The organism is Hydrogenophilus islandicus (assembly GCF_054657095.1).
On the sequence record NZ_BAAHXE010000007.1, the window covers coordinates 1 to 56,310 of the forward strand.

53 protein-coding genes, 1 tRNA gene and 1 CRISPR repeat array (1 of these 55 only partly in view) are annotated in these 56,310 nt (G+C 62.8%); of the genes, 18 read left to right on the forward strand and 36 right to left on the reverse strand.

The window, feature by feature from the left end; translation table 11 throughout:
• Positions 1–102 precede the first annotated feature (102 nt).
• Both rlmB and rnr read right to left on the reverse strand, forming a co-directional pair.
• Entirely contained in the window at positions 103–876 is a 774-nt protein-coding gene (rlmB, locus tag ACYQ6T_RS03665) for a 23S rRNA (guanosine(2251)-2'-O)-methyltransferase RlmB (RefSeq protein WP_459827774.1), read from the reverse strand.
• Positions 873–3,182 carry a ribonuclease R gene (rnr, locus tag ACYQ6T_RS03670; protein WP_459827777.1) on the reverse strand — a complete coding sequence of 770 codons (2,310 nt, stop codon included), beginning with the start codon at positions 3,180–3,182 and terminating at the stop codon, positions 873–875. The genes rlmB and rnr overlap by 4 nt, the downstream gene beginning before the upstream one ends.
• 86 nt (positions 3,183–3,268) lie before the next feature.
• Between rnr and ACYQ6T_RS03675 the strand changes: the two genes are divergently transcribed.
• Positions 3,269–3,353, forward strand: a tRNA-Leu gene (locus ACYQ6T_RS03675).
• Positions 3,354–3,406: 53 nt separating this feature from the next.
• Positions 3,407–3,901: a hypothetical protein gene (locus ACYQ6T_RS03680; protein ID WP_459827780.1), complete on the forward strand. Its 495-nt coding sequence runs from the start codon at positions 3,407–3,409 to the stop codon at positions 3,899–3,901.
• A gap of 9 nt (positions 3,902–3,910) precedes the next feature.
• Here the strand turns inward: ACYQ6T_RS03680 and ACYQ6T_RS03685 are convergent, their stop codons facing one another.
• Positions 3,911–4,948, reverse strand: a complete 1,038-nt coding sequence (locus ACYQ6T_RS03685) for an aldo/keto reductase (protein WP_459827783.1) — start codon at positions 4,946–4,948, stop codon at positions 3,911–3,913.
• Positions 4,949–5,039: 91 nt separating this feature from the next.
• Between ACYQ6T_RS03685 and ACYQ6T_RS03690 the strand changes: the two genes are divergently transcribed.
• Together ACYQ6T_RS03690 and ACYQ6T_RS03695 are read left to right on the forward strand one after the other, a co-directional pair.
• Positions 5,040–6,431, forward strand: a complete 1,392-nt coding sequence (locus ACYQ6T_RS03690; RefSeq protein WP_459827786.1) for a DEAD/DEAH box helicase — start codon at positions 5,040–5,042, stop codon at positions 6,429–6,431.
• An 81-nt stretch (positions 6,432–6,512) separates the two neighbouring features.
• The gene (locus ACYQ6T_RS03695) at positions 6,513–8,048 is read left to right on the forward strand and encodes an EAL domain-containing protein (RefSeq protein ID WP_459827789.1); all 1,536 of its coding nucleotides are present in this window, start codon (positions 6,513–6,515) and stop codon (positions 8,046–8,048) included.
• 15 nt (positions 8,049–8,063) lie between these two features.
• On the opposite strand, the gene ACYQ6T_RS03700 is transcribed toward ACYQ6T_RS03695, so the two are convergent.
• Genes ACYQ6T_RS03700 through ACYQ6T_RS03735 form a run of 8 tightly spaced genes read right to left on the reverse strand, consistent with a single transcriptional unit; the run spans position 8,064 to position 17,102 of the window.
• Positions 8,064–8,414, reverse strand: a complete 351-nt coding sequence (locus ACYQ6T_RS03700) for a hypothetical protein (RefSeq protein WP_459827792.1) — start codon at positions 8,412–8,414, stop codon at positions 8,064–8,066.
• A 47-nt stretch (positions 8,415–8,461) separates the two neighbouring features.
• Positions 8,462–9,832, reverse strand: coding sequence for an NAD(P)(+) transhydrogenase (Re/Si-specific) subunit beta (locus ACYQ6T_RS03705; RefSeq protein ID WP_459827793.1), 1,371 nt, complete (start codon positions 9,830–9,832; stop codon positions 8,462–8,464).
• Positions 9,829–10,116: an NAD(P) transhydrogenase subunit alpha part 2 gene (locus ACYQ6T_RS03710; RefSeq protein WP_459827796.1), complete on the reverse strand. Its 288-nt coding sequence runs from the start codon at positions 10,114–10,116 to the stop codon at positions 9,829–9,831. The genes ACYQ6T_RS03705 and ACYQ6T_RS03710 overlap by 4 nt, the downstream gene beginning before the upstream one ends.
• 2 nt (positions 10,117–10,118) lie before the next feature.
• Positions 10,119–11,246, reverse strand: a complete 1,128-nt coding sequence (locus ACYQ6T_RS03715; protein WP_459827799.1) for an NAD(P) transhydrogenase subunit alpha — start codon at positions 11,244–11,246, stop codon at positions 10,119–10,121.
• 41 nt (positions 11,247–11,287) lie between these two features.
• Positions 11,288–12,580: a serine--tRNA ligase gene (serS, locus tag ACYQ6T_RS03720; RefSeq protein ID WP_459827802.1), complete on the reverse strand. Its 1,293-nt coding sequence runs from the start codon at positions 12,578–12,580 to the stop codon at positions 11,288–11,290.
• A gap of 15 nt (positions 12,581–12,595) precedes the next feature.
• Positions 12,596–13,864, reverse strand: coding sequence for a replication-associated recombination protein A (locus ACYQ6T_RS03725; protein ID WP_459827962.1), 1,269 nt, complete (start codon positions 13,862–13,864; stop codon positions 12,596–12,598).
• 38 nt (positions 13,865–13,902) lie between these two features.
• On the reverse strand, positions 13,903–14,580 hold the full coding sequence (locus tag ACYQ6T_RS03730) for a LolA family protein (RefSeq protein WP_459827805.1): 678 nt from the start codon (positions 14,578–14,580) through the stop codon (positions 13,903–13,905).
• A complete protein-coding gene (locus ACYQ6T_RS03735; protein ID WP_459827807.1) occupies positions 14,577–17,102 on the reverse strand; it encodes a DNA translocase FtsK in 2,526 nt (841 codons plus the stop codon). The genes ACYQ6T_RS03730 and ACYQ6T_RS03735 overlap by 4 nt, the downstream gene beginning before the upstream one ends.
• A gap of 137 nt (positions 17,103–17,239) precedes the next feature.
• Here ACYQ6T_RS03735 and ACYQ6T_RS03740 point away from each other — a divergent pair, with 137 nt between their 5' ends.
• The 11 genes from ACYQ6T_RS03740 (at position 17,240) to cas2e (ending at position 29,823) form a co-directional block, all read left to right on the forward strand.
• Positions 17,240–19,597, forward strand: coding sequence for an NADP-dependent malic enzyme (locus tag ACYQ6T_RS03740; RefSeq protein ID WP_459827810.1), 2,358 nt, complete (start codon positions 17,240–17,242; stop codon positions 19,595–19,597).
• A gap of 9 nt (positions 19,598–19,606) precedes the next feature.
• Positions 19,607–20,563 (forward strand): thioredoxin-disulfide reductase, encoded by a 957-nt coding sequence (gene trxB / locus ACYQ6T_RS03745; RefSeq protein ID WP_459827812.1) that lies wholly within the window; start codon positions 19,607–19,609, stop codon positions 20,561–20,563.
• The gene (locus ACYQ6T_RS03750; RefSeq protein WP_459827815.1) at positions 20,560–21,276 is read left to right on the forward strand and encodes a Smr/MutS family protein; all 717 of its coding nucleotides are present in this window, start codon (positions 20,560–20,562) and stop codon (positions 21,274–21,276) included. The genes trxB and ACYQ6T_RS03750 overlap by 4 nt, the downstream gene beginning before the upstream one ends.
• Positions 21,277–21,349: 73 nt before the next feature.
• On the forward strand, positions 21,350–24,034 hold the full coding sequence (cas3, locus tag ACYQ6T_RS03755; RefSeq protein WP_459827818.1) for a CRISPR-associated helicase Cas3': 2,685 nt from the start codon (positions 21,350–21,352) through the stop codon (positions 24,032–24,034).
• Positions 24,031–25,626 carry a type I-E CRISPR-associated protein Cse1/CasA gene (casA, locus tag ACYQ6T_RS03760; protein ID WP_459827820.1) on the forward strand — a complete coding sequence of 532 codons (1,596 nt, stop codon included), beginning with the start codon at positions 24,031–24,033 and terminating at the stop codon, positions 25,624–25,626. Before cas3 ends, casA begins: the two co-directional genes overlap by 4 nt.
• Positions 25,623–26,180, forward strand: a complete 558-nt coding sequence (gene casB / locus ACYQ6T_RS03765; RefSeq protein WP_459827823.1) for a type I-E CRISPR-associated protein Cse2/CasB — start codon at positions 25,623–25,625, stop codon at positions 26,178–26,180. Before casA ends, casB begins: the two co-directional genes overlap by 4 nt.
• Positions 26,181–26,192: 12 nt before the next feature.
• Entirely contained in the window at positions 26,193–27,335 is a 1,143-nt protein-coding gene (gene cas7e, locus ACYQ6T_RS03770) for a type I-E CRISPR-associated protein Cas7/Cse4/CasC (protein ID WP_459827826.1), read from the forward strand.
• Positions 27,336–27,337: 2 nt separating this feature from the next.
• Positions 27,338–27,991: a type I-E CRISPR-associated protein Cas5/CasD gene (gene cas5e / locus ACYQ6T_RS03775; RefSeq protein ID WP_459827828.1), complete on the forward strand. Its 654-nt coding sequence runs from the start codon at positions 27,338–27,340 to the stop codon at positions 27,989–27,991.
• Complete coding sequence (gene cas6e / locus ACYQ6T_RS03780; RefSeq protein WP_459827831.1) at positions 27,978–28,598, forward strand: type I-E CRISPR-associated protein Cas6/Cse3/CasE; 621 nt, start codon at positions 27,978–27,980, stop codon at positions 28,596–28,598. The genes cas5e and cas6e overlap by 14 nt, the downstream gene beginning before the upstream one ends.
• Positions 28,599–28,604: 6 nt before the next feature.
• On the forward strand, positions 28,605–29,525 hold the full coding sequence (cas1e, locus tag ACYQ6T_RS03785; protein ID WP_459827834.1) for a type I-E CRISPR-associated endonuclease Cas1e: 921 nt from the start codon (positions 28,605–28,607) through the stop codon (positions 29,523–29,525).
• Positions 29,506–29,823 (forward strand): type I-E CRISPR-associated endoribonuclease Cas2e, encoded by a 318-nt coding sequence (cas2e, locus tag ACYQ6T_RS03790; RefSeq protein WP_459827837.1) that lies wholly within the window; start codon positions 29,506–29,508, stop codon positions 29,821–29,823. Before cas1e ends, cas2e begins: the two co-directional genes overlap by 20 nt.
• 49 nt (positions 29,824–29,872) lie before the next feature.
• Positions 29,873–31,856: a CRISPR direct-repeat array (repeat unit 29 nt; unit sequence CTGTTCCCCGCGTGCGCGGGGATGAACCG).
• Between the two features lie 365 nt (positions 31,857–32,221).
• Here the strand turns inward: cas2e and ACYQ6T_RS03795 are convergent.
• From ACYQ6T_RS03795 to hemN, 7 genes are all read right to left on the reverse strand, one after another.
• A complete protein-coding gene (locus tag ACYQ6T_RS03795) occupies positions 32,222–32,587 on the reverse strand; it encodes a hypothetical protein (RefSeq protein WP_459827840.1) in 366 nt (121 codons plus the stop codon).
• Between the two features lie 204 nt (positions 32,588–32,791).
• Positions 32,792–33,790: an Rpn family recombination-promoting nuclease/putative transposase gene (locus tag ACYQ6T_RS03800; RefSeq protein ID WP_459827842.1), complete on the reverse strand. Its 999-nt coding sequence runs from the start codon at positions 33,788–33,790 to the stop codon at positions 32,792–32,794.
• Between the two features lie 80 nt (positions 33,791–33,870).
• Positions 33,871–34,209: a P-II family nitrogen regulator gene (locus tag ACYQ6T_RS03805; RefSeq protein WP_459827845.1), complete on the reverse strand. Its 339-nt coding sequence runs from the start codon at positions 34,207–34,209 to the stop codon at positions 33,871–33,873.
• 9 nt (positions 34,210–34,218) lie between these two features.
• Complete coding sequence (locus ACYQ6T_RS03810) at positions 34,219–35,853, reverse strand: NAD+ synthase (protein WP_459827848.1); 1,635 nt, start codon at positions 35,851–35,853, stop codon at positions 34,219–34,221.
• Positions 35,854–35,911: 58 nt separating this feature from the next.
• On the reverse strand, positions 35,912–36,439 hold the full coding sequence (gene ppa / locus ACYQ6T_RS03815) for an inorganic diphosphatase (RefSeq protein WP_459827851.1): 528 nt from the start codon (positions 36,437–36,439) through the stop codon (positions 35,912–35,914).
• Positions 36,440–36,491: 52 nt separating this feature from the next.
• Positions 36,492–37,211 (reverse strand): sulfite exporter TauE/SafE family protein, encoded by a 720-nt coding sequence (locus tag ACYQ6T_RS03820; RefSeq protein ID WP_459827853.1) that lies wholly within the window; start codon positions 37,209–37,211, stop codon positions 36,492–36,494.
• Positions 37,212–38,606: an oxygen-independent coproporphyrinogen III oxidase gene (gene hemN / locus ACYQ6T_RS03825; protein ID WP_459827856.1), complete on the reverse strand. Its 1,395-nt coding sequence runs from the start codon at positions 38,604–38,606 to the stop codon at positions 37,212–37,214.
• A 112-nt stretch (positions 38,607–38,718) separates the two neighbouring features.
• Here hemN and fnr point away from each other — a divergent pair, with 112 nt between their 5' ends.
• Entirely contained in the window at positions 38,719–39,483 is a 765-nt protein-coding gene (fnr, locus tag ACYQ6T_RS03830; protein ID WP_459827965.1) for a fumarate/nitrate reduction transcriptional regulator Fnr, read from the forward strand.
• A gap of 7 nt (positions 39,484–39,490) precedes the next feature.
• On the opposite strand, the gene ACYQ6T_RS03835 is transcribed toward fnr, so the two are convergent.
• Positions 39,491–41,206, reverse strand: coding sequence for a PHA/PHB synthase family protein (locus tag ACYQ6T_RS03835; RefSeq protein WP_459827859.1), 1,716 nt, complete (start codon positions 41,204–41,206; stop codon positions 39,491–39,493).
• A gap of 70 nt (positions 41,207–41,276) precedes the next feature.
• On the opposite strand from ACYQ6T_RS03835, the gene ACYQ6T_RS03840 reads away from it, so the two are divergent.
• Positions 41,277–41,720 (forward strand): universal stress protein, encoded by a 444-nt coding sequence (locus ACYQ6T_RS03840; RefSeq protein WP_459827862.1) that lies wholly within the window; start codon positions 41,277–41,279, stop codon positions 41,718–41,720.
• A gap of 104 nt (positions 41,721–41,824) precedes the next feature.
• Here the strand turns inward: ACYQ6T_RS03840 and ACYQ6T_RS03845 are convergent, their stop codons facing one another.
• The 17 genes from ACYQ6T_RS03845 to ACYQ6T_RS03925 form a co-directional block, all read right to left on the reverse strand.
• On the reverse strand, positions 41,825–41,962 hold the full coding sequence (locus ACYQ6T_RS03845) for a DUF3149 domain-containing protein (RefSeq protein ID WP_459827865.1): 138 nt from the start codon (positions 41,960–41,962) through the stop codon (positions 41,825–41,827).
• 9 nt (positions 41,963–41,971) lie between these two features.
• Complete coding sequence (locus ACYQ6T_RS03850; RefSeq protein ID WP_459827867.1) at positions 41,972–42,493, reverse strand: FixH family protein; 522 nt, start codon at positions 42,491–42,493, stop codon at positions 41,972–41,974.
• A gap of 3 nt (positions 42,494–42,496) precedes the next feature.
• Complete coding sequence (gene ccoG / locus ACYQ6T_RS03855; RefSeq protein ID WP_459827870.1) at positions 42,497–43,984, reverse strand: cytochrome c oxidase accessory protein CcoG; 1,488 nt, start codon at positions 43,982–43,984, stop codon at positions 42,497–42,499.
• A gap of 108 nt (positions 43,985–44,092) precedes the next feature.
• Positions 44,093–44,986 carry a cytochrome-c oxidase, cbb3-type subunit III gene (gene ccoP / locus ACYQ6T_RS03860; RefSeq protein ID WP_459827873.1) on the reverse strand — a complete coding sequence of 298 codons (894 nt, stop codon included), beginning with the start codon at positions 44,984–44,986 and terminating at the stop codon, positions 44,093–44,095.
• Positions 44,979–45,155, reverse strand: coding sequence for a cbb3-type cytochrome oxidase subunit 3 (locus ACYQ6T_RS03865; RefSeq protein WP_459827876.1), 177 nt, complete (start codon positions 45,153–45,155; stop codon positions 44,979–44,981). Before ACYQ6T_RS03865 ends, ccoP begins: the two co-directional genes overlap by 8 nt.
• A gap of 24 nt (positions 45,156–45,179) precedes the next feature.
• Positions 45,180–45,821: a cytochrome-c oxidase, cbb3-type subunit II gene (gene ccoO / locus ACYQ6T_RS03870; protein WP_459827879.1), complete on the reverse strand. Its 642-nt coding sequence runs from the start codon at positions 45,819–45,821 to the stop codon at positions 45,180–45,182.
• Between the two features lie 18 nt (positions 45,822–45,839).
• The gene (ccoN, locus tag ACYQ6T_RS03875; protein WP_459827882.1) at positions 45,840–47,273 is read right to left on the reverse strand and encodes a cytochrome-c oxidase, cbb3-type subunit I; all 1,434 of its coding nucleotides are present in this window, start codon (positions 47,271–47,273) and stop codon (positions 45,840–45,842) included.
• 303 nt (positions 47,274–47,576) lie between these two features.
• On the reverse strand, positions 47,577–47,768 hold the full coding sequence (gene ccoS, locus ACYQ6T_RS03880) for a cbb3-type cytochrome oxidase assembly protein CcoS (RefSeq protein ID WP_459827884.1): 192 nt from the start codon (positions 47,766–47,768) through the stop codon (positions 47,577–47,579).
• 7 nt (positions 47,769–47,775) lie between these two features.
• A complete protein-coding gene (locus ACYQ6T_RS03885; RefSeq protein WP_459827887.1) occupies positions 47,776–50,238 on the reverse strand; it encodes a heavy metal translocating P-type ATPase in 2,463 nt (820 codons plus the stop codon).
• 47 nt (positions 50,239–50,285) lie between these two features.
• Positions 50,286–51,053, reverse strand: coding sequence for an SDR family NAD(P)-dependent oxidoreductase (locus ACYQ6T_RS03890; protein WP_459827890.1), 768 nt, complete (start codon positions 51,051–51,053; stop codon positions 50,286–50,288).
• Positions 51,054–51,146: 93 nt separating this feature from the next.
• On the reverse strand, positions 51,147–51,494 hold the full coding sequence (gene erpA, locus ACYQ6T_RS03895) for an iron-sulfur cluster insertion protein ErpA (RefSeq protein WP_459827893.1): 348 nt from the start codon (positions 51,492–51,494) through the stop codon (positions 51,147–51,149).
• A gap of 125 nt (positions 51,495–51,619) precedes the next feature.
• Entirely contained in the window at positions 51,620–52,648 is a 1,029-nt protein-coding gene (argC, locus tag ACYQ6T_RS03900; protein WP_459827896.1) for an N-acetyl-gamma-glutamyl-phosphate reductase, read from the reverse strand.
• Positions 52,649–52,731: 83 nt separating this feature from the next.
• A complete protein-coding gene (gene rpsI / locus ACYQ6T_RS03905; protein WP_459827899.1) occupies positions 52,732–53,124 on the reverse strand; it encodes a 30S ribosomal protein S9 in 393 nt (130 codons plus the stop codon).
• Between the two features lie 10 nt (positions 53,125–53,134).
• A complete protein-coding gene (rplM, locus tag ACYQ6T_RS03910; RefSeq protein ID WP_459827968.1) occupies positions 53,135–53,563 on the reverse strand; it encodes a 50S ribosomal protein L13 in 429 nt (142 codons plus the stop codon).
• Positions 53,564–53,646: 83 nt separating this feature from the next.
• On the reverse strand, positions 53,647–55,038 hold the full coding sequence (locus ACYQ6T_RS03915; RefSeq protein WP_459827971.1) for a sensor histidine kinase: 1,392 nt from the start codon (positions 55,036–55,038) through the stop codon (positions 53,647–53,649).
• A 2-nt stretch (positions 55,039–55,040) separates the two neighbouring features.
• The gene (locus tag ACYQ6T_RS03920) at positions 55,041–55,718 is read right to left on the reverse strand and encodes a response regulator (RefSeq protein WP_459827901.1); all 678 of its coding nucleotides are present in this window, start codon (positions 55,716–55,718) and stop codon (positions 55,041–55,043) included.
• Between the two features lie 2 nt (positions 55,719–55,720).
• Entirely contained in the window at positions 55,721–56,131 is a 411-nt protein-coding gene (locus tag ACYQ6T_RS03925) for a PepSY domain-containing protein (RefSeq protein ID WP_459827904.1), read from the reverse strand.
• 128 nt (positions 56,132–56,259) lie between these two features.
• Here ACYQ6T_RS03925 and ACYQ6T_RS03930 point away from each other — a divergent pair, with 128 nt between their 5' ends.
• A protein-coding gene (locus ACYQ6T_RS03930; RefSeq protein ID WP_459827907.1) for a DUF1924 domain-containing protein crosses the window boundary here: on the forward strand, positions 56,260–56,310 show its 5' portion. Its footprint extends 375 nt past the window's final position; only the first 51 of its 426 coding nucleotides appear in the window; it begins with the start codon at positions 56,260–56,262; its stop codon lies beyond the right edge, outside the window.

Here is a 56,310-nt window from a genome sequence, read left to right on the forward strand (position 1 = left end):
GCAGTCAAAGCGGAACGAATTTTCATTGCAGGCTCCTTGAAGTGAGTGGAAGGAGTTTGCATGTTATCAAATAAGAACGATCATTGAAACTATTTACTATTATTATCCCATCCGCCGCCGCACCACCTCGTAGAGGGCGACACCGGCGGCAACCGAGACGTTGAGGCTCTCAACCACCCCCAACATCGGAAGCCGCGCGAGCTGATCGCACCGCTCACGGGTGAGACGCCGTAACCCCTCCCCTTCGGCACCGAGCACGAGCGCAACGGGCCCGTCGAGAGAGGAGCGCGTCAGCAGCTCCTCTCCCTCCCCCGCGAGTCCCACCACCCACACCCCCTGCGCTTTGAGCGTGTCGAGTGCGCGCGCAAGGTTGGTGACAAAGACGAGCGGCACCGCCTCAGTTGCGCCACTTGCCACTTTGCGTACCACCGCGGTCACACCCACCGACCGGTCTTTGGGCACAATCACCGCGCGCACGCCCGCGGCGTCAGCGCTCCGCAGGCATGCACCGAGGTTGTGGGGGTCGGTAACGCCATCAAGCACCAGGTAAAGGGGAGGGTCGAGGAGTTGCCGTCCGGCCGGATTGGGGTAATCGGGTGCGCCAGGGAGCACCGAAGCCAACGTGAGCAGCGCCCCCTCGGCACTTAAAAGGGCGACCACCCCTTGGTGTCGGGTATGGCCAGCCAGGCGATGGAGCTGCTCACCATCGGCCCAGACCACCGCAACGCCCGCCTCCTCAGACCGCGCGGCAAGGGTCCTGGCGCGAGGGTCTTTCCGCGTCGCGGCGAGATAGAGCGTCTGAATGCGCTGGGGCGCGACCCGCAGGAGCGTCCCCACCGCGTGCCAGCCGTAAGCGACTTCCGCGGAACCGCTCACCGCTCCTCCACGCGCTCGATCAGGTGAAAATCGATCCGGCTCGTCGCGAGATCGGCGCGCGCGACCTGCACCTTGACGCGATCGGCCAAGCGGTAGCGCACCTTGGTCCGTTCGCCAACGAGCGCATGACCCACTTCGTCGTAGTGGAAATAGTCGGCCCCGAGATCGGAGATATGGACGAGACCCTCGACAAAAACGTCGTCCAAAGTGACGAAGAGCCCGAAGGGCACCACTGCCGAGACGGTACCGGTAAAGATTTCGCCGATATGCTCCTGCATGAAGTAGCACTTGAGCCAATTCATCACCTCGCGGGTCGCCTCGTCGGCGCGCCGCTCGGTCATCGAACAGTGGTCGCCGATCTCCTCCCACGGCCGACTCGGGGTGTAGCGTTCGCCCGCGAGCACCGCTTTGATCGCGCGGTGGACGAGGAGATCAGGGTAGCGGCGAATCGGCGAGGTGAAGTGGGTATAGCAGGGATAGGCGAGGCCAAAGTGGCCGGCGTTGTTAGGGGTGTAGCGCGCCTGCTTGAGCGAGCGGAGCATCACCATCTGCAGGAGCGGTGCGTCGGGGCGCCCCGCAATGCGCTCAAGCACCCGGGTGAAATCCTTCGGCGTCGGTTCTTCGCCGCCAGGGAGCTCAATGCCAAAGCCCGCGAGGAACTCGCGCAGTTTTGCGATCTTTTCCGGGTCGGGGGGTTCGTGGACGCGGTAGAGGGTCGGGTGCTCGTGCTCGGCGAGAAACTCGGAAGCGCAGACGTTCGCGGCAAGCATCGCCTCTTCGATCAGACGGTGGGCATCATTGCGGACAACCGGCCTCACCCCTTCGATTTTGCCCTGGTCGTCGAAGAGGAATTCCACCTCAGTCGTTTCGAATTCGATCGCGCCACGCCGTTTGCGTGCCGCAAGGAGGACGCGAAAGACCGCGTCGAGCGTCTCAAGATGAGGTAGCAGCGCCCCCAACGCTTCACGCGCCTCTTTGTCCCCCTCATAGAGGGCTTTGGCCACCTGCGTGTAGGTGAGCCGCGCCTGCGAATGGATCACCGCCGGATAGAAGCGGTAGCGCTCGATTTTGCCGCGCGGGGAGATTGCCATCTCGCAGACCATCGCCAGGCGATCGTCGTGTGGCACGAGCGAACAGAGGCCGTTACTGAGCTTCTCTGGGAGCATCGGGATCACCCGGCGGGGGAAATAGACCGAGTTGCCCCGTTCATAAGCTTCGTGGTCGAGCGGTGTCTCCGCTTTGACGTAGTGGGCGACGTCGGCAATCGCCACAAAGAGGCGAAAGCCCCGCCCTGCCCGCTCACAATAGACGGCGTCGTCAAAGTCTTTTGCGGTCTCACCGTCGATCGTGACAAACGGCAGCGCACGCAGATCTTCCCGCCCTTTGGCGTCCTGAGCCCGCACCGCATCGGGAAGGCGGCGAGCCTGCGTCAGGGCTGCCTTACTCCAGACGAAGGGGAGATCGAATTTACGCAGTGCAATCTCAATCTCGATGCCGGGATCGTCGAAACGCCCCAACACCTCGACGATTTTGCCGATCGGTTGCGCGTATTTGCTCGGGGGCTCAATGATTTCGACCACCACGACGTCGCCCGGAGCGACTTTGACTTTACGCCCCCCTTTGGCGGGTTGCGGCGCGATCAGGATGTCCTGCGCAATCCGCTTGTCTTCGGGCGCGACCAACATGACGCCGTGTTCGACGATCACACGCCCGACCACGCGGGTGGTGCCGCGCTCGAGAATTTCGACGATCTGCCCTTCGGGTCGCCCCCGGGCGTCGCGCCCTTTGATCCGCACCATGACCCGGTCGCCATGGAGCACCTCGCGCATCTCTCTTGGTCCGAGAAAGATGTCGGGGCCGCCATCGTCGCGGATCACAAAGCCGAACCCGTCGGGATGACCTTGCACGCGGCCGCGGATGAGCGCCGCTTTTTCTGGGAGAATCAACGCGCCGCGGCGGTTGGTGAGAATCTGACCGTCCCGCTCCATTGCGGCCAACCGCCGCTCAAAGAGCGCGAGTTCATGGGGACGGATCTCGAGTTCGCTCGCAAGTTCGCTCACTTTGAGGGGACGACCAACCCGCTCCAACACCTCGATGATGTATTCCCGGCTGGGCAGCGGGTTTTCGCCATAGCGAAGGACCTCCCTGGCCAAATAGGGGTCGGCGCGACGCTTGGGCGGCAATGCAGCGCTCACCGCCGCCAACCGCTCGACGTCAAGCGGCTGTGGGGCGGCGGCCACTCGGGCGGTCTGCACAGTACGGGGATTCGGCCCCGCTTTTTTTCTTTTCTCTCTTCTTTCTCTCATTTTTCTCTCATCGATCAGCTATTTTTTGGACGGCAAGCACCTTGACAGCAGCGCTTACCCTCGTATAATAACGTACTTCGTTGCCTGCCCAGGTGGCGGAATTGGTAGACGCGCTAGATTCAGGTTCTAGTGCCGCAAGGCGTGGAGGTTCGAGTCCTCTCCTGGGCACCAGCACAAAAAATTCTGTGATACCCTCCCAACCGAAAGGTTCCGGAGGTTTTTTTATGTCCGCCCGCCCGCTTTTCCCTCTTGTTGCCGCGCTGCTCCTCACCGGCTGTGACGCGATCTACGAGGCGCTCGAAATCCCCAATCCCAACAAAATGAAGGCGGAAGCCAAAGCGGTGGGGGCGGCGTGCCGCCACTCCGGTCGCTCGCTCGAGGATTGTTACTACCTCCACCCCGATCTGGAGAAAGCGGCGATTTTCGAAGGGTGGCGCGAGATGAACGAGTATATGCTCGCGAAAGATCTGCCCACCGTCCCAGCGCAGCTCGCGCCCAACGAGCCGAACCTCACACCGCGGCCGCTCACGCGCTCTGAACCCCTGATGCCGTCGCTCGCTCAGCCTGCGGGGGGCTCCCCGGATCATGGCAGTCCGAACACGCCGCCGGCGGCCACACCCTCCGCTTCCGCTCCTGCTCCTTCCTCCGCTGGCTCTCCGGCGAAAGGCGCTCCCCCCGCCGCTCCTTCCCCCGCCGCGCCCGCAAGTGGTGCGCGCTGATCACCGCCTCTACGGCGCCGGGTTAGTGTAGCGGAGATGGACCGCGTCGATCTCGGCCTCTTGCTCCGCAGTGAGCCGCTGCTCCCAGGCGCGGACGTTCTCTTCGAGCTGAGCGAGCGACGTCGCGCCGATGATCGTGCTCGTCACCAGCGGGTGGTGGTAGCACCAAGAGAGCGCGAGCGTCGCCGGGCTCATCCCCCACGCTTCAGCAAGCGCCGCATAGGCTGCAACCGCCGGGCGAACGTTCGGCTTGGTGTAGCGCTGGCCAAAATGAGGGAAACGGGTCAGACGCCCCTCTGCGGCAGGGTTTTTGAGGTATTTGCCGGTAAGATGGCCAAAGGCAAGCGGCGAGTAGGCCAAGAGCGAAACCTCCTCCCGCCAACAGACCTCGGCGAGCCCTCCTTCAAAGGTGCGGTTGAGGAGACTGAAGGCGTTTTGGATCGAGACGACCCGCGGCAGATTGAACTCCTCGGCGAGCTTGACAAAGGTCATCACCCCCCACGGATGCTCGTTGGAGAGGCCGACGTAGCGGATTTTTCCCTCGGCGACGAGTTTCGCAAGCGCTTCGAGCTGCTCGAGGATCGGTGTCGCTGCTCGCTCTTTGCTCGGGTCGAAACGCCACTCGCCAAACATCGGCTGATTGCGCGCTGGCCAGTGGAGCTGATAGAGGTCGACGTAATCGGTCTGAAGCCGCTTCAAGCTCCCTTCAAGCGCCTGACGAAGATTGGCTTCGTCAAACCCCGTCGGCCCGCCGCGAATCCAGGTGAGGCTGCGCGCTGGGCCGGCGGCTTTGGTGGCAATCACGACGCGCGAGCGATCTTGGCGCTTGAGCCACGCACCGATGATCCGCTCAGTCTCGCCGTAGGTCTCAGCGCGCGGCGGCACAGGGTACATCTCTGCGGTATCGATGAAGTTGATCCCGTGCGCCACAGCCCAATCGAGCTGATCGTGCGCCTCACGCGCGCTGTTTTGCTCGCCAAAGGTCATCGTCCCGAGGCAGATCGCAGAAACGGTGAGGTCACTTCGTCCCAACCGGCGGTATTCCATTACAGAGGCTCCCTCACTTATTGGCGCCAACGATTGTACCTTATCGGTATAATGGCAACAGAGCAATCGTTCAACGGGAACGGCACAACGGATGGGTTTTGATCAATTGGGGCTCTGCCCGGAGCTGCTCCGCGCAGTCGAAGAACTCGGCTATCGGGAACCGACGCCGATCCAGGCCGAAGCAATTCCGGTGCTTCTTGCCGGCCGCGATCTCTTGGGGGCAGCGCAGACCGGAACGGGGAAAACCGCCAGCTTCACCCTCCCGCTCCTCCAGCGCCTGCTCCCCCACGCCAACCGCTCGCCGAGCCCGGCGCGCCACCCCACGCGGGCGCTCATCCTTGCCCCGACGCGCGAGTTGGTGCTGCAGGTGGCCGAGTCGGTTGCCCAATACGGCAAATACCTGCCGCTCAGAAGCACCGCCATCTTCGGCGGCGTCGACTTTGCGCCCCAAGCCGAAGCGTTGCGGCAAGGGGTCGAGATCGTGATCGCCACCCCTGGGCGGCTGCTGGATCATCTCGAGCAGAAGACGGTCCGCCTCAACCAGGTCGAGTTTCTTGTTTTCGACGAAGCAGACCGCATGCTCGACATGGGTTTTTTGCCCGACATCCGCCGCATTGTCGACCATCTGCCGGAGAATCGCCAAACCGCCCTCTTTTCCGCCACCTTTTCGCCGCCGATCCGCAAACTCGCCGAACAGTGGCTCAACGACCCGGTCAGCGTCGAGGTGTCGCGCCGCAACACGGTGAGCGATACGATCGAACACCGCGTCTATTGGGTGAGTCAAGAGCAGAAGCGCAATGCGCTCGTGCACCTCCTTGCGACGCGTGAAGGGCAGGTCCTCGTCTTCGTCGACACCAAAGTGGCGTGTGGCCGCCTCACAGCTTTTTTGCAACGCAACAAAATCAACGCTCAAGCGATCCACGGCGACAAGACGCAGCAGCAGCGCCTCGATACCCTCGAGGCGTTCCGCTCGGGACAACTGCGCGTCTTGGTCGCCACCGATGTCGCGGCGCGCGGGCTCGACATCGAAGGGCTGCCCTTCGTCGTCAACTTCGCGCTCCCTCCGAACCCAGAGGACTACATCCACCGTGTCGGACGGACCGGCCGGGCGGGTCATACGGGGGTCGCGATCTCGCTGGTCGATCCCAGCGAAGAGGAGCGGCTCGAAGCGATCGAGAAACTTCTGAAACAGAAGATTCCGGGGGAGAAGTGGCAGCCCCCCGCCGTTACCGAACCGAAGAGTCGGGAGGCGGAGCCGGCTCGCCGTGCTCCGCGAAAAAGCGCCTCTCCAGACGCGCGCGAAACTGCTCCCATTGTGCGGGACGAGATTCCCAACACCTGGAAACAGGGGCAGCAACGCACCGCCGCCGAGACACCCTCCCCCTTCGATTGGCAGACGATGGAGTCGCTCTGGGGAGATCAACGGCGCAATCCGGTCCCCGTGTTGCTCGGGGGAACCGGTCGGCGCTCCTCCAACCCCTGAAAACGCCAAATCGGCGGGGAAAGCACCGCTTTTTTTCCGCGATCCGCTGCGCGTCCGTCGGCTAAGCTAACGCTGTCGCCCATGGATGATGCCGCGATGGTGTCGCTGCCCGAGACCAACGAACCGTTCCGTCCTGATCTCTCAGAAGGGGTTGAGATCGGGGTCTATTTGGCGCTCCTTGAGCTGATCGACGAGGGGCTGCTGATTGTGAGCGACGAGCGCATTCTCGAAGCGAACAGTGCGGCGTGCCGCTGGCTCGAGCGCTCCTACCGCGAACTGATCAACGCCCCGTTAGAGACCCTTTTCCCCTCCCCGGAAGCCTTCCTGCACGCCCGCGCCCGCTGGTTCATCCAGAACGAAATGCGGGGGAGCATCCTCTTGGCGCTTCCCCATGGCCGAAGCCGGAGGTTCCGGTTCACGGTTGCTGCCCGCATCCGCCCCGGCATGCACGCCGTGCTCCTTGCGCCCGATCTGATCGGCGAACAGTACCGCACGACTGCCCTCTCCGACACCTTCTGGATCCAGCTGGCCGCGGCGATCGACCAGCCGCTCTGGGTGCTCGACGCAGAGGAGCGGCTCGTCGCCATGAACCGCGCGGCACGGGAAATGGCCCAAGAGCGCGCGCTTCCCCTCCACCGTCCGGTGGGCGAATCGGTGGTCCTCGAATGGCTCGGGGGGGAGCATCCCACCTGGGCGCGGGTCGAGGGAATGGGTTCCACCCCCTACCGCGCCCGCGTCCTTCACGGTCCCCGCCCCGGCTGGCGCACCCTGCTCTTCCCCTCTTCCGGCCGAGCCGCGCGCCGTCCCTCGCAACGGGGGGAGAGTGCCCCTTCCGTGCAGCGGGACGAGCGGCCCTCTCTCACCGCACAACTGAGCGCTGCGCCGCCTGAGGAGTTCTCCCTCTGGATAGCGCCGTGCGTCGACGTCGCCCGCGAGACGCTCGTCGGCGCTGAGGCGCTGCTGCGCTGGCAGCCGCGGGGGGCTGGGCCGCGCGCGTGGGCTGAGGTGGCGCCGCTCCTCAGTAACGCCGCTGCCAACCGCGCGTGGCTCGCGGCGTTGCTCACCCATGCCACCCGCTGGGTCAGTCAATGGCGGATACCGCTTGCGCTCAACCTCGACGAACGGCAACTCGCCCACCCCGAGACGCTCACCCAGATCAAAACGGCGTGGCGCGCCGCTGAACTCCCCTGGCGCTACCTGCAGCTCGAAATCGACGAACGGGCGTTTGCGACGCTCACGGCTCACCACGTTGCGCAACTGCTCGAGTTGGGCGAGATGGGCGCGGGAATCACCGTCGACAACGTCGGCGAGGGGGCGTGCACGTTGGGGCTGATCGCCCACCTGCCGGTGAGGATGCTCAAGATCAGTAGCGCGTGGGTGACCCAGATCGGTCGCGACGAGCGGGCGGAGAGGCTGATCGACGGGCTTTTGCACTTCGGCCAGGCGTTGGGGCTTACCGTGATGGCGTTTGGCGTCGCCACGGCAGCGCAACGCGATTTTTTGGCGGCGTTGGGCTGCCGCTACCAACAGGGGCCGATTTTCGCGCCACTCTCCGAGAGCACGCAGCCGCTTGCCCTCAAGGAGATCGCCAGCCCTTCCGCGCGCCCCGGAAAGTAGAACGGCCACGCGCGCCTACGGGGTTCTTTCGCTCGCGCGCTCCTCTCTCTGCCGCCGTTCGAGATACCCCAAACGAACGAAGAGCGCGGTGCAGGTCGCTTCGTCGTCGCTCAACCGCGCCGCCTCAGTCAATAACGGGGCAAGCTCCGCGTCGCTCACCTGAGGGTCGAGACAATAGTCGACGAGCTGCAAATCGAGTGCGAGCTGCTGCAGCGCCCGCTGAGTGCGGAAAATACCGGTAAAAGGAGCTTTTGCCATCAGTGCTTGCCGTTCGGCGCTCACCTTCGGCGGTTGTCCCTCCTTTTCTTCAGCCACTGTCGGCGGCTCAGCCGACTGGGCGAAGAGCAGTTGCCCGTACCCACTCATGCTGAGCAGGAGAAGAACAACAGCGCGCGCAAACGACCGCCCGAGGCTTACCCCATCGCCTTCAGCTCCGCGATGATGCGCGCGACTACCTCTTGGGCGTTGCCATAGACGAGGTGGCAGTGGTCGCGGTAGAAGAGCTCGTTCTCGACGCCCGAATAGCCTTTCCCTTTCCCCCGTTTGACCACGATCACCTCGCGCGCCTCATCGACGTTGAGGATCGGCATCCCGTAGATCGGACTGCTCTTATTGGTCCGCGCCGCAGGGTTCACGACGTCGTTCGCGCCAATCACGAGCGCGACGTCGGTTTGGGAAAACTCGCCGTTAATCTCTTCGAGGTCGAAGATTTTCTCGTAGGGAACGCCCGCTTCAGCAAGGAGCACATTCATGTGGCCCGGCATCCGGCCGGCCACCGGATGGATCGCGAATTTGACCGTCACGCCCGCCTCTTCAAGGAGCTGGGCCATCTCCCACACCTTGTGCTGCGCTCCGGCAACGGCCATCCCGTAGCCGGGGACGATCACCACCTGCTGCGCGTAGCGCAAGGCCGCCGCGGCGTCGGTGGGCGAATACTCTTTGAGCCGTCCCGCGACCGCCTCTTCGCCCTGCTCACTCGCCTCCCCGGTGAGCGGCGCAAAGAGGACGTTCTTGATCGGGCGGTTCATCGCTTTGGCCATGAGGAGCGTCAAGAGCGTCCCCGACGCCCCGACCACGGTGCCGGCGACGATCAACATCGGGTTGGCCAAGACGTACCCCTCAAAGCCGACCGCTAGCCCCGTGAACGCGTTCAAGAGGGAGATCACCACCGGCATGTCGGCGCCGCCAATCGGCAACGTCAAGAGCGCCCCCAACGCGAGCGCCATCAGAAAGAAGAGTGCAAGCCCCGCACGGCTGACCGATTCGCTCACCCCGAGCGTGAGCCCGAGGCCGATCGTGAGCACCGCCAACAGAATCACCGCGTCGTTGTGGCCGCGGGGCAGACGCCACACCCGGGCGAGACGGCCGTCGAGCTTCGCCCACGCGACGACGCTCCCGGCGAAGGCGACGGCGCCGATCACCGCGCCCAACACCGCCAGGATCCCGACCGAGGTCGGCAGGGGGGCCTTCGCCCCGACCAGCTCGAGCGCGGCGATCGCCGCGGCAGCGCCCCCCCCGAGGCCGTTGTAGATCGCGACCATCTGCGGCATTTCGGTCATCGCCACCTTACGGGCCCCGTACCAAGCGAATCCTCCGCCCAAGGCGATCGCAACGACCATCCAGCCGAAGTTTTTCAACCCGGGGGTGAAGAGGGTCACCACCACCGCGACAACCATCGCGATCCCGGCCAGGCGAAACCCCTGGACCGCAGTCGCCGGCGAACTCATCGCCCGCAAGCCGAGGATGAAGGCAAGCGTGGCGAGAAAATAGACCAGTGCAATCACCGCTCACCCCCCTTCTTCTGAAACATCGCGAGCATCCGGTCGGTCACCACATAGCCGCCCACGGCGTTTGCGGCCCCGAGCGCGACCGCAACGATGCCGATCGCGATCTCCGCACCACTCTCGGCGTGGCCGAGCGCGAGCATCCCCCCGACGAGGACGATCCCATGGACGAAGTTCGACCCCGACATCAGCGGCGTATGGAGAATCACCGGTACCCGCGAGATGATCTCGTAACCGGCAACCGCCGCGAGCATAAAGATAAAGAGCGCCGTCATGCCATCCATCGTCATCCCCTTCCCAACCAGGCGCGCACCCGCTCATTCACGAGTTCCCCGTCGCGGGTGACACACGTTGCGGTGAGCACCTCATCCTCCCATTGCCATGCGAGCGCCCCGTCGCGCACGTGCGGCTGGAGGAAGTTCCAGAGATTTTTCGCGAACATCTCAGAGGCGTGGATCGGCATCCGGCTGTGGATAAACGCCGGACCGATCACCAACACGTCACCGATCCACCGCTTCTCGCCAAAAACGCTCCCTTCGACGTTCCCCCCTTGCTCTGCGGCGAGATCGACCACCACCGACCCGGGACGCATCGCCGCGAGCATCTCCGCCGTGACGATCTTGGGCGCTGGACGCCCGGGGACCGACGCGGTGGTGATCACGACATCGGCCGCAGCCACCGCTTTCGCGAGCGCTGCGCTCTGTCGTGCGCGCTCCTCGTCCGTGAGTTCACGCGCGTAGCCCCCCTCGCCCACCGCAACCACGCCGGTGTCGACAAACTTCGCCCCAAGGGACGCCACCTGCTCTCGCGTCTCGGGACGGACGTCATACGCTTCGACCATCGCCCCGAGGCGACGAGCCGTCGCGATCGCCTGCAACCCCGCGACGCCGCACCCGATCACGAAGACCTTTGCCGGGCGAATCGTCCCCGCCGCGTAGGTGAGCATCGGGAAGAATTTCGGCGCATGGTCGGCAGCAATAAGCGCCGCCTCGTACCCCGCGACGGTCGCCTGGGACGAGAGGATATCCATCGGCTGCGCGCGGGTGATGCGCGGCAAGAGTTCCAGCGCAAACGCGGTCACCCGTTGGCGGCAGAGGAGCTCGACGCGGGGGGCCGACTCCCACGGGCGGAGCGCGCCAACGAGCGCCGCACCTGGGCGCATCGCGGCAATCTCTTCATCCGTTGGGGGCATCACGCAGAGGACGACGTCGGCCTCGGCACAGACAGCGACGTTTTGCTCGACCCATCGCACCCCCGCAAAAGCCGCATCGCGAAAGAAGCTGCGCTCGCCGCTCCCTTTGGCCATCACGATCGTCGCCCCTGCTTTCGTATAGTGGGCGACGAGGTCAGGGACCAGTGCCAACCGTCGCTCTTCGGGGGCAGACGCCGCTGCGACGCCCAAAATCCATCCCATACCACACTCCTTGGGTTTCGTTCGCTATCCGCCGCCGACGGTTAGCGGCGCTTTTTCGGTTCTAACACCTCTTGCCCACCCATCCACGGGCGCAACGCCTCGGGAACGACCACGCTGCCGTCGGCCTGCTGGTAGTTTTCGAGCACCGCGACGAGCGTCCGCCCCACTGCCAAGCCCGAACCGTTCAGCGTATGGAGCGGCTGCGGCTTTCCCCCCTCCGGGCGAAAGCGCGCCTGCATCCGGCGTGCCTGAAACGCTTCGGTATTGGAACAGGAGGAGATCTCCCGGTAGGTCTTCTGGGCGGGCAACCAGACCTCCAAATCATACGTCATCGCCGCGCCAAAACCCAAGTCCCCGGTACATAATTTCACCTTACGATAGGGTAAGCCCAGTTTAATCAAAATCGCTTCGGCGTGGGCGGTGAGCTCTTCGAGCGCCTCATAGGAGCGGTCGGGGTGTTCGATGCGCACCAGTTCCACCTTTTCGAATTGGTGCTGGCGAATGAGTCCCCGGACGTCGCGGCCGTGGGAACCGGCTTCGGCGCGGAAACAGGGGGTCCAGGCAACGAACTTGAGCGGCAGGTCGCGCTCTTCGATGATCTGATCGCGCACGATGTTGGTCACGGGAACCTCCGCCGTCGGAATGAGGTAGAGCGGCTCGGCGTCAGAGCGTGGAACGCGGAAGAGATCCTCTTCGAATTTCGGCAATTGCCCTGTGCCCACCAGCGTCCGCGGTAGGACCAAAAACGGCGGGGCCACCTCTTCGTAGCCATGTTCGCGGGTATGGACGTCGAGCATGAATTGCGCGAGCGCCCGATGGAGCCGCGCCACGTCGCCGCGCAGGAGCGCAAAACGGCTCCCCGAGAGCGCTGCGGCGATCTCGTTCTCGAGTCCCCCCAAACCTTCAGCAATCTCGACATGATCGCGGATCTGAAAATCGAACGCCCGCGGCGTCCCCCAACGGGAGACCTCGACGTTGTCGGCATCGCTCGCACCGTCAGGAACCGAAGGGTGCGGGAGATTCGGAAGCTGCAGGAGAAACGCCTCGAGTTCGGCAAGCAGCGTGTTGAGCCGCACCTCATTCGCCTCGAGCGCCGCTTTTACTTCGGCCACCTGCTGTAAGAGGTCATCCGCCGCCTCGCCGCGCGCCTTGCGCTGCCCCACCTCTTTGGAGAGGCGATTGCGCTGCGCCTGCAACTCCTGCGTTTTCGCCTGCAGCGCTTTGCGCTCCCCTTCGAGCGCGGCAAAGCGTTCCCAATCGATCGTGCCCCCCCGCCGCGCCAACGCCGTTTGCACGGCAGCCAAGTCTTGTCGCAACCACTGAATATCGAGCATCGTCGTTTTCCTCACTTACGGTTGATGTTTGTTGCGCCACTCCTCGTCGAGCGCGCGCAACCGCGCCAATTTTTCCCCGATCCGCTGCTCCAAGCCGCGATCGGTCGGACGATACCACCGCGCACGCGGCACCCCTTCGGGAAGATAGTCGACCCCCGGCGCAAAGCCCCCCGGTTCATCGTGCGGATAGCGGTAACCCTTCGCCGCACCGATCTCTTTGAGCAACCGCGTCGGGGCGTTGCGCAAATGGAGCGGCACGGGTCGCGAGCCGTCACGGGCGACAAAAGCGCGCACCTCTTGGTAGGCACGGTAGAGGGCGTTCGACTTCGGCGCACAGGCGAGATAGACCACCGCCTCCGCGAGCGCCAACTCCCCCTCCGGCGACCCCAACCGCTCGTATGCCTCGAGTGCGGCGAGCGCAAGCGGCAACGCCCGCGGATCGGCCAATCCCACATCTTCACTGGCGATGCGAACGATCCGCCGCCCGAGATAGCGCGGATCGGCTCCCCCGTCGAGCATCCGGCAGAACCAGTAGAGCGCTGCGTCGGGGTCGGAACCGCGCACCGCTTTGTGGAGCGCCGAGATCTGGTCGTAAAACGCGTCCCCCCCTTTGTCGAAACGCCGGAGCCGCGCCCCCAAGGTCGAGACGGCAAAATCGCGGTCGACGACCGCACGGCCGCTGCTTTTCGCCGCGGCCCAGAGCCATTCGAGGTCATTGAGCAGCCGCCGTGCATCCCCATCGGCCTGCGCGATGAGCCAGCCACGCACGTCGTCATCGAGCGCCACCGCCTCGTCGGGAAAGCGGGCTGCGGCGCGGTCGAGCAACTCCGCCAACGCCGCGTCGGAGAGCGGCTCAAGCCGAAACACCGTGAGACGCGAGAGCAACGCCGAATTGACCTCAAACGACGGATTTTCGGTCGTCGCCCCCATCAGCGTCACCAGGCCGCTCTCGACGTGGGGAAGCAACACATCCTGTTGCCCCTTGTTGAAGCGGTGGATCTCGTCGAGGAAAAGGACCGTCGCTTGACCGAGCGCGCGCGCCTCTTCCGCTGCAGCAACCACCTCGCGCAACTCTTTCACCCCTGCGGTGACGGCCGAAAGGGCGACGAAGCGGGCGGCACAGCTGGTGGCCACCACCTGCGCGAGCGTCGTCTTCCCGACCCCCGGCGGCCCCCAAAGGAGGAGCGAAAAGAGCTGACCGCGACTGACCGCGAGCGTCAGCGGCTTTCCCGGCCCGATGAGGTGGGCTTGGCCTACCACCTCCTCGAGCGACCGAGGCCGCATCCGCTCCGCAAGGGGCACCGGCACGGAAGGTCGCCCCGTCACGGCCGACGCTCCCCGGCACGCGGCTCGAAAGCGCGCAAAACCACTGCATCGGGTGGCAGGGTGATCTGAAAAGCGCTCGCATTGGGCTCACGCCGCAAAAAACGGGGAAATACCAGCTCAGTCGTCTGCCCGAGCGCATCGACGACGACGAGCGACTGAAGACGGTCACCGGCAAGCGTGATCGTCACCTGCCGGATCAGCCCCGACTCGTCACGCGGGCGCATCACCCAGACCGATTCTCCCCCGCGCACGGCACTTCGCTCCAAAATGAAACGCTCGGGGAGCGTCTCCGGCTCGAGGAGCATACCGAGCGGTCCGGAACGGACCGTCGCGGGGTCGAGCGGCTGCAGACTCGCCTGGCGAAGATCGGCGTCCCAGATCGTCACCGTTTGCCCATCGCTCACTGTGACCTGAGAAAAAGGGCGGACGATCTCCCAGCGAAACCGGAACCCGGGCGCCCAAGCAAACCGCCCCTCGAGCGTCCGCACGCTCCCGTCGCCCCGCCGCTCCACCTGACGGAATTCGCCCTCCGCAGCGGTCACCCCCTTGGCCCAGGAGATGAGCGGCGCCCACGCCGCATTGTCTGGGGCAGACCAGACCGAGAAGGGAAGCGCGATGAGGCCAATCATCGTAAGCTGCCGCGCCAACGCGATAAAACGCACGAAAAACCTCATCCTTTCTGCTCCGGAACCAGCACCTTGCGGTTGCCGTTCGCCTCAGGGGGCGAAACGAGCCCGGCACGCTCCATCGCCTCGATCAAACGCGCTGCGCGGTTGTATCCGATCCGCAAATGGCGCTGAACCAACGAGATCGACGGCCGCCGCGTCCGCAACACGATCTCGACCGCCTGATCATAGAGGGGATCACTCTCGGCGTCCCCCCCCTCGTCACCCCAGCCGCTCTCCTCATCATCGGTCTCAGCGGTAATCGCTTCGACATAATCGGGCGGGCCGAAGGGTTTGAGATACTCGACCACGCGGTGGACCTCGTCGTCAGCGACAAATGCGCCGTGGACCCGCTGCGGCGTCCCCATTCCGGGCGCAAGGAAGAGCATATCCCCCATCCCAAGGAGCGCCTCCGCACCCATCTGGTCGAGAATCGTCCGCGAATCGACTTTGGACGAGACCTGGAAGGCGATGCGCGTCGGAATGTTCGCTTTGATCAACCCGGTGATCACATCGACCGACGGACGCTGGGTCGCGAGAATCAGATGAATCCCCGCCGCGCGCGCCTTCTGCGCGAGCCGGGCGATGAGCTCCTCGATCTTCTTGCCCGCAACCATCATCAAATCGGCAAGTTCATCGACAACCACGACGATATAGGGGAGTTTCTCAAGCGGCTCGGGATGCTCCGGCGACAGAGAAAAGGGGTTGGGAACATAGCGTTCGTTCGCCTCGGCCTCGGCAATCAGCGCGTTGAAGCCGGCGATGTTCCGCACCCCGAGTGCCGCCATGAGCTTGTAGCGCCGCTCCATCTCAGCGACACACCAGTTGAGCGCCTGCGCCGCGAGCCGCATGTCGGTCACCACCGGCGCGAGCAGATGAGGAATCCCTTCATAGACGGAGAGCTCCAACATCTTGGGGTCGATCATGATCAGCCGCACCGCCTCAGGGCCCGATTTGAAGAGAAGCGACAGGATCATCGCGTTGATCCCGACCGACTTCCCGGAACCGGTCGTCCCTGCAACCAGAAGGTGGGGCATCTTCGCGAGATCGGCCGTCACGGGTGCCCCGCCGATATCTTTCCCCAAACAGAGGGTGAGCGGCGACTTCGCGTTGGCATAGAGAGGGGAATCGAGCACCTCGCGGAGCCGCACAATCTGCCGTTTCGGGTTAGGCACCTCGAGCGCCATGCAGCTCTTCCCCGGAACGATTTCGACCACCCGGATCGAGACCAACGAGAGTGCCCTGGCGAGATCCTTCGCCAGATTGACGATCTGGGCCCCTTTGACGCCAGTTGCGGGCTCAATTTCGTAGCGGGTGACCACCGGCCCGGGAATGGCCCCGACGACGCGCACCCGCACGCCAAATTCTGCCAGTTTCGTCTCGATCAACCGCGAGGTTGCTTCAATACTCTCAGGCGTCACAGAGCTCGGCTGCGGCTTCGGCAAATCCAACAGGGTCAAGGGGGGAATCGGCGGCTCCCCAGGTTTGGGCATCACCCGCTCTCCGCGCACGACGCCGCCATGAGGCAGACTCAAAGGCGAACGATCGGCACCTGGATCGGCAGACGATCGAGGCGGCAGCTCCCGCGGGGGAACCGCGACCTCGGCCAATGGAGCAGCAGCAGTTTCGCCCCCTTCGCTCACCCCCTTCTCCGCTTCGGCTCCTGCTTCGGGCCACGCCATCTCAGAAGCAAACGCCTCAGAGGCAAACGCCTGAGCGGGAAAGGTCGCCTCGTCAGAGGTCAAGGATGGCAGGGGTCGTCGCAACCGTTCGCGGAGCTTCCCCCAAAAGTCGCGTGCGCGTGCTTTCACCGCGGCGATCCATGTGGTGAAACGCGCAAGATGCCGGTGCAGCCCATCCCATTGCGGAGGTGCCACGCGAGAAACCCCCGTTGCCCCTTGGCGGAGACGCAGCCACCCCTGCCAGGCCCGCTCCACTCCCACGCCAACCCGCTCGGTGATCTCTACCCAGCTCACCCCCCAAGTGAGACTAAAGCCCACCAGAAAGAGCGCCAGGAGCAGGAGCGTTCCGCCGACAAATCCCAGACGAAGGGCGACGAACGTCCCGAGTTCCTGTCCGAGCACCCCACCGGCCCCTTGGGGAAGTGTCTCGCCCCATCGGTGGAAACGGAGATACTCCAGCGCGCTGGAACTCGCCTGCAACAGCAGAAACCCCAACGCGGTAGCGGCCCACGACCAGCGCCACTGCCCCCACGCGGGAGCAGTGGGTTCAGCCACCTCGTCCCCTCGCTCACTACGCCGCCGATAGACCCGCCACCACCCGATCCCTCCGCGTACCAGGAGCCCAATCCACCACAGCGCCGACCAACCAAAAGCGAAAAACCAGAGATCAGCGAGCCACGCACCGAATCGCCCCCCCGGGTTGTGGATCGTGAGCGCCGTGCCGCTCTTCGACCAACCCGGGTCGTCGGGGTGGTACCCCAAGAGGACCAAGGCGAAATAAGCCCCCACCGCCGCAAGCAGCAACCACCCCCCTTCGTGGAGCAGATGGGCAAACCGTCTCTTCGTCAAAGGAACCTTCCCCGCAAACCATTACAGGCTATTATACCGAGCAACGATCCCGGAACTTCCGCCCCTTTTCCCTGCTCTTCGACTCGTACTACAATGGTCATCTTTCATCACCACCGAAACACCCAGGGAGTAGCACTTTGACCGACACCACGACCCAGCGCGAAAAGGCCCGTGAAGAGCTCAAAAAAGCCGCGCTCGACTACCACGAACGCCCCACCCCCGGCAAATGGGCGATCGTCCCGACCAAAGCCCTCTCCAACCAACGCGACCTGGCGCTCGCCTACTCTCCGGGCGTTGCGGCGCCATGTGAAGCGATCGTCGCTGACCCCACCGCAGCGGCACGCTACACCAACCGCAGCAACCTGGTGGCGATCATCACCAATGGCACCGCGGTTCTTGGCCTTGGCGATATCGGGCCGCTCGCCGCAAAGCCGGTGATGGAAGGGAAAGCGGTCCTCTTCAAGAAATTCGCCGGGATCGATGCGATCGACCTCGAAATCAACGAAAAAGACCCCGAAAAACTCGTCGAAGTGATCGCTGCGCTCGAGCCCTCATTCGGCGGCATCAACCTCGAAGATATCAAAGCGCCCGACTGCTTTCTCGTCGAGCGGAAACTCAGAAACCGCCTCAAAATTCCGGTTTTCCATGACGACCAGCACGGCACCGCGATCGTCGTCGCCGCCGCACTTCTGAACGCCCTGCAGGTGGTGGGTAAGCGCATCGACGAAGTGAAACTCGTCACCGCCGGCGCCGGTGCCGCAGCGCTCGCGTGCCTCAACCTGCTGGTGAAACTGGGGCTGCCGAAAGCCCACATCTGGGTCACCGACATCGCAGGCGTCGTCTATGAGGGGCGTGAGGAGCTGATGGACCCGGACAAAGCGCAATTTGCGCAGAAGACTGAAGCACGCACTCTGGCTGAAGTGATCGAAGGGGCCGATATCTTCCTGGGGCTTTCTGCCGGTGGGGTTTTGAAGCCCGAGTGGGTCGCCAAAATGGCGCCGCGGCCGATCATCTTTGCCCTTGCGAACCCCACCCCCGAGATCCTCCCCGAAGCGGCCAAAGCGGTCTGCCCCGACGCGATTCTCGCCACCGGCCGCAGCGACTACCCCAACCAGGTCAATAACGTCCTCTGCTTCCCCTACCTCTTCCGCGGCGCGCTCGACGTCGGCGCGACGACGATCACCGACGAAATGGAGATCGCCGCCGTCAAAGCGATCGCGGAACTGGCCCGTGCTGAAGAGAACGAGGTAGTAGCCGCGGCCTACGCCGGCGAGAAACTCCGTTTCGGCCCCGATTATCTGATCCCGAAGCCTTTCGACCCGCGGTTGATGCTCACGATCGCCCCTGCTGTAGCCGAAGCGGCGATGGCGAGCGGTGTCGCCACCCGCCCGATCGACGACTTCGACGCCTACCGCGAGCGGCTGCAAAACTTCGTCTATGCCTCTGGGACCCTGATGAAGCCGGTCTATGCCATCGCCAAGCGCGCGAAGTTCAAAAAGATCGCCTACGCCGAAGGGGAAGAGGAGCGGGTGCTCCGTGCCGCGCAAGTCGTCGTCGACGAAGGGATCGCGAAGCCGGTGCTCATCGGGCGCCCTGCGGTGATCGCCCAGCGGATCGAACGGTTCGGCTTGCGCCTGCGCGAAGGGGTCGACTATGAGGTGGTCAACGTCGAAAACGATCCCCGCTACCGGGCGCTGTGGCAAGAGTACCACCAGATCATGGAGCGGCGGGGGGTGACGCCGCAACTCGCGAAGATCGAGATGCGCCGCCGCCACACCCTGATTGGCGCGATGCTTCTGCGCCACTGGGAGGTTCACGGCCTTATCTGCGGCACCTGGGGCGTGCCCACGATGCACCTCAACTACATCGACCAGGTGATCGGCAAACGCCCCGGCGCCACCTGTTACGCCGCGATGAACGCGCTGCTCCTTCCCAACCGCCAGATCTTCCTTGTCGACACCCACATCAACATCGACCCCACCGCGGCACAGATCGCCGAAATCACCCGGATGGCCGCGCGCAAGATGATGCGCTTCGGCATCACGCCAAAAGCGGCGCTCCTCTCCCACTCCAACTTCGGCTCATCGGACGCCGCGAGCGCCGTCAAGATGCGCGAGGCGCTCTGCATCTTGCGCGAGATCGCCCCGTGGCTCGAAGTGGACGGCGAAATGCACGGCGACATCGCACTCGACCCCGCGATGCGTTCGGAACTGATGCCCCGCTCCACCCTCACCGGTGAAGCGAACCTCTTGGTCCTCCCCAACATCGACGCGGCCAATATCGCGTACAATCTGCTGAAAACCGCGGCTGGCGGCGGTATTGCGATCGGCCCGATGCTCTTAGGTGTCCAGAGGCCGGTCCACATCCTCACCGCGACCTCGACGGTGCGGCGCATCGTCAACATGACGGCGCTCACCGTCGCCGAAGCCAACGTGGGACCGCGTGCCGTCGAACCGACGCCGCCGATGAGCGACCCGATGATCACCCAACGCTAGGAGCACTCCATGGCACAACACCGCCGACTCATCATTCTCGGATCTGGCCCCGCCGGCTACACCGCAGCGATCTACGCCGCGCGGGCAAACCTCCAACCGATGCTGATCACCGGTCTTGAGCAGGGTGGGCAGCTCATGACCACCACCGACGTCGAGAACTGGCCGGCTGACCCCGACGGCGTGCAAGGACCCGAACTGATGGCCCGGTTCGAAGCCCACGCCCGCCGCTTCGGCACCGAGATCGTCTTCGACCACATCCACACCGCAGTGCTCACCGAGCGGCCATTCCGCCTCGTTGGCGACGCCGGGGAATACACCTGCGACGCGCTCATCATCGCCACCGGGGCGTCGGCCAAATACCTCGGCATCCCGTCAGAAGAGCGCTTCAAAGGGCGGGGCGTTTCAGCGTGCGCCACCTGCGACGGCTTCTTCTACAAAGGGCAAGCGGTCTGCGTCGTCGGCGGCGGCAACACCGCGGTGGAAGAGGCGCTCTACCTTGCGAACATCGCGAGCAAAGTCTATCTCATCCATCGCCGCGACCAGTTCCGCGCCGAAAAAATCCTCGTCGACCGCCTGATGCAGCGCGTCGCCGAGGGCAAAGTGGAACTGGTGTTGGACCACGTCGTCGATGAGATCCTCGGCGATGAGAGCGGCGTCACCGGCATTCGCGTCAAACATCGCGAGAGTGGCGCCCCGCGGGAGATTGCCCTTCACGGTGTCTTCATCGCGATCGGCCACCAACCCAACACCCAACTCTTCGTCGGGCAGCTCGAAATGGAGAACGGCTACCTGGTCACGAAGGGCGGCCGCAACGGCAACGCCACTGCAACAAGCATCGAAGGGGTCTTCGCCTGCGGCGACGTGCAAGACCACGTCTACCGCCAAGCGATCACCAGCGCCGGCACCGGCTGTATGGCGGCGCTCGACGCTGAACGCTACCTCGACGCGCTTGCCACCCGCTCATGACCCGCCGCCGAGAGCCGCTCACGCCAGAGTGGCAGGAGGCGCTTCGCGAATGGGTTGCGAACGGAGCGCTTCCGGGCGCGCCACGCCGCCGCGGGGAGCGCGCCCCAACCGCCGCGCAAAGCGCAGCAAAGCAGCCGCCGCAACCGGCGATTGACCCCGATCGCCAACTCTGGCAGCGCTGGCTTCAGGAGGCAGGGGTCACCCCCCTCCCGCCGCGCGACCGCGCCGCCCTGCAAAAACCCCTTCCACCCCCGCACCCCCGCCAGCGCGAACGCGCCGAAGCCGAAGTCAAGGAGCAGCTTCTTGCCCCGCTCACGCTCGACGATTGGCTCGACCACGACAGCGACACCCAGTTCCTCCGCCCCGGTGTCCCCCGGCGGATGCTGCTTGAGATGCGGCGGGGTCGCTGGACGATCCGCCGCCAGCTCGACCTCCACGGCCTCACTCGGGAAGAGGCGCGCGTCGCGATGAGCGCGTTCCTTGCCGAGGCGCTTTTGAGTGGTGAGCGGTGTGTCCGCATCATTCACGGCAAAGGACTCGGGTCACCTGGCGGGGTGAGCGTCTTGAAACACCTCTCCCGCCAATGGCTCACCCGCCGTGAAGAGATCCTCGCCTTCTGCGAAGCCGCCCCCCACCAAGGGGGGAGTGGCGCGCTTCTGGTGCTTCTCCGGGCGCCCAACGGAACACTTTCCAGCAAAGGACCTGCTCGATGAATAGCGCATTCCTATAACAAAACAAAAGGGGCGCCAGAGATAAAGGAGCACCAGAGGAGAGCGGAAACGGCAAATGAGATTCTCCGACCTTCCGCCTGCAGCGCGCGCCTTGTGGGCAAAAAGCGGCGAGCCATGCGGTCACGGGCTCCTGGCTCACATGTTGGATGTCGCGGCCGTCGCGGAGGTGATCCTGAAGCGGGAGTCACCCCAAACAAAAGCCTGGGTGGCAAAGGTTTTCAGTCTATCGCAAGAATCGGTGCCGCGCTGGATGGGCGCCCTCTGTGGGTTGCACGATTTTGGCAAAGCGATCCCCGGCTTTCAGGCGAAGTGGCTGCAAGGCCAACAAGCCGACGAGACGGCAGGACTTAGGTTCCCCCACGTAGCCTTGAATGCCACACGCCATGATCTGGCCAGCGCTGCCTTGTTGCGGTCCGACCTTGCCCGCCATTTTCCCGGCTCGCCCTGGATATCGGCTGTCTCCCTGGCCTTGGGCGCCCACCACGGTTACTTCCCGCGTCTAACGGAGGTGCGAGAGGCCAAGCCAATCGGCGAAGGACGGGAGTGGAGTGAGGCCCGAGCGCAGCTGCTCGAGGCGTATCTGACGACGTTGCTACCGGATGAATCGCCCGCCTGCACCGAAGTTTCGCTTCCCGCCGCCGCGTGGCTCGCCGGGCTCACCAGTGTAGCCGACTGGATTGGTTCCAACCAGGAGTGGTTTCCCCCGGGGGAACGGGGCGAGACCCTGGCCGAGCATCACGCTGCGTCCCTTGAACTTGCCGAAGAGGCGCTGGACGCAATCGGCTGGCCGGGCTTCAGGCCCTTGCTGGCAAAAGAGGCAGGAAGCGATGAACTGATCGGGCGCATCCTGGGGCGCCCAGACCCCATCGCGGCGCGCCCCCTGCAACAGGCGGCGGATCGTCTCTTGCGCGATGCCGACGGCCCGGTCCTGATGATCGTCGAAGCCCCCATGGGCGAAGGCAAGACGGAACTGGCGTTTCTTGCCCACCTGCGGCTTCAGGCCGCCTACGGTCACCGCGGCCTCTATGTGGCCTTGCCCACCCAAGCCACCGGCAACGCCATGTTCGACCGTGCCTTGACCTTCCTGCGCAGCTTCTCGCCGGAGATTCGCCTCGACATTCAGCTCGTCCACGGGGGCGCGGTGCTGGATGAGCGGGTCCACCGACTGCGTGGGGTGAATGCCGACGAGAGCGATTCCATTGCCTCCTCCGCCTGGTTCGCCCAGGGCAAGCGCGCCTTGCTCTCGCCCTATGGCGTGGGCACCGTCGATCAGATCATGTTGGCCACCCTCCATGTCAAACACCACTTCGTGCGTCTCTGGGGCCTCGCGAACCGAGTGGTGGTGCTGGACGAAATCCACGCCTACGACACCTACACCGGCGGCCTGATCGAAGCGCTACTGCATTGGCTCAAAGGGATGCACTGCTCGGTGGTGCTGATGAGCGCCACCCTCCCGGCCCATCGTCGTCGCGAGTTTCTCAAGGCGTGGGGCGCAAAAGATGCGCCAGAGATCGCTTACCCCCGAGTGCAGATTGTCGATGCTCAAGGTGTGCGGGGCGAAACGGTTGCGTGCCGTGCCCTTCCCCCGATCGAAGTGAATGCGATACCCGAAAGTCTGGAGGCCATCGCCGAGGAAGCCATAGCTGCCCTCGCGGACGGAGGCTGTGGTGTGGTCATCGTCAACACCGTTCAACGCGCCCAAGACCTCTATTCCCTCCTCAAGGACAAGATGCCCAAGACCTATGGGAGCGAAGCGCAGCTGCTGCTCTTTCATGCCCGCTACCCTGCGGATGAACGGAGCGACCGGGAAAAGCGCGTCCTCGCCACCTTTGGCCGCGGTCACCACGTCCAGCGACCAACCCGTGCGCTCCTCATCGCCACCCAGGTGGTCGAACAGAGCCTCGACATCGACTTCGACTGGATGATCACCGACCTTGCCCCTGTCGACCTCTTGCTGCAACGAGCCGGACGGCTCCACCGCCACGAGCGGCAACGCCCCACGGCCCACACTGTCCCGCGGCTGCGGGTGGCCGGTTTGCAGCGCGACCGTCTGCCGGAACTCGAGAAAACCGCCTGGGGCTTCGTCTATGACCCCTATCTCCTCTATCGCACCTGGGCGATCGTGCGCAACGAGAGTCGCTGGCATCTGCCGCACGACATCGACCGGCTGGTGCAAGCGGTCTATGGCAGTGACGATCTACTACAATGGGCGGACGATCTCGACGACAAGCCGATCGCGACGATCGATGCGGCCTACGGCAAGTCTCGCGCCGCCATCCAAGACCAGAAACAGCGCGCCATCAACGCAACCATCAATGCCGAGGCCGAAGTGCAGAATGCCTATGATAAACCGCGGGCAAACGAAGAAGGAGAGGGCTTTGAAGGCTTGAGGGCAGTCACTCGCCTGGGGGATGAGGGGGTCACGGTGGTCCCCGTGATCGAAGAGGCCGACGGCTGGCGGCTTTTCGCCGGGGATGCCCCTATCGACCCCAATTTGGCGATCGACGACACGCTTGCGAGGCGCATCTACCGCCGTCAGGTGCGGCTCTCGCGCAAGGAGCTCATCCAGGCAATCCTCGCCCAACCGCTCCCCAAGGGGTTCGAATCGCACCCGCTGCTGCGCAACTTGCGTCCGCTGCGATTCGGGAAAGACGGTGTGGCCGATCTGGGCCGCCTGCGGGTGCGGTTAGACCCCGAGCTTGGCATCATTTACGAAACTGCGACCAAGGAGGAGAGATGACGGAGACCACAGCCTTTAACCTCCTCGACGAGGCCTGGATACCGGTCCGCACTCATGCCGGTGACGTCGTCGAAGTCAGCCTGACCGATGTCCTCATGAAGGCCCGGGACTATGCCGCGCTCGCGGAAACCTCGCCCCCCAACCTCGTTGCGCTCTACCGCTTGTTGCTGGCGGTGTTGCATCGTGCGCTCACCACCCAGTATGGGCGATGGCGCGATGCGGATCGCGCCCGCTGGTTCCGCGACGGTTTGCCCGAGGCACCGATCCGCTCTTATCTGGAGAAGTGGCGCGAACGCTTCTGGCTCTTCCACCCTAAGGAGCCTTTCATGCAGGTGGCGGCATTGGCCACAGCTGCTGAAACCCGGGAAAAGTTCAAGCCCATTACCCAGATCACGCTTGAAAAGGCAAACGGAAGCACGCCCGTTCTCTTCGATCATTCGCAGGATGATGCACCTGCCTCGATCTCGCCAGCCCAGGCGTGTCGCAACCTCTTGGGTTTTCTTCAGTTCACACCAGGGGGGCTAGTCAAAACGATACGGACCTCAGACAACGGTGGTCCATTGGCAAACAGCGCTGCGGTCGTGCCGATCGGTGCAGACTTCTCCGAAACCTTGCTGCTTGGCCTGCACCCCTTCGACGACCGTCTTGCCGATGATGATCTGCCGAACTGGGAACGACCGCAGCCCACCATCGATCGGTTGCGCGCTGTTCCGACCGTGGCGTCGGGAACAAATGACCGCTATACCCGCCTGACCCGCGCCGTGCTCCTGGAGCCGCATGTGGATGCTAACGGAAACCTGCTGGGAGTGAGCCGTTTGCGTTTTGCAGCGGGCCTGGCGCTGGAAGACGACCCCAACGCCCCCGACCCTATGGTCTGTTACCGGATCAACAAGGACGGGAAGGCCATTCGCATCTCGTTTGCCGCGGGGCGCGCCATCTGGCGCGACCTGCCGTCGCTACTGCCCGACCCCAGCCGATCCACCGATATCCCGCCTGCCATCCTGGGGTATGCAGCCACCCTCTACGAGGCCCTTGGGCAGTGGGATGCCTTTATACATGTCCTCACGGCCGGCGTGGCGAGTGATCAGGCGAAACTCCTTCGTTGGCGAATGGAGCACATCGAAATGCCTGAAGTCTTGTTGATGCAAGCCGATGCAGCGGAATTCCTGCGCCACCAGATTCGTTTCGCCGAAGCGTTTTTCGATAGTTGCCTGCGTAATCTGCTCATCGACATGATTGCCCAAACAATGCCGGATGCCGATCACAAAGACACCAAAGCACGTGCCAAATCCATCCTGAAGGCCAGCCCCGCCGCCGCATCCTTCTTCTCCGCCGCCGAGCGCGCCCTGCCCAAGCTCATGCAGCAGGCTGCGGCGTGCGATTTCGATCCTGCCGAGCGGGCGTGGAAGGCTGCCCTGGCTGAAGCCGCCGAAGCGTCTTGGGCGGCAACCCGGAAGAGTCTGGGTGACTCCGCCGCCGTCCTGCGCGCCGAGGCCAAAACTAGGCCTCGATTCGATGTTCTGTTGAAAACCCTCGTTCCCCCTGATCCAACTGCCGCGCCTTTACCCAAACCAGAGGAGGTCTCTGCATGAGCGACCATGCTGCATCCTTCATCGCCTACCTGATCGGTCTCCAGGATCGAGATCGCGCCGCCTTAGCCCACCTCAAGCGCAGCCTGGCCTTCGACCCTGGAGCCTATCCCCAGGCCTATCCTTACGTCGAACGTTTCGTAGGCGCTGAATGTCACGCCGAAGATCCACACCGCCTGGCCATGTACCTGACAGCGGGTTTGTTCGCCCTCCATCCGCTGCACCAGGAGGGCAGCAGCTTGGCTGCGGCTTTGGGCCGGGTGGGACGTAACCACCAAAGCGGAAGCATCGAGGAACGCTTCATCGCCTTGTTGAGTGCGGAAGCAGAAAGCCTGCCGACCCTCTTGCGCCAGTGTGTTTCCTTGCTCGCCGCCGATGGCGTAGGTTGCGATTACGCCCAACTGCTTGCTGATCTGACGCGACTGCTCGACCCATGGAATCTGGAAGCCCGGGACCGGGTGCGCCAACGCTGGGCGCGGGATTTCTACCGCGCCTTTGAGGCCGCCGATGGCGCAGATGCCGCCCTGCTGACCACCGAACCCGAACTCGAACTTTGATAGGAGAACAACATGAGCCTGTTTGTCGAATTTCACCTGATCCAGAACTTCGCCCCGTCCAACCTCAACCGCGACGATACCGGTGCCCCCAAGGATGCGCTCTTTGGCGGCTATCGCCGGGCACGGGTGAGCAGTCAATGTTTCAAGCGGGCGATCCGTCGCAACGCAGCGAACGCCGCCTTGATTCCCAGCGAAAACCAGGGCGTGCGGACCAAGAAGTTGAAACAACTGCTGGAGGCGAAACTTGCCGAGCTCGGTCGCACGGACGCCGGTGGCCGAATCGAGGCGGCTCTTGCGGCGGCAGGGCTCAAGGTCAAAGACGATGGCAAGACCGAGTATCTGCTCTTCCTCGGCCGAGGCGAGATCGAGGCTCTGGCTCAGTTGATCCACAAACACTGGGATGTCTTGGGCGATCTGCCTGTTGCTAACGAAAAGAAAACGAAGAAGGAGGCCAAGGGTGCGTTGCCTGCGGAAGTGGTCAAGGAAGCCAAGGCCCTGTTGAACGGCCAGAAGGCGGTGGATGTGGCGCTCTTTGGGCGCATGTTGGCGGATGAGCCTGGCGTGAACCAGGATGCTGCTTGCCAGGTGGCCCATGCCATTTCCACACACCGCGTGGAGCGTGAGTTCGACTACTTCACCGCTGTGGACGATATGGGCGATGAGGACGAAAGCGGTGCCGGCATGATCGGCCTGGTCGAGTTCAACTCCGCCACCTTCTACCGCTACGCCGTAATCGATGTGGCGAAGCTGGTTGGCAACCTGCAGGAAGATCGGGAACTGGCCCTCACAACCATCAAAGCCTTCACACAAGCGATGGCGCGAGCCATTCCTACGGGCAAACAGAACACCTTCGCCGCCCACAACCCGCCGAGTTTCATAGGCGTGGTGCTGCGCCACACGAGCCCCTTCAACCTCGCCAACGCCTTTGAAAAGCCTGTCTGGCCGAAAAAAGACGAAGCCATCACGGCCCTTTCTGTTGCGAAACTTGCGGCCTACGATGCACAAGTGTCTGGCATCTATGGTGACGGCAAGGACCAATGGGCCTATCTCGACCTTACCGGCAGCTGGCCCCGTGACAAGGGGGAAGCGCAAGCGAGCCTCGACGCCTTGGCGGCCTGGGTGGAAACGAAAGTGCGAGCCGAGCTGGGGGCCTGACCATGCCAACGCTATTGCTGCGGCTCTCCGGCCCCATGCAGTCTTGGGGCACCACGAGCCGCTTCGACGAACGGGACAGCCAGCTTGAACCCTCCAAATCGGGCGTCATCGGCCTCATCTGCGCCGCCCTGGGGCGTGATCGCACCGAGCCGGTGGATGATCTGGCACGCCTCAGGATGGGGGTACGCGTCGACCGTGAAGGGGTGTTGATGCGGGATTACCAAACCGCGACAGGTCTCCTCTCCGCTGACGGGAAAGTCAATTGGGAACGCACCGTCGTCAGTCCCCGTTACTACCTGGCCGACGCCGCCTTCCTGGTAGGGCTGGAAGGGGATGACCGCCAACTTCTGGAGCACATCCACGCTGCCCTGCGTGCCCCGGTCTGGCCGCTTTTTCTCGGACGCAAGAGTTTTCCGCCGGGCGAACCGGTCTGGCTAGCAAACGCGATTCTGGAGCAAGACCTGAAAAGTGCCTTGCTCGCCTGGCCGCGCATTGCCAAACCCCGAAAAAAAGCGGACGAACAAAGACCCCTGCGGCTGGTTCTCGAAGACCCCCGTTCAGGGGCGATGCGCATGGATCAGCCGGTTGCCCCCTTCTCCCAGCGCCGCTTCGGCCCGCGCTACATCGTCTCGGAGGCCGTCGATGTTCCTCTCTAAGCTGACACTCGACCCTCGCGATCCCAAGGCGCGACGCGACCTCGCCGACGCCTACGAAATGCATCGCACCCTTGCGCGCGCCTTTGCTCCCGATGAGCAGACCCCGCCGGCCCAGTTTCTCTGGCGTCTGGAACCACGAACCGATTACCGGCCATCGACGGTCGTGCTGGTGCAATCGGAACAGCCGGCGGACTGGTCCTTTCTGAATGCGAATCCGGCCTACCACATCGAGGGCAACAAGGCATTTGATCTGCAAACTTTTATCCAACCCAGCGCGCGTTACCGTTTTCGGCTGCTCGCCAACCCCACCGTCACCCGCCTGGGCAAACGCTACGGCCTCACGGGCGAAGAGGCCCAGAAGGCGTGGCTTACCCGCCAAGGCGAACGTTACGGCTTTTCCGTGCTCGGTTGCGTCCGTCTCGCCGAGGGGCGTTTGCAGGTTCGCCAAAGCCGAACCGGCCATCGCATCACGCTTCATACCGTTTTGTTCGAAGGGTTGCTGCAAGTCGAGTCGGCGGACGCCTTGCGTCTGGGCGTACGCAATGGCCTGGGGCACGGCAAGGCCTTTGGCCTTGGCCTCTTGTCCTTGGCGCGGGTCAAGGAGTGACTGGCCGTGAACGGTCTCCTTCCCCCTTTACGCCCCATCCCCATCAAGGAACGTCTGTCGATACTTTACATCGAACGCGGTAACCTCGACGTGCTTGATGGCGCATTCGTGGTGGTGGACAAAAACGGAGTGCGCACCCATATTCCGTTGGGAGGAGTCGCCTGCCTCATGCTGGAACCTGGCACGCGGGTCTCCCACGCCGCCTGTGCGCTTGCCGCCAAAGTGGGAACCCTGCTCGTGTGGATCGGCGAAGCCGGTGTCCGTCTCTATTCCGCCGGACAACCGGGTGGCGCCCGATCCGACCGTCTGCTCTATCAGGCCAAGTTGGCACTGGATGACGACCTGCGTCTGAAAGTGGTGCGCCGCATGTACGCCTTGCGTTTCGGCGAAGAACCGCCCCAGCGCCGCTCCGTGGAGCAGTTGCGCGGCATCGAAGGCGCTCGGGTGCGGGAAATGTACAAACGCTTGGCCCAGCAGTACGGCGTGGAGTGGCGGGGGCGTAACTACGATGTCGAGGAGTGGGACGCAAGCGACTTGCCCAACCGCTGTCTCTCTGCGGCCACTGCCTGCCTCTACGGTGTAACCGAGGCTGCGGTGCTGGCGGCGGGCTATGCGCCGGCGGTGGGCTTTATCCATACGGGGAAACCGCTTTCGTTCGTTTATGACATCGCTGATCTCTACAAATTCGAAACGGTCGTGCCCGTTGCTTTCCAGGTTGCGGCCAAGCGAGTAGCCGATCCGGAACGGGAAGTCAGGTTACGTTGCCGCGATATTTTTCGCAAAACCCGCCTGTTGGAGCGCATCATCCCGAGCATCGAGGACGTCTTGTCCGCCAGCGGTATTGAGCCCCCGGCACCCGCACCGGAACAAGTGGAACCTGCGATCCCCGAGCGAGAGGTACTTGGTGATGTTGGTCATCGTGGTTGAGAACGCGCCGCCCCGCCTGCGCGGCCGGCTTGCCCTGTGGTTGCTGGAAATTCGCGCAGGTGTCTACGTGGGCAACTATTCGGCCAGGTTGCGCGAACACATCTGGAGCCATGTCGAGGCAGGTATCGAAGATGGAAACGCGGTGATGATCTGGCGCACCAACAACGAAGCGGGGTTCGATTTCATCACCCTAGGATCCAACAGGCGCGTGCCTGTTGAGCTCGACGGTGTCAAGTTGGTCTCTTTCCTGCCACCTGAGTCAGAAGATCAGGTAGATTCCTGTAGCGACAACGCGTAGATTTTAGAACCCAAAAAATGATCTTTAAAAACAGGATTCTGCAGTAAGACTGTTCCCCGCGTGCGCGGGGATGAACCGCATTGCAGGCATATATTTGTCTGCCGTAATATCTGTTCCCCGCGTGCGCGGGGATGAACCGTCGAAAAACGCACCGAACCGAACCCCGATCGCCTGTTCCCCGCGTGCGCGGGGATGAACCGATCGCTTGACGGGTCTTGATTTACTGAAAAACCTGTTCCCCGCGTGCGCGGGGATGAACCGCACTTCAGGATCGACCACATCCATCCGTACTTTCTGTTCCCCGCGTGCGCGGGGATGAACCGTATTCGTTTTGACCTGGCCCGTAACCAGGCAACTGTTCCCCGCGTGCGCGGGGATGAACCGATGCCCTTCTCCACCACCTGATTGCGATTTTCCTGTTCCCCGCGTGCGCGGGGATGAACCGCGATTTGGTGTGGTTTGGTTGCATCGATTACCCTGTTCCCCGCGTGCGCGGGGATGAACCGACGGCAGTCTTGCCAAGGGCTGTTGTAAACCGCTGTTCCCCGCGTGCGCGGGGATGAACCGGACGGTCATACGCCGCTCACGCATCACGGCAACCTGTTCCCCGCGTGCGCGGGGATGAACCGTGGCAATACCCTGCGTAAAGACGAAACCAACCCTGTTCCCCGCGTGCGCGGGGATGAACCGTTATCGTCACAATCGAACCAGAGGTGGATGGCCTGTTCCCCGCGTGCGCGGGGATGAACCGGAGACGAAGAACGCTCAAAACGGTTGGTTTGCCTGTTCCCCGCGTGCGCGGGGATGAACCGAGAATAACGGAAATATGAACCGAGCCGGAGAGCTGTTCCCCGCGTGCGCGGGGATGAACCATCCAAACAAGAATTCATGACTAGCCGTAATCCCTGTTCCCCGCGTGCGCGGGGATGAACCGGTGTAATCGACTGGGTCGGTCCTAGTTTCATTCTGTTCCCCGCGTGCGCGGGGATGAACCCGTAGTGGTGCCATCTGGGTGCTGAATTGTTCTGTTCCCCGCGTGCGCGGGGATGAACCGTACCGACGTAGCGACGGTGCGCATCGCAGACCACTGTTCCCCGCGTGCGCGGGGATGAACCGTCAACGTGCTGAACGTTCCCGCTAATGCGCCGCCTGTTCCCCGCGTGCGCGGGGATGAACCGCAGCGGGAGCAGCAGGAGCAGCGGGAGCAGCACTGTTCCCCGCGTGCGCGGGGATGAACCATCGTCTTCCGCACCGGTCCTCATACCGGATACCTGTTCCCCGCGTGCGCGGGGATGAACCGGACGGCGTTGAGGCGCAGCCGAAGGTCAGAACTGTTCCCCGCGTGCGCGGGGATGAACCGCGGATACGTTCGCGCGGCTGCTCGTGTGCGAACCTGTTCCCCGCGTGCGCGGGGATGAACCGGCGTGCGGCATGAGCGAAACATTCCTCGATACCTGTTCCCCGCGTGCGCGGGGATGAACCGGTTGATGTGCGCCCCGCCACAGATCAATACCCCTGTTCCCCGCGTGCGCGGGGATGAACCGCTCGATGAGCTGCCGATGGAGATCGTGGTCGCCTGTTCCCCGCGTGCGCGGGGATGAACCGGCGCAGGCGTTCTCGAACCTCCAGGCCAAGATCTGTTCCCCGCGTGCGCGGGGATGAACCGTGCTCTTCTGCGGTCGCTGCTGCGCGCATTACCTGTTCCCCGCGTGCGCGGGGATGAACCGGCACCTATGACGTGCTCCCTGAGGGGTACGACCTGTTCCCCGCGTGCGCGGGGATGAACCGCCGCCGTGGATATAACCAACGCTCGGGAAGGGCTGTTCCCCGCGTGCGCGGGGATGAACCGTCTATGACGCGGTAGGTTTCAACGCCAGCTTCCTGTTCCCCGCGTGCGCGGGGATGAACCGCGCGCCCAGCAGGATTCGAACCTGCGACCCTCCTGTTCCCCGCGTGCGCGGGGATGAACCGTATTCAAAGCGAAGGGCCGCGATGTTGCCAAGCCTGTTCCCCGCGTGCGCGGGGATGAACCTTCATCTCAGCAGCGAAAGCGCGCAACTGCTCCCGAGACGCGGTCAGACGACCGATCATCTCCTTGTTGTCAAGCGTGAGCTTGATTTCCAGACCGGGAGACTGTATGCTCATACAATGCGGACCTTCGCCGTTATCTTCTGTTCCCTCGCCGTAGTCATTTCACTGCTGTACTTGGACTTCTTCACCGCAGCAGTGTGGGCGGCTGTCGCTTTGCTGCTCATCTTCAAACGCTAAGCGACTTCAGCCACTCTTTCCACCCCTTCTCATCCGCTTGTGCTACCCGCGCGGCAACGGCAGCGTATAAAAGCTTCTCCCTCTCGACGCAGGAGTGTACTGTCCTGTTCCCCGCGTGCGCGGGGAAGAATCACCACCGATCCGACGTCCGCCACCACCAATGCGACGGCGGCACGGGCACCGGGCGGCCGTTTTCATCCCGCACCCATTCGGCAAGCGTCGTCGTGAGATCGGCGCGCGCGATAATTTCGCCAAATGCCCGGTCGAACTCCTTCGGGTGCGCGCGGAAAAAGGCATCGATCTCCGCCAGCTCCGCCCGCTGCGTCTCGTTGAGCAACCCAAGCTCATCGGCAAAGGCATAGACCGAGCGCATGTGCAACGTGTAGTCCAGGTCCCACTCGAACTCCTGCCAGTCGTCGCGGGTGATCACCTCGTAAAACCCAAGGAATGAATCGTTCTTTGGGTGCTGAGATAACCGCAATGTTTTCACATCCACCGCCATTTCCTGATCTCTTTTTTGGTGATCTCTCTCACCGGGCAATCACATCAACAACGGAACAGCCGGCTAAAGGCGTCCTGCGAGGGTGTGCCGAACACAAGCACCAGGTCTTTTTGACGACGATTCCCAATGCGATAGCCCATATCGGGCTGTCACAAACGTCAAACAGGAAAATCTGCGCACCTTCGAAGGAAGCTTGGATCACTCACCCTGCTGCTCAAAAACCGCGTCGAGCGTCGGGGCGTCGAGGATGCGGTCGAGCCACGACTCGAGCTCCTCAAGGGAGGCTGCCGAGATGCGCAGCTCGATTTCGGTAGGAATCGGCCCAAAACGCTTGGCAAGGAGCCGGCGGAGGTTCGATGCGGTTTGGACTCGTTTCCACAGAAGCTCGCCTTGCTGGATTCCTAGCTCGATTCCTTCCCTAAATCCCTCTTGCTTCCACTCTCTCGTCCAGCGCTTCATCCTTTCCGCAAGCATGGTATCGACCTCCAAAAGATCTTGAACCTCGGGAATCTCGGTTTGGGTGACTCTGCGACGCATCAAGCGGAGCAGCCACTTGGTGAGGGTGCGGCGCAACTCCTGCTGCTCAGGGGCGTCGAGCCACGCGACGAGCGCACGCACCACCTCCCGAATCTCGTCAGGCGTACGCGCTAATTCTAGCCGAAAGAGCGCCGCGGCGAGATTTTGGCGGTGGGCGAGCTCCGCGGGATCATACCGCCCTTCGTCAATGAGGACGTAACGAAGTTCCGGCAGGTAGCCGCGCAACACTTCGGGCGTTGCCAGATCGATCAACGCCGAGAATTCGGTCGCCGCGTGCCACCGGTGTTCGCCATTGTAGAGCACGATCGGCAGCACTGGCGGCAAGCGCCGAAGGTGGCGGTTCTGCCGGATCAGCTCCTGGTAGAAGAGCCCGATGTAGACCAAGAGCCGCAACGCCATCCAGTGGTCGGGCTTCGACTGGAATTCGAAGAGCAGGTAGAGGTAGAGCGTCTCACGGGGTTTCGTCGCCAACTCCACTCGCCAGATCATGTCGTCGTGCCGTGCTTTGCCTTCGTCGGAGACGAAACTTGCGTTGATCCGCTCGAGCGTCGAGAAGTCGATGAGCGACTGCCAGTCGCCTGGAACGAACTCGAGGATCAAGTCCCGCACCATCTCGGGGTGGGCGAAGAGGAGCTTGTAGCCGCTGTCGTGGTCGGTCATCGGGACACCGGCGATATTAGCTTAGCTCTCGACTGCCGCCCTATCCTGGGCGATCCCTTGAGCAGTTGAAAGAGAACCCCCTAAATCGCCGCTTCGTTGACCTCGCCCGTGCGGATCCGGATCACCTGCTCGACCGGCGTGACAAAGATCTTCCCGTCGCCGATCTTGCCGGTGCGCGCCGCTTTGACGATCGCGTCGATCACCTGGTCGACGAGCTCATCAGGGACCACCACCTCGACCTTCACTTTGGGGAGAAAATCGACTACATACTCGGCGCCGCGATAGAGCTCCGTATGCCCCTTCTGCCGCCCGAAACCCTTCACTTCGGTAACCGTCAGGCCATTGACGCCCACTTCCGAGAGCGCCTCGCGCACTTCGTCCAACTTGAACGGCTTGATGACTGCTTCGACTTTCTTCATCCTTTTCTCCTATCGACGCGAACCGATTACGGGGCGAAACCGCGAGGTCACCGGAAGCCGCCAATCGCGGCCGAACGCGCAGCGGGTGAGGCGCGGCCCCAACGGCGCCTGTTGCCGTTTGTATTCACTCGTGAAAAGAAGCTGTAACGCAAGCGCCACTCTCTCCGGCGCAAAACCCGCTGCGACGATCGCGTCTGCAGGCTCGCGCCCTTCGATGAACCGCTCGAGAATCGCGTCCAAGACCTCGTAAGGAGGCAACCGCTCCTGGTCGATCTGGTTGGGACGCAACTCGGCCGAGGGGGGGCGGGTCAGAATCCGCGTCGGAATGAGCTCGCGGTCGCGGTTGAGCCAGCGCGCCAGACGATAGACCTGCGTTTTGTAGAGGTCCTTCAAGGGGGCAAAGCCGCCGGCCATGTCGCCATAGAGGGTGCAATAACCGGTGGCGATCTCGCTTTTGTTGCCCGTGGTGAGCACCAGCGACCCCATCTTGTTGGAGATCGCCATGAGAATCACCCCGCGGATGCGCGCCTGAACGTTCTCCTCGGTGGTGTCGGGAGCACGCCCGGCAAAGATTGGTTCCAGGAGCGTCCCGAAGGTAGCCATCGCAGAGGCGATCGGCACCACGTCGTGACGCACCCCGAGGTTGCGAGCGAGCTGCGCGGCATCCTCCAGGCTCATCGGCGCGGTGTAGGGGGAAGGCATCATCACGGTGTGCACCTCTTCCGCGCCGAGCGCCGCCACCGCCAAGGTCGCGACCACCGCCGAATCGATCCCCCCAGAGAGGCCCACCACTACCCCCCGGAAGCCATTCTTGGTCACATAGTCGCGGATCGCAACGGTGAGCGCACGAAAGAGAACATCCTCGTCACAGAGTTCCGCGGCCGACTCTGGGAGCGCACGCCACTCCCCCTCCTCCCACGTCAAGAACGCGAGATCGGGGAGAAAGAGAGGAGCACGCCAGACCACTTCGCCGTTTGCCGCAACGGCAAACGAACCGCCGTCGAAGAGGAGTTCGTCCTGCCCGCCAACACAGTTGACGTAAAGTACCGCCCGACCAGTCTCCCGGGCGCGGGCTGCGGCGACCGCTTCCCGCTCCGCCCCTTTTCCTAAATGGAAGGGCGAGGCGTTGAGCGCCACCGCGAGATCGAACCCGACCTGCTGCGCTTGGGCCAGCGGATCGGGGTGCCACAGATCTTCGCAGATCACCACCGCGACCCGAACGCCACGGCAGGAGACCACCAAGGGTTCCCGCCCAGGAACAAAGTAGCGCGCCTCGTCAAAGACCGACTCATTGGGCAGCCGCTGCTTCGCGTAGCTGCCACGCACCTCGCCGTCGCGAATCCACAGCGCCCCGTTTTCACAGCGCCCGTCGCGCCAGCGCGGCAACCCCACCACCACATCCAAACCGCGGGGTAACCGCGCGACGAGCTGTTCCAACGCCGCTTCCACCGCGCGGGCAAAATCGGGCAGCAGCAGCAGGTCCTCAGGGGGGTAGCCGGTGAGCGCCAACTCAGGAGTCAGCAACAGATCGGCACCACGCTCTGCCGCCACCTCCGCCGCCGCGACGATCCGGTCAACGTTGGCGTCGAGCGCCCCCACCACCGGATCGATCTGCGCCACAGCAACGGTCAGCCGCCGACTCATGTGCTCCCCAACGCTGCACGGGGCTTCACCACGCCACCCTCTTTCTCGCGCGGACGCCTCATTTCGCCGCGTTCTTGACGCCGTTCAGGATCTCGGCCTTCGCCTCTTCGATCCCGCCCCAGCCGGTCACCTTCACCCACTTCCCGGGTTCGAGATCTTTGTAATGCTCGAAGAAGTGCTTCACCTGCTCGAGGATCAGCTTCGGAAAATCGTCGAGCGTCTGGATCGAATCGTAGAGCGGGGTCAATTTGCTCACCGGTACCGCGATCACTTTGGCATCCACCCCACTCTCGTCCTCCATTTTGAGCATTCCGACCGGCCGGCAGCGGATCACCACCCCCGGAGGGACCGGAAATGGGGTGAGTACCAGGACATCGACCGGGTCACCGTCATCCGACAAGGTATGAGGGATATAGCCGTAGTTGAGGGGATAGCGCATCGAGGTGCCCATGAAGCGATCGACAAAAATGGTGTCGCTCTCTTTGTCGATCTCGAATTTGATCGGGTCGGCCTGGGCCGGAATCTCGATGATGACGTTCACATCGTTGGGGACGTCTTTCCCCGCGGAAACGCGTTCAAAGGCCATTTTTTCACTCCCTCGTGGTCAAAGAATCGCGGCTATTATACGTCCTTTCCCCTCAGGGCGTGTGGCACACCACCCCCTGCCAGATCGCCCCCCCAAGTTCTGGCGCTCGCCACAAACCCCACAACCCAAAAAGGATCACGACGACCCCCGCCCCCCACCGCACCCACGTGTGCTGGACCCAGCGGCGGAAGCGTTGAAACATCAACCCAGCAAGAAGGAGGTTCGGCAGTGTCCCCAAACCGAACGCCGCCATCAACAACGCCCCACGGAGTGCACTCCCGCTCATCAGCGCTGTGGCGAGCACACTATAGACCAGGCCACACGGCAAGAACCCCCACAAGCCACCCAAGAGCGCGGCCTGGGGGAGCGACCGCACCGGTAACAGCCGACGCGAAAGCGGCTGCACCCTCACCCACAACCGCTGCCCGACCCGTTCAACCGGCGCCAGCCACTGCGTCTGCCCCAAAAGATAGAGCCCCATCGCAACGAGGAGGAGGTTCGCCACCACGTAGAGCGTGAGCTGCACCGGCAACACCGACTCGAGCACGGTCGCAATCGCCCCGAGCCCCCCGAGAATCGCCCCCATCACCGTGTAGGTGGTGATCCGCGCCAGGTTATAGGTAACCTGAAGGGCAACACGCCCCAACGATCCCTGCTGCGACTCGGTCTGCAGCGTCAGCGCCCCCACAATCCCGCCGCACATCCCAAAGCAGTGCACCCCGCCGAGCAGCCCGATGAGGAAAACCGCAAGATAACCGCCGGCGCTCCCCATCTAGATCACCTTCGAATAGCGCGTCCGCTCGCGATCGGCACGCAGGTAGCGGTCGAAGACCATCGCGATCGCCCGCACCAAGAGCCGCCCTTTCGGCAGGACCGTGATCCAGCGATCTCCGATCTCGACCAACCCTGAAGCGGCCATCTCCTCAAGCTCTTTCAACTCCGCAGCGAAATAGCGGCGAAAATCGATCAGGTTGGCCTCCTCCACCGCGTCGATCGAGAGCTCGAAGTGGCACATCAACGCCTGGATGATCGAACGGCGCAACACGTCGTCAGCACTCATCGCCACCCCGCGCAACGTCGGCAACTCCCCGCGGTCGAGCGCATCGTAATAGGGCTCTTCGCTCTTGTGGTTTTGCGCGTAGTAGGGTCCCACCTTACTGATCGACGAGATCCCCAGCGCCACCAGATCGCACTCCGCGTGGGTCGAATAGCCCTGGAAGTTGCGGTGGAGTCGCCCCTCGCGCTGCGCCACCGCCAGCTCGTCCTCTGGTTTAGCGAAGTGGTCCATCCCGATATAGACGTAGCCGGCGTCGGTCAGCCGCTCGATCGCCCTCTTGAGGATCGCGAGCTTCTCTGCAGCCGGCGGCAGCATCTTCTCGTCGATCCGCCGCTGGGGCATGAAAAGGCGCGGCAGGTGGGCGTAACTGTAGAGTGACAAGCGGTCGGGCGCGAGCGCAATCACCGCATCGAGCGTCGCTTCGAACCGCTCGACGGTTTGGTGCGGCAAGCCGTAGATCAGGTCGAAACTGACCGAGTGGAAACCTGCCTCGCGCGCCGCACTCAGGACCGCCTCCGTCTCCTCCCGCGTCTGCACCCGATTCACCGCCTGCTGCACCACGGGATCGAAATCCTGCACCCCGATGCTCATCCGGTTGAAGCCCAGCTCGCGCAAGAGCAAGACCTGTTCCCGCCCCACTTTGCGGGGATCGACTTCAATCGAATACTCCCCGTCGGGAATCAGGGTAAAGTAACGACCGATCCCTTCCCACAACCGCCGCATCTCCGCTTCATTGAGAAATGTCGGCGTCCCGCCGCCGAAATGGAGCTGCGCCACGGTGCGGCTCCCAGTGAGGTGCGAATCAACGAGCGCCATCTCCCGCTCGAGATAGTCGAGGTAGCGCGACGAGCGCGAATGGTCTTTGGTAATGATCTTGTTGCACGCGCAGTAGTAGCAGACCGTGTTGCAATAGGGGATATGGAAGTAGAGCGAGAGCGGCCGCTGCGCGCCTCCCACTTCACGACTCGCGAGCGCCTGCGCGTACGCATCCGGGCTAAACGCCTCGACAAAGCGATCGGCGGTCGGGTAGGAGGTGTAGCGCGGCCCCGCAATGTCAAACCGGCGAATCAATTCAGGGTCGAATACCACCGCTTGCGAAAAATGGCCCACAGCCAAACTCCTTGCGGATTCGCACACAATCCGTTACTATGACACGAAAAAGCGACGCTGTCTTTGATCGAGCTCAATGAGCAGTCATCTTCCCCAACCCCCGGAGAGCACCATGCGCCCGCTTGCGCTTCCCGAGAAGCTCCGCATCGCCTGTACCCAATGCAACTTGGTGGAACTCTGCCTGCCGGTTGGCCTCCCAACGCACGATCTCAAGAGACTCGACAACCTAATTTCGGTCCGTAAGCGCCTCAAGCGCCATCAGACCCTCTTTGAGAGCCACCATCCATTCGAAGCCCTCTACGCCGTTCGGCTGGGATCGTTCAAGACCGTCCTCACCCTTTCGGACGGCCGTGAACAGGTTACCGGTTTCCAGATGACGGGAGAGATCCTGGGGCTCGACGGCATTGGGAGCGGCCGCCACGCGGTGACCGCGATCGCGCTCGAAGACAGCGAGGTCTGCGTCATCGATTATGCTCAGCTCGAAAGCCTCGCGCAAGAGATCCCCGCGTTGATGTCGCAGTTTCACAAAATCCTCTCGCGCGAAATCGTACGCGAGCAGGGGGTGGTGACCTTGCTGGGATCGATGCGCGCCGAAGAGCGACTCGCTGCTTTTCTCCTCAACCTCTCGCAACGCTTTGCCACCCGCGGCTTCTCACCCACGCAGTTCCGGCTGCGCATGACGCGCGAGGAGATCGGCTCCTATTTGGGACTGAAACTCGAGACCGTCTCGCGGACGCTCCACGCTTTGCAAGAGGAGGGACTCATTCACGTCGAGCGCCGGGAAATCACGCTCCTCGACCGCGAACGGCTCCGCCAACTCCTCTACCCCGCTCAGCCAACCACCGAACCGACCTCCTCCCCCAACGTCGCCCCATAGCCCTCGGTCACTGCAGGACATACGCTCCCGGCGCGGCACCGAGATTCGGCCACGTTTGCGGGTCACTTGCGGCAACGCGCTCCCCTGCACCACGCTGCAACCAGGCGAGCCAGTCATTCCACCAGCTGTTGGGCTGCGGCTCAGTTGCCGCGAACCACTCGTCGGCCTTGGGAATGATTTCGGCAAAATCGCTTGCGCGGTAGTGGCGTTTCGGTGGGTTGCGCGGCGGGTTGACGATCCCGAGGATATGGCCGGAGCTCGAGAGGACGTAGCGTTTGGGACCGCGAACCTGTTTCAGCAAGCGATAGGTCTGGCGCCACGGTGCGATGTGATCATCCTCCGCCCCCACCGCGTAGATCGGGACCGTGATCGCGCGCAGATCCACTGGCTGCCCCAAAAGCACCAGTGTTCCGGGTTTCACCAGGCGATTGTTCAGATAGAGCTCGCGCAGATACCAACAGTGCATCGCTGCCGGCATCCGCGTGGTATCCATGTTCCAGTAGAGCACATCAAAGGGGGGAGGCTCCTCCCCGTAGAGCCAGCCGTGCACCACATAGTGCCAGATCAGCGAGTTCGAACGCAGCAGGCGAAACGCTGCAGCCATTTCGCCACCGTCAAGGTAGCCGGTGAGCGCCATCTTATGGCAGAGGTACCGGACGGTTCCTGGATCGATAAAGACCTCGATATCCCCAGGTGCCGCAAAATCGACGAGCGTCGTGAAGAAGGTGGCACTGGCAAGCGGCGTCTTCTCCCCCAGTTCGGCCCCCTTCACAGCGGCATACGACGCCAGCGCCGTCCCCCCCAGGCAGTAACCCACCGCCTGCACCCGGTCTGCTCCGCTCAGGGAACGGGCCGTCTCCACCGCCAAATCGATGCCGTCGCGCAGATAGTCGTCAAAAGTCGTTGCCGCCATCTCCGGGGTAGGGTTGCGCCAGCTGATGAGAAAAACGTCAAACCCGGCGTCCCGCAGGAACTGGACCAGACTTTTTTCCGGCGTCAGGTCGAGGATGTAAAATTTGTTGATCCACGGCGGGACGATCACCAGCGGTCGGGCGTACTGGGTGGGAGTCGACGGTCGGTAGCGGATCACCTCGGCAAGGGCGCTTTTCGCAACCACCTGCCCGGGCGTCGTGGCAAGATTTTCCCCGACGCGGAAATCGTCGGTGCGGGACATCCGCACCTGACCCGCAGCCATGTCGGCCCAGAAATTCTTGACCCCCTGCCAGAGCGACTCGCCACCGCTTGCAAGCAACCGCCGTTGCGCTTCCGGGTTGGTCCACAAAAAATTGGTCGGTGCCCATGCGTTGGCAAAGACCCGGTGCCAAAAGGCCGCGCGGCGACGCTCCCTTTCCGCGACGCCCGGTGCAGCGTAGATCGCATCCTGAATGAACCGGGTAGCCCCGAAGTAGGCTTGCTGAAGCCCGGCCCAAAGCGGATGATCTTGCCATGCGGGATGGTCCCAGCGGCTATCGTCGGCAACAGGCGGGAAGGGGGGTTGGGCAGCAGCATCCCCCGCAACACGGCGCCAGACAAACTGTTGCCAGCGACCGGTCGTCTCCAGGGCCTCACCCCACAAGTGACTCAGCTCCACCGGGTGGGTTGCCCACGCATAAGCAGCATGAACCAGAGGGGCAGCAACCCCGATCGGGTCCCAGCTCTCCTCGGCCATCTGATGGAGCACCTCCGCCATCCGCTCGGATGTTGAATGCAATCCGTTGCTCATCGCTACCCCTTTTCCGTTTCCGCTACGCTATAATGGATCAATCTAACACACGCGCAAGGAGTTGCCAACTATGTTTCGCCATCTCTTGGTACCCACCGATGGTTCTGAACTGTCGCAAGCCGCAGTGGAACGGGCGGTCACATTCGCGAAGCGTCTCGAGGCGCGGATCACCTTTTTTTATGCCCAACCCGACTTTCCGCTGCCCGTCTATGGCGAAGGGGCGCTGATCGACCCCACCACTCCGGAGCAGTTCCGCAAGGCTGCAGAGGAAGAGGCCAAAATGATCCTCAATGCCGCCAAAGAGCGGGCAAGTGAGGCTGGCGTTGAGGCCGATACCGACACCGTGGTGAGCGACGCCCCAGCTGAGGCGATCATCGATGCGGCCGAACGGCATGGGTGCGACCTCATCTTCATCGCGTCGCACGGCCGCAGCGGCATCGCCAAACTGCTCTTGGGGAGCGTCACCCACAAGGTGCTCTCCCACACGAAACTGCCCGTATTGGTCTACCGCTAGGAAAAGGACGCAAAAAACGCCACACGCCTTCCTGCGGGAAGGCGTTTGAATGAGGCCGACTGCCCGAACCCGATGACCATGCAGTCGGCCAAACTACCTTTAGCCTACGCTTCGGGCTTGTCGTTCATGTGCTCCTTCACGAAGCGGTAAATGTACCCCGCCATCACAACAATGAAACCGATCGTAAAGAGGCTCAACAACCCGATATCGGTCGTCAGGAACTCCCGCAGTGCGTCAGACATGATGCCCTCCTATTGCTGATTAGGAACACTCGGTAGGATGAGCTCCTCTCTCTCGGTCGGGATTTGGATGGTCCCGCTCAGTCGCCACTGGCGGGACTCGTCTTCGATCACAATATGCCACCGCCCCATCGTCGGCAAGGGGAGCGGAGCCCAGTAGCGCCCGTCATCGAGCACCAGATTGAGCTGCTGATCCTTGCCGTTTTGGGTCGGATGAACGAAACGGACGGTGATGAGGTGCGGGAGGGTGGTACGCAGCCGGTCGCGATCGAACCAAAGGGTCAACCGCCCCTCTTGCCAATGAACCCAAGCGGCAAGTCCCAACTCCGCCGCTTTTGCAGTGCGATCGATCCGCTTCTGGATTGCCAACCCCTCTTTGTAATAGTCGTCCGAAACCAACCCGTCCCAACTCTGTATCGCCAGTTTCAGAGTGTAAAAACCAACGACAATGGCAACGAGCGGCGGCACCATCAGCAACCATGGCCACCGCTCTTTGTACCAAGGAGTTGAAGAACGTTGCGAACGACCGGTCATCACTTACTCCGCTACCAGGAAGGTTGCGTGCTCGCGGGTAACATTGGTCGGTTCATCGGCCACGCGGATCTCAAAATAGATATCGTAGCGCCCCGGCTTCACTTCACTTGCCGGCGCCTGAACGGACAAGACGACCGATTCAGTCGATGCCGCCGCCATTGAAACCACCGTGGGACCCTCGATCCGCACACCGGGAATCCCCGAAACCGAAATGGCGTACTGCCGTGGCCGTTCCGCCATGTTCATCAGCCGCAAGGTGTAGACATTCTCGATCCAGCCGCCGGGGAGCTCGCGGGAGAGTGTCGCCCGGTCCCGCAGCACATCGACCCGCACATCAGGCCGAGTGGCGATCTTGTAGAACAGCACCCCAGTAAAGATCGCCAACAAGATCCCATAGACGAGCACCCGCGGCCGCAAAACCCGACGCCACGCCGTACGCCGATCCCAGTGGTAGAGCATCGCGTTTTCGGTGCTGTAGCGGATCAGCCCCCGCGGGTAACCCATCTTGTCCATCACCTGGTTACAGGCGTCGATGCACGCCGCACAGCCGATGCACTCGTACTGCAAGCCGTTGCGGATGTCGATCCCGGTGGGGCAGACCTGAACGCAGATGCCACAATCGATACAATCCCCTTTGCCGATCGACCGGGGATCGACCCCTCTCTTCCTCGGCCCACGTGGCTCGCCCCGCTCGGCGTCATACGTGATGATCAGCGTATCGGGGTCGAACATCACCCCTTGAAAACGGGCATAAGGGCACATGTACTTGCAGACCTGCTCACGCAGTACCCCCGCGAGGAGATAGGTGAACCCGGCGTAAAAGAAGATCCAGAACCATTCCCACGGGCCAAAACTCAGCGTCGCCAACTCGGCGAGCAACTCCTGCCGCGGGGTGAAGTACATCACCAGGGTAAAGCCCGTCCACAGCGAAAAGAGGATCCACACCACATATTTGGTGCCGCGCCGCAGAAGTTTCTCGCCACTCCACGGCGCTTCGTCAAGCTTACGCCGCTTGATGTGGTCTCCCTCGATTTTCTCCTCGAGCCACATGAAAATTTCGGTGTAGACCGTCTGTGGGCAGGTGTAGCCACACCAGAGGCGCCCCGCAATGGTCGTGAAGAAGAAGAGCGCGTAAGCCGAGAGGATCAAGATGATCGCGAGGAAAAAGACGTCCTGCGGCCAGAAGACCCAGCCAAAGAGGTAGAACTTGCGTTCAGTCAGGTGAAAAAGGACTGCTTGCCGGCCGTTCCAATCAAGCCACGGAAGACCATAAAAGATCGCTTGGGTCAGGAAGACGAAAAACCAGCGCCAATTTTGAAAAGGGCCAGTCGTTGAGCGGACGTAGAGCTTTTTACGCTTCGCGTAGAGTGTCTGCTCTTCGGGCTCGCTTTTCTTGCGCGACGCTGGCTCTCCCCGGTTGATTTCCTCGGGGCTCTTCTGTTCCGCTTCCAAGACGTTGGCAGCGGTGACTTTATCGTTTTCTGAATCCATCATTATTTCCTTATCTTCTTATCATGACGGCGCATTACTTGAAGCGCGCATGACCGATTGGGGTTGGAAACAATGGGGGGCGGGCTCCACCCTGCCCCCTAATTCGAGTTACTTGTGGCTCAAGCTCCAGACGTAGGCCGTCAAGAGGTGAACCTTATCTTGCCCGAGGAACTCGCCGAACGCCGGCATCCGGTTCTGAAGGCCATTGAGCACGTTGCTGACAATCTGCGCTTCCGATGAGCTGTAGAGCCAGATGTTGTCGGTGAGGTTGGGAGCACCGATCGCCGTGTTCCCTTTGCCATCGGGGCCGTGGCATGCAGCGCAGTTTTCAGCAAAGATCTTGGCACCGAGTTGCGCCCGCGTCGCGTCGTGCGAAAGACCAGAAAGCGATCGGACATAGTGGGCAACGTTTTTCGCCCCATCTTCGCCGAGCTGCGGGAAGGGGGGCATCACGGCCATACGGCCAGCGGTGATCGTCGCCTTGATATATTCAGGAGAACCATCGCCACCCAGCCAGTCGTTGTCGGTCAGGTTCGGGAAACCCTTCGCGCCACGGGCGTCAGCCCCATGACACTGCATGCAGTAGGTCTGGAAGAGCCGTTTCCCCATCCCCATCGCTTCGGGGTCTGCCGCGATCGCTTTAACGTCCATGTTGCGGTACTTCGCGTAGAGCGGGCCATACTTCTCTTCCGCCGCCTTCATCTCCCGCTCCCACTGACCGACGGAGGTCCACCCCGCGATCCCTTTGAAGCTACCAAACCCCGGATAGATCACCAGATAGGCGATACCAAAGATCACCGTGATCCAGAAGAGGTACATCCACCAGCGCGGCAGGGGGTTGTTCCACTCCTGGAGGTTCTCGTCCCAGCTGTGGGGTTGCAGCTCCCCAACTTTGCCGGTGGCGCGCATGTTGCTCGCGATGATGAAGACACAGAAGAGCAGCGACAGCGCCACAATTCCTTTGACATAGAGATCCCAGAAGGGAGAAATGAAATCAGCCATGACTCGATCCTCTCTCGTTATTGCCGTTTTCCGGTTCGTCCAGGAAGGGGATCCGAGCTGCTTCGTCGAACCCGGGTTTGGCGTGCTTGCTGTAGGCCCACGCGACGATCGCCAGGAAACAGACGAACGACAGGACCGTCACCAGTGCGCGCCAATCGTTGAGATCCATCAGCTCACCCCTTCCCGAATCCCGTTACTGGAAGTTGGACAACGCGCGGCCCAACCCTTGCAGATAGGCCACCACCGCATCCATCTCGGTCTTGCCTTCGAGCATCTTCGGCGCGTTGGCGATCTCCTCTTCCGAGTAGGGATGGCCGAGCTTCTTCAGCGCGCGCATCTTCGCCTGGATCGACGCGACGTCGCTCTCCTTGATCGGCCGGTTCAACCACGGAAACGCCGGCATGTTCGACTCGGGCACCACGTCACGCGGATTGTTGAGGTGCGCGCGGTGCCACTCATCGGAGTAGCGGCCGCCCACGCGGTGGAGGTCGGGACCGGTCCGTTTCGACCCCCACTGGAATGGGCGGTCATAGATGTACTCACCGGCGACCGAGTAGTGGCCGTACCGCTCTGTTTCGGCACGGAACGGGCGAACCATCTGCGAATGGCAGTTGTAGCACCCTTCGCGGATGTAGATGTCCCGCCCCGTGAGGCGCAACGCGTCGTAGGGTTTGACGTCAAGCGGCTTGCCGTCGCGGTCGATCGGTTTCGTGGTCGAGTGCTGGAAGAAGAGCGGCACAATCTCCACCAACCCCCCCACACTTACGGTCAGGAGGGTCAGAATGATGAGCAGCGGCACGCTCCGTTCGATGATGTCATGTTTTGAATGTGCCATGATCCCTTTCTCCTCGGATTAGTGGGCCGCAGCCGGAGCCGGCATGATCCGCTCTTCCACCGGTTGCACACCGGCGATCGTCTTCACGACGTTGTAGAGCATGATCACCATCCCGGCGAGGTAGAGGAGACCGCCCAACGCGCGGATCGCCCAGAAGGGGTAGGAGGCTTTCACCGACTCGATGAACGCGTAGGTAAGCGTCCCGTCGGCGTTGGTGGCCCGCCACATCAACCCCTGCATCACACCCGAAATCCACATCGACGCGATGTAGAGGACGATCCCGATCGTCGCGATCCAGAAGTGGAGCGTCACCAAGTCTTTCGACCACATCTCGGTTTTGCCGTACATCCGCGGGATGAGGTAGTAGAGCGAACCGATCGTCACCATGCCGACCCAGCCGAGCGCCCCGGAGTGGACGTGGCCAACGGTCCAGTCGGTGTAGTGCGAAAGGGCATTCACCGTCTTCACCGACATCATCGGCCCTTCGAAGGTGCTCATCCCGTAGAACGAGAGCGAAACGATCAGGAACTTGAGGATCGGGTCATCCCGCAGTTTGTACCACACCCCCGAAAGGGTCATGATCCCGTTGATCATCCCACCCCAGGAGGGAGCGAGCAGGATCAGCGAGAAGATCATCCCGAGCGACTGCGTCCAGTCGGGAAGTGCCGTGTAGTGGAGGTGGTGGGGACCCGCCCACATATAGGTGAAGATGAGGGCCCAGAAGTGGACGACCGAAAGGCGGTAGGAGTAGACCGGCCGCTGCGCCTGCTTCGGCACGAAGTAGTACATCATCCCCAAGAAGCCTGCAGTGAGGAAGAAACCGACCGCGTTGTGGCCGTACCACCACTGCACCATCGCATCCTGCGCACCCGCGTAGAGCGAGTAGGACTTCCACAGCGTCACCGGGATTTCACCGCTATTGACGATGTGGAGCAGCGCCACCGCAATGATGAAGGCGCCGTAGAACCAGTTGGCGACGTAGATGTGGCTGGTTTTGCGCTTCGCGATCGTGCCGAAGAAGACGATCGCGTAGGCGACCCAAATGAGGGTGATCAAGAGGTCGATTGGCCACTCAAGCTCGGCGTACTCCTTGCCGGTGGTGATCCCGAGTGGCAGCGTAATCGCGGCGAGCACGATCACCAGTTGCCAACCCCAGAAGGTAAAGGAGGCGAGCGCCGGCGCAAAGAGCGAGGTGTGGCACGTGCGCTGGACCACGTAGTAGGAGGTGGCAAAGAGAGCGCTACCTCCAAACGCAAAGATCACCGCGTTGGTGTGCAGTGGCCGCAAGCGGCCAAAGTGGAACCACTCGCCGAGGCCGGTAAAGTCAAGCTGCGGCCAGACGAGCTGCGAGGCGATGAGCACCCCCACCGCCATCCCGACAATGCCCCAGATCACCGCCATCACGGCGAACTGGCGCACGACTTTGTAGTTATAAGTCGTTTGCGCTTCCATAAGACCTCCTATCCAGAGAACCCAAACTTACGGCACAATTGCCGCCACCCATAAGGATACACCGAACGCAAAAAGATGTATTGATCTAAATCAAGAAAGCGTTGCCATTTTAGCAACAAAGCGCCCCACGTGCATTCAGCGCTGGTGAATACCGTCGAAAGGAACCAAAAAAAAGGGTGCGAATGATCGCACCCCCAACCCCAACAGAGAGACAAGAAACCCAACGGCCGCCACATTGCGCGAACCGCGTAGTCATTATAGCCGCAATGCCGACACGGTTCTTTGAGATAAGTCAACATTCCCTCACTTTTTTTCCGCTTTGCCCTCCTCAGGGGGAACAGGTCGCGGCTTCTCGTCGTCAAACAAAATTTGGTATGCGGGGCCTTCAAGGTCATCGAATTGGCCGCGCTTCACCGCCCACCAAAAGACGACACCGATCACCGCGACGAGCACGAGCGAGAGCGGAATCAAGAGGTAGAGGATTTCCAGATCCATGGATCCTTTACTCCGGCAGCCGCTGCAGCCGCAGCGCGTTCGCGACGACCACCAGGGAACTTGCCGCCATCCCGATCCCTGCAAGCCACGGGGTCACCCAGCCTGCCATCGCCAGCGGGATCGCCAGAACATTATAGGCAAACGACCAGCGGAGATTCTGCCGGATAATCCGCAACGTGCGTTGCGACTGGCGGTAGAGCCACCAGACCCCCAAAAGTGATTCGCTGGCCAACACAACGTCGGCGTGGAGCCGCGTGAGGTCAGCGCCCCCGCCCATCGCGATGCCGACGTCGGCAGCGGCAAGCACCGGTGCGTCGTTGACCCCATCCCCGACCATGCCGACCACTGCGCCTTGTTCCCGGAGCGCCACGAGCTGCGCGTGTTTCGCCTCTGGGAGCAATCCCCCCTGCGCGTCCGCAACACCGAGCTTCTCCGCAACAGCCCTGACTGCGTCAGGACGATCGCCGGAGAGGATATGGAGCTGCACGCCCGCTGTAGCGAGTCGTTCAGCCACCGCTTGCGCCTCAGTGCGAAGGGCATCGCGCAACACCAAAACGGCGATCCACTCCCCCTCTTCGGCAAGGGCAACGAGCGTGGCGTCGCCGTTGGCGCCGTCAGTCAGCCCCTCGGGAAGCGAGGGGAGTCCTAAAACCCCCTGGACCCACTCCGGCCGGCCGAGCGCGATCCGGCGGCCAGCGACGCACGCACTCATCCCGCCCCCAGTCTCGTGGCTGATCGCTTCAGCGGGAAGTGGCGAAAGCCCCTTCTCCTCCGCCGCGGCAAGAAGCGCACGCGCGATTGGGTGGTTGCTCCCCGCCTCAAGCGTCGCAGCGAGCGCGAGCGCATCCTGCTCGCGATAACGCGGCGAGAGGAAAACGACCGCCTCGAGTTGCGGCTTGCCCACCGTCAAGGTGCCGGTCTTGTCGAAACAGCAGTCGGTGAGCCGCGCGGCGGTCTCGAGCACATGGCCGCGCGTCACCAGCACGCCGCGACGCAGGAGCGCGTCGGTTGCCGCGGTGACCGCAGCGGGGGTTGCCAACGCCAACGCACACGGGCAGGCGACGATCAACACCGCAACGACAGCCGGAACGATGCGCGTGGGATCCCACCACGCCCAGAAGAGCAGGGTGATGAGGGCAAGGAGGAGGACCGTCACGACGAACCGCCCCGCGAGGCGATCGGCTTCCGAAGCAATTTTGGGCCGTTCGCTCTGCGCCCGCTCGACGAGCCGCCGGATACTTGCCAAACGCGACTCTTCGCCAACCCGGGTCACTTCGACGATCAACACCCCGCCACCGTTGGTACTTCCCCCAACCACTTCGTCGCCGACGCTTTTCGCCACCGGACGACTCTCGCCGGTGAGGATCGCCTCCACCACGTCGCTACTGCCCTCGACGACGACGCCATCGGCTGGAAAGGTCTCCCCCGGTTTGACCCGGAGACGATCGCCGGGACGGAGGCGCACCGCCGGGACCGTCTCAAAACTGCCCGTCTCGGGATTCCACCGCTCCGCGAGCGCCGGAAGCGCCCGCGCAAGCTCGTCGAGGCTACGCACCGCCCGCTGCCGTGCCGCCATCTCAAAGTAGCGACCGGAGAGAAGGAAAAAGGCAAACATGCTCACCGAATCGAAATAGACGTCGGAGTAACCTGTCACCATCCCAAAGAGGCTCGCGGCAAAAGCGATCAAAAGGCCAAGCGCTACCGGGACGTCCATCCCGACGCGCCGCTGTTTGAGGTCACGCCAGGCGTTGCGGTAAAACGGCCCGCAAGAATAAAACATCACCGGCAGGGTCAAGAAGAAGGATGCCCAATAGAAGAGCTGGCGGTAGGAGGGATCCATCTCCCCTTCGCCGGCAAGGTAGGTGGGCACGAGGTACATCATCACCTGCATCGACGCAAAACCGGCAACGAAGACGCGCCACAACATCGAGCGGCGCTCCCGCTGCGCCACCGCCTCACTCGTCTGCGCATCGAACGGATAGGCGCGGTAGCCGATCTCTGCCACCGCCTGGAGAATACGGGAGAGCGAAATCTCCTCTGGGTTCCAGCGAACAAGCGCTCGCCGCGTCGCGTAGTTGATCTCGACGTGGGTCACCCCTTTCTGCCGCCGCAGGTGCTGTTCGTTGAGCCAGACACACGCCGCGCAGGTGATCCCTTCGAGGATCAGCGACACCTCCCGCTCGTGGTCGGATGCCGGGCGCGAAAGCTGCGCGACCAGTTCCGGGGCGTCGAACGCCTCCAACTCCTTCAAGACATCGGGGAGCGCCTCCCGCACCGGTTCAGGCATCGCGTCGCGGTGGCGGTAGTAGTCGGCAAGCCCCGCCGCGACGATGGCGTTCGCGACCGCTTCGCACCCCGCGCAGCACATCCGGCGGGGTACCCCGTCGATGGTGACGGTGTAGTGGGTGTCAGGCGGGATGGGCAGACCGCAGTGGTAACAATTCGGGTCGTTCTCGTCGGGTACGCTCATCAAACGTTTCGTGCGGGAGACGGACCGACCCGATTGTACCCGAAGGGCTACTTCGCGCCCATGCGAATCGCACCGTCGAGGCGGATCGTCTCGCCGTTGAGATAAGGGTTGGAGACGATATGAAGGACCAGCGCGGCGTATTCGGCTGCTTTCCCCATCCGGCGCGGGAAGGGGACCATCGCATGGAGCGACTGCTGGACCTCTTCGGGCATCCCCAACAACATCGGCGTCTCCATGATCCCCGGTGCGATCGTCATCACGCGAACGCCGTGGCGGGCCAATTCCCGTGCCGCAGGAAGGGTCATCGCGACGATCCCCCCTTTCGAGGCAGCGTAGGCGATCTGGCCGATCTGCCCCTCGAACGCGGCGATCGACGCGGTGTTGACGACCACCCCCCGTTCGCCCGTCTCATGGGGTTCATTGGCGACCATCTTTTCGGCAACGAGGCGCATCGTGTTGAAGGTGCCGGTCAGGTTGATCGCGATCGTTCGTTCAAAGAGCGCCAGGGAGTGGGGCCCGTCGCGGCCAACCAGCTTTTCAGCTGGGGCAACCCCGGCGCAGTTCACCAGCACATCGATCCGCCCGAAAGTCGCGACCGCCTCATCCACAGCTGCCGCCACCGACGCTTCATCAGTGACATCGCAAAAGAGGAACCGCGCCCGATCGCCGAGCGACGCAGCCACCGCCTCCCCTTTTTGCGCGTCACGGTCGAGCAGCACCACTTTCCCCCCGTTCGCCACTGCGGCCGCGGCGGTTGCCGCACCAAGCCCCGACGCTGCGCCGGTCACCAGAAAAACTGCGTTTTTCGTCTCCATCACCTTCTCCGCTAGTTACGTTGACGTCAACGTCAATCGTACCACAAAAAAACCGCCCCGCAGGGCGGCGTCGCGAAGAGAGGAGCGAATGGCTCAAACCGAGAAGGAGGAGCCGCAACCGCAGGTCGTAACCGCATTCGGGTTGCGGATCACGAACTGCGCCCCGTTAATGTCCTCAACGTAGTCGATCTCAGCACCCACGAGGTATTGATAGCTCATCGCGTCGATCAGAAGCGTCACGCCCCCTTTCTCGATCACGGTATCGTCGTCGGCCACCTCCTCGTCGAAGGTAAAACCATACTGAAAACCGGAGCAGCCGCCGCCGGTGATGAAGACGCGGAGCTTCAAGTTGGGATTCCCCTCCTCATCGATCAGCTCGCGCACCTTGGCCGCTGCCGCATCGGTAAAGATGAGGATATCGTCGGTAACCGCTTCACTCATTGCCATGACTCCTTGACTGTTGCCGTTCCAATACCTTAGCGTTTTACTCAGAAAAAAGCAACCCCCCTTTCGGGGGGCGCGATCCACTTCTTGCGGATGGAGCGTTGAAAGTGACGCAGTGGCCGTTACGGCGAGACCGGGACAGCTTCCAACCCCATCGTCTCAGGGAAGCCAAACATCAGGTTCATATTTTGCACCGCTTGACCGGCTGCCCCTTTCACCAGGTTGTCGATCACCGAGAGCACGACCACCCTTGCTCCTCCTCCCGGACGATGAACGGCAATCCGGCAGAGGTTCGCGGCGCGAACCGAGCGGGTCTCCGGGTGCGACCCGGGGGGCATCACATCGACGAACGGCTCGTTCCGGTAACGCGCGGCATAGAGCTCCTGCACGTCGACCTCTTGGGTGAGTTCGGCGTAGAGCGTCGCGTGGATTCCGCGGATCATCGGCGTCAGATGGGGAACGAAGGTGAGGTCGACCGCGCTACCAGCGACCCGCGACAACCCTTGGGTGATTTCGGGTAGGTGGCGGTGGCCAGCGACGCCGTAGGCTTTGAAATTGTCACTCGCCTCGGCAAAAAGGATATGGACTTCCGCCTTCCGCCCTGCGCCCGAAACCCCCGACTTGCAGTCGGCGATGAGCCCTTCCCGCCGCACCACGCCCGCTTCAAGAAGCGGCGCCAAGCCCAACTGCACCGCGGTCGGATAACAACCGGGGTTGGCGACGAGCTGCGCGTTGCGAATCTCGTCGCGAAAGAGTTCGGGCAACCCATAGACTGCCTGGGCGACCCATTCGGGCGCCGCGTGCTTCATCCCGTACCAGCGCTCCCACGCCGCAACGTCACGCAGGCGAAAGTCGGCGGCAAGATCGATCACCCGCACCCCTTTCGCAAGGAGCCGCGGCGCCTCTTTCATCGCGATGCCGTTGGGTGTGGCGAAGAAGACGAGATCGCACTCCTCCAGTGGCGCTTCATCGGGATGAGCGAAAAGAGCATCGACGCGCCCCCGGAGCGACGGGAAAAGCGCGGCAACGGCTGTGCCTGCCTCGCCGCGCGAGGTGATCGCATGGAGCACAACCTGAGGATGTCCCGCGAGAAGGCGCAGAAGCTCTACGCCCGTGTAACCTGTTCCGCCAACGATACCGACACGAATCATCGCACCTCCAAGTGAGTACACCCTGCCGGGCGCACAACAAAAAAGCCACCGCGGAGGTGGCTTCGTTCGCCGTGCTCTTCGCTTTAACGCTTCGAGTACTGTTCGGCGCGGCGGGCTTTCTTGAGGCCCACTTTCTTGCGCTCGACTTCACGCGCATCCCGCGTGACAAATCCGGCGGCGCGCAACTGCGCTTTCCACTCAGGGTTGTAATCGACGAGCGCACGGGTGATGCCGTGACGGACTGCACCCGCTTGGCCCGATTCGCCACCCCCTGAAACCGTGATAGTGAAGTCGAACTGTTCCGCCACCCCGAGGAGGTTGAGCGGCTGACGCACCACCATACGCGCCGTTTCACGGGAGAAATAGTGATCAACGGGTTTGCCATTCACGACAATGTTGCCGCTACCGGGCTTCAGAAAGACACGCGCCACAGCCTCTTTGCGGCGTCCCGTACCATAGTTTTGCTTGACCGCCATCGTTCGCTCCTCAGATCTCGAGCGGTTTTGGTTGCTGCGCAGCGTGCGGATGCTCCGGCCCTGCGTAGCACTTCAACTTTTTGATCATACGATAACCCAAAGGCCCCTTCGGCAGCATCCCTTTGACCGCCTTTTCCAACACCTGCTCGGGGTGTTTGGCGAGGAGCTTCTCGAAAGTCGTCTCATAGAGGCCGCCGGGATAGCCCGAGTGGCGATAGTATTTCTTCTCTTTCGCTTTATTCCCGGTCACGCGGATCTGGTCGACATTGACGACAACGATGTAGTCGCCCGTATCGACGTGCGGGGTGTAGATCGACTTATGCTTGCCGCGAAGACGTCGGGCGATTTCCGAGGCCAAACGCCCCAAAACCTTGCCGGACGCATCCACGACATACCAGTCGCGCTTCACTTCATGCGGTTTGGCGGAAAAGGTCTTCATGTGCATCCTCTGACTGTCTCTTTTTTGGCCGCGGGCGCAGCCTCTTTAGGAAAAGTGGAATTCTAACAAAAAAGGGGCGTCTGTCAATGCTTCTGCGCAACAAATTGGCCCGGCAAAAAGAGCACCACGCGCGTGCCGCCCAAAGAGGTGCTTCGCTCCCACGCGATCGTGCCGCCCAAAGCGCTGACGATCGACCGGATAACGGTCAGACCCAGCCCGGCTTGCGGCAGAAACTCCTGCTCCCCCGGGGATTGCCCGGCGTCTCGGTGGGGCGCCCCCGGCGTCCAGCCGGGGCCGTCGTCCTCGATGACGACACGGCAGCCAACAACTCCGCCCTCCTCACCTCTTTCGGCGTGGATCACCACCCGGGAACGGGCGTGGCGCGCCGCATTTTCGAGGAGATTGCCGAAGAGTTCCGTCAAGTCGCGAGCGTCCCCCACCGCCCAGAGGGGATCAGACCAGTCGTGGGTCCAATCGAGTGCGCGATCGGCGAAGATCGTCGCAAGCGCACGCGAAGTCTTATCGAGCACTTCGGCCAGATTGGTCCGCTTACCCAGCACCACGCGGCTCGCCTCCGCGCGGGCCAGCGCGAGAAAGTGGCGGACGTGGGCGTGCGCGCTTTCGGCCTGTTCGACAATTGCCTCAGCCCACGGTTGCGGCGCTTCGTGGCGAGCGATTTGGAGAATCGCCGCGAGCGGCGTTTTGAGCGCGTGCGCAAGCTCCCCGGTCTGGCGGCGCGCCGCCTCGTTCTGTTCCCGCTGGGTGTGGAGGAGCGCGTTGAGCGCCCCCACCACCGCAGCGATCTCTTCGGGGTAGCGTCCGGCTACCGTTTCAGCCTCTCCCCTCTTGACGGCGGCAAGCGCCCGGGTGAGGCGCTGCAACGATCGGACGCCGACCAACCACTGCACCAGCCCGCCGGCAAGAAGGAGCAGCGCAACGCCGACAAGCATCCCAGTTAACTCCCGGAAAAAGTCCTCCTCCAGAGCGACGAGCGACGCGAGGTCGCGCGCGACCACGACTCGCCACACCGCCCCCTCCTCGGTCACCACCTCGCGGACGACGGCGAGGAGCTGCTGGTGATCGGGGCCAGCCAGGTGACGAAACACTGCCTCACCTCCAGGGTCAGGCACGCCGCGCTCAGGCAGATGGAGGCGGAAATCCCAGAGCGAACGGGAGGTCCAAACGAGCGGAGCGGGTTCGCGCCGCTCGATCTGCCAGTACCACCCCGAATAGGGGCGTTGCCAGCGGGGGTCGGCAAGGCGGGCGGCAAGTGCTGGGGGGAGTGTGGGGGTCGCGTCGGTGAGATCCGGAACGATCGCAGTCACCGCGTCGAGCTGCAACCGAAGCTCGGCAATCTGCTCCTCCTCGAAATGGGTGTGGAACTCGTAGCGCAACCAAACGGCGAGCGCGACCAGGGTCGCCACGGTCACTCCCGTGGCGATCCAGAACCACTGCGCGCGCAGTGACCGGAGCATCGTCACGACCCACTCGCCGCTTGAGGGGGTAACACTCGGTACCCCAAACCCCGTTCGGTGACGAGCGGGATTTCAGGGAGTTTCCGCCGTAGCCGCGCGACAAAGACCTCGACCGTATTCGATTCGGGGTCGTCACCATCGCTGTAGAGGCGTTCGCGCAGGAACTCTTTGGCCACGATCCGCCCCGGCCGGGTGAGGAGCGCCTCGAGGAGCGCCCACTCTTTCGCGGTGAGGGCGATCGACTCGCCGTTCCTGCGGATCTGATGATCGACAAGATCAATCGCAAGCGGCCCGTAACTGAGCTCGCCGCGCGCACCGCCCAACGTGCGACGCAGCAGCGCTCGCACCCGCGCCACCAATTCCGCGGGATGGTAGGGTTTGGTGAGGTAGTCGTCGGCTCCGGCCTCAATGCCGGAGACCTTTTCGTACCACGCGTCACGGGCGGTGAGAATGAGCACCGGCGTCGTCACCCCAGCGGCGCGCCACGCTTTGAGGAGGCTCAAACCGTCCCGCCCGGGAAGCCCAAGATCGAGGACAATGAGGTCATGAACCCGCTCGCGCACCCAGAGGTCGGCTTCAAGCGCCGTGGCAGCCCCGTCGACAGCAAAACCGCTTTCGCGCAACTGGGCGACTAGCCGTTCGCGCAGCACCGGTTCATCTTCGACGACTAGAATCCGCATCGTTACTCAACCTGACGGCCAGAACTGCTACCCACAGCACCCGAAGCACGATCCGCAGGCATGGTTGTTTTCTGCCCTTTGTGCTTTTCCCGCAACAGTTCGCCACTCTTTGCGTCGTAGTAGCGTTTGACGAGCCGTCCGTGACCCGTGAGCCACTTCACCTCATAAACCCAACCCGACGGCGACCACACCTCTTTTTCCAACTCAGTCTCGATGAGGTGGCCGCCAAGCTCCGCACGGATTTTGCCGATGATCACCTCAAAAGGCAAAAACTCCCCATTCTGGACTGCCGCGTGCAATTCCCGTTGATCCGGTGGATCGGCAAATGCCGGAGCGATCAGCCACCTCCCTGCGAAAAGGAGTATCCCCACCACTAGAGCGGGCACACTCCAGCGCAAAAAATGTCTCTTCATCGTCTCTCCCTTGCGACTTCTGCAGTGAGTATAGCCCCCGAGATGAACCGAAGATGAACGGCGCGTTCACCTGCCGTTCAGGTTGCGGGCTGAGAATAGCACCGGTCACCCGAGAAAAGGAGTCGATGATGAAACAGACGATCCCACTGATCCTCTTCGCTTGGGTGCTCACCGGCACG

Excerpts from the sequence above, each read along its gene's own strand:
- rnr (WP_459827777.1), bottom strand. The coding sequence starts at position 3,182 with ATGAGAGAAAGAAGAGAGAAAAGAAAAAAAGCGGGGCCGAATCCCCGT.
- ACYQ6T_RS03680 (WP_459827780.1), top strand. The coding sequence starts at position 3,407 with ATGTCCGCCCGCCCGCTTTTCCCTCTTGTTGCCGCGCTGCTCCTCACC.
- ACYQ6T_RS03685 (WP_459827783.1), bottom strand. The coding sequence starts at position 4,948 with ATGGAATACCGCCGGTTGGGACGAAGTGACCTCACCGTTTCTGCGATC.
- ACYQ6T_RS03690 (WP_459827786.1), top strand. The coding sequence starts at position 5,040 with ATGGGTTTTGATCAATTGGGGCTCTGCCCGGAGCTGCTCCGCGCAGTC.
- ACYQ6T_RS03695 (WP_459827789.1), top strand. The coding sequence starts at position 6,513 with ATGGATGATGCCGCGATGGTGTCGCTGCCCGAGACCAACGAACCGTTC.
- ACYQ6T_RS03700 (WP_459827792.1), bottom strand. The coding sequence starts at position 8,414 with ATGAGTGGGTACGGGCAACTGCTCTTCGCCCAGTCGGCTGAGCCGCCG.
- ACYQ6T_RS03710 (WP_459827796.1), bottom strand. The coding sequence starts at position 10,116 with ATGGATGGCATGACGGCGCTCTTTATCTTTATGCTCGCGGCGGTTGCC.
- ACYQ6T_RS03715 (WP_459827799.1), bottom strand. The coding sequence starts at position 11,246 with ATGGGATGGATTTTGGGCGTCGCAGCGGCGTCTGCCCCCGAAGAGCGA.
- serS (WP_459827802.1), bottom strand. The coding sequence starts at position 12,580 with ATGCTCGATATTCAGTGGTTGCGACAAGACTTGGCTGCCGTGCAAACG.
- ACYQ6T_RS03725 (WP_459827962.1), bottom strand. The coding sequence starts at position 13,864 with ATGCGGCCTCGGTCGCTCGAGGAGGTGGTAGGCCAAGCCCACCTCATC.
- ACYQ6T_RS03730 (WP_459827805.1), bottom strand. The coding sequence starts at position 14,580 with ATGAGGTTTTTCGTGCGTTTTATCGCGTTGGCGCGGCAGCTTACGATG.
- trxB (WP_459827812.1), top strand. The coding sequence starts at position 19,607 with ATGGCACAACACCGCCGACTCATCATTCTCGGATCTGGCCCCGCCGGC.
- ACYQ6T_RS03750 (WP_459827815.1), top strand. The coding sequence starts at position 20,560 with ATGACCCGCCGCCGAGAGCCGCTCACGCCAGAGTGGCAGGAGGCGCTT.
- cas3 (WP_459827818.1), top strand. The coding sequence starts at position 21,350 with ATGAGATTCTCCGACCTTCCGCCTGCAGCGCGCGCCTTGTGGGCAAAA.
- casA (WP_459827820.1), top strand. The coding sequence starts at position 24,031 with ATGACGGAGACCACAGCCTTTAACCTCCTCGACGAGGCCTGGATACCG.
- casB (WP_459827823.1), top strand. The coding sequence starts at position 25,623 with ATGAGCGACCATGCTGCATCCTTCATCGCCTACCTGATCGGTCTCCAG.
- cas7e (WP_459827826.1), top strand. The coding sequence starts at position 26,193 with ATGAGCCTGTTTGTCGAATTTCACCTGATCCAGAACTTCGCCCCGTCC.
- cas5e (WP_459827828.1), top strand. The coding sequence starts at position 27,338 with ATGCCAACGCTATTGCTGCGGCTCTCCGGCCCCATGCAGTCTTGGGGC.
- cas6e (WP_459827831.1), top strand. The coding sequence starts at position 27,978 with ATGTTCCTCTCTAAGCTGACACTCGACCCTCGCGATCCCAAGGCGCGA.
- cas2e (WP_459827837.1), top strand. The coding sequence starts at position 29,506 with ATGTTGGTCATCGTGGTTGAGAACGCGCCGCCCCGCCTGCGCGGCCGG.
- ACYQ6T_RS03800 (WP_459827842.1), bottom strand. The coding sequence starts at position 33,790 with ATGACCGACCACGACAGCGGCTACAAGCTCCTCTTCGCCCACCCCGAG.
- ACYQ6T_RS03805 (WP_459827845.1), bottom strand. The coding sequence starts at position 34,209 with ATGAAGAAAGTCGAAGCAGTCATCAAGCCGTTCAAGTTGGACGAAGTG.
- ACYQ6T_RS03810 (WP_459827848.1), bottom strand. The coding sequence starts at position 35,853 with ATGAGTCGGCGGCTGACCGTTGCTGTGGCGCAGATCGATCCGGTGGTG.
- ppa (WP_459827851.1), bottom strand. The coding sequence starts at position 36,439 with ATGGCCTTTGAACGCGTTTCCGCGGGGAAAGACGTCCCCAACGATGTG.
- ACYQ6T_RS03820 (WP_459827853.1), bottom strand. The coding sequence starts at position 37,211 with ATGGGGAGCGCCGGCGGTTATCTTGCGGTTTTCCTCATCGGGCTGCTC.
- fnr (WP_459827965.1), top strand. The coding sequence starts at position 38,719 with ATGCGCCCGCTTGCGCTTCCCGAGAAGCTCCGCATCGCCTGTACCCAA.
- ACYQ6T_RS03835 (WP_459827859.1), bottom strand. The coding sequence starts at position 41,206 with ATGAGCAACGGATTGCATTCAACATCCGAGCGGATGGCGGAGGTGCTC.
- ACYQ6T_RS03840 (WP_459827862.1), top strand. The coding sequence starts at position 41,277 with ATGTTTCGCCATCTCTTGGTACCCACCGATGGTTCTGAACTGTCGCAA.
- ACYQ6T_RS03845 (WP_459827865.1), bottom strand. The coding sequence starts at position 41,962 with ATGTCTGACGCACTGCGGGAGTTCCTGACGACCGATATCGGGTTGTTG.
- ACYQ6T_RS03850 (WP_459827867.1), bottom strand. The coding sequence starts at position 42,493 with ATGACCGGTCGTTCGCAACGTTCTTCAACTCCTTGGTACAAAGAGCGG.
- ccoG (WP_459827870.1), bottom strand. The coding sequence starts at position 43,984 with ATGGATTCAGAAAACGATAAAGTCACCGCTGCCAACGTCTTGGAAGCG.
- ccoP (WP_459827873.1), bottom strand. The coding sequence starts at position 44,986 with ATGGCTGATTTCATTTCTCCCTTCTGGGATCTCTATGTCAAAGGAATT.
- ACYQ6T_RS03865 (WP_459827876.1), bottom strand. The coding sequence starts at position 45,155 with ATGGATCTCAACGATTGGCGCGCACTGGTGACGGTCCTGTCGTTCGTC.
- ccoO (WP_459827879.1), bottom strand. The coding sequence starts at position 45,821 with ATGGCACATTCAAAACATGACATCATCGAACGGAGCGTGCCGCTGCTC.
- ccoN (WP_459827882.1), bottom strand. The coding sequence starts at position 47,273 with ATGGAAGCGCAAACGACTTATAACTACAAAGTCGTGCGCCAGTTCGCC.
- ccoS (WP_459827884.1), bottom strand. The coding sequence starts at position 47,768 with ATGGATCTGGAAATCCTCTACCTCTTGATTCCGCTCTCGCTCGTGCTC.
- ACYQ6T_RS03885 (WP_459827887.1), bottom strand. The coding sequence starts at position 50,238 with ATGAGCGTACCCGACGAGAACGACCCGAATTGTTACCACTGCGGTCTG.
- ACYQ6T_RS03890 (WP_459827890.1), bottom strand. The coding sequence starts at position 51,053 with ATGGAGACGAAAAACGCAGTTTTTCTGGTGACCGGCGCAGCGTCGGGG.
- erpA (WP_459827893.1), bottom strand. The coding sequence starts at position 51,494 with ATGAGTGAAGCGGTTACCGACGATATCCTCATCTTTACCGATGCGGCA.
- argC (WP_459827896.1), bottom strand. The coding sequence starts at position 52,648 with ATGATTCGTGTCGGTATCGTTGGCGGAACAGGTTACACGGGCGTAGAG.
- rpsI (WP_459827899.1), bottom strand. The coding sequence starts at position 53,124 with ATGGCGGTCAAGCAAAACTATGGTACGGGACGCCGCAAAGAGGCTGTG.
- rplM (WP_459827968.1), bottom strand. The coding sequence starts at position 53,563 with ATGAAGACCTTTTCCGCCAAACCGCATGAAGTGAAGCGCGACTGGTAT.
- ACYQ6T_RS03915 (WP_459827971.1), bottom strand. The coding sequence starts at position 55,038 with ATGCTCCGGTCACTGCGCGCGCAGTGGTTCTGGATCGCCACGGGAGTG.
- ACYQ6T_RS03920 (WP_459827901.1), bottom strand. The coding sequence starts at position 55,718 with ATGCGGATTCTAGTCGTCGAAGATGAACCGGTGCTGCGCGAACGGCTA.
- ACYQ6T_RS03925 (WP_459827904.1), bottom strand. The coding sequence starts at position 56,131 with ATGAAGAGACATTTTTTGCGCTGGAGTGTGCCCGCTCTAGTGGTGGGG.